The 54,027-nt window shown below is 58.7% G+C and carries 60 protein-coding genes, 3 tRNA genes, 4 pseudogenes and 1 riboswitch (1 of these 68 only partly in view); of the genes and pseudogenes, 28 read left to right on the top strand and 39 right to left on the bottom strand.

Annotated elements, in window-relative coordinates; translation table 11 throughout:
- The 3 genes and pseudogenes from NW816_RS08635 to glmU form a co-directional block, all read right to left on the bottom strand.
- Positions 1–480 carry the 5' portion of an RNA-guided endonuclease InsQ/TnpB family protein gene (locus NW816_RS08635; protein WP_414408878.1) on the bottom strand. It extends 771 nt beyond the left edge of the window, so only the first 480 of its 1,251 coding nucleotides appear in the window; its start codon is at positions 478–480; its stop codon lies beyond the left edge, outside the window.
- 90 nt (positions 481–570) lie between these two features.
- Complete coding sequence (locus tag NW816_RS08630; RefSeq protein ID WP_414408899.1) at positions 571–1,077, bottom strand: PPC domain-containing DNA-binding protein; 507 nt, start codon at positions 1,075–1,077, stop codon at positions 571–573.
- Between the two features lie 42 nt (positions 1,078–1,119).
- A pseudogene (gene glmU, locus NW816_RS08625) lies at positions 1,120–2,469 on the bottom strand (bifunctional UDP-N-acetylglucosamine diphosphorylase/glucosamine-1-phosphate N-acetyltransferase GlmU); the annotation flags it as partial.
- 138 nt (positions 2,470–2,607) lie between these two features.
- Between glmU and NW816_RS08620 the strand changes: the two are divergent.
- The 5 genes from NW816_RS08620 (at position 2,608) to NW816_RS08600 (ending at position 5,233) form a co-directional block, all read left to right on the top strand.
- Positions 2,608–3,036, top strand: a complete 429-nt coding sequence (locus NW816_RS08620) for an SHOCT domain-containing protein (RefSeq protein ID WP_414384099.1) — start codon at positions 2,608–2,610, stop codon at positions 3,034–3,036.
- 130 nt (positions 3,037–3,166) lie between these two features.
- A complete protein-coding gene (locus tag NW816_RS08615; RefSeq protein ID WP_414408877.1) occupies positions 3,167–3,625 on the top strand; it encodes an MAPEG family protein in 459 nt (152 codons plus the stop codon).
- Between the two features lie 151 nt (positions 3,626–3,776).
- Positions 3,777–4,046, top strand: coding sequence for a hypothetical protein (locus NW816_RS08610; RefSeq protein ID WP_011434187.1), 270 nt, complete (start codon positions 3,777–3,779; stop codon positions 4,044–4,046).
- 36 nt (positions 4,047–4,082) lie between these two features.
- Complete coding sequence (locus NW816_RS08605; RefSeq protein WP_414408876.1) at positions 4,083–4,763, top strand: energy-coupling factor ABC transporter ATP-binding protein; 681 nt, start codon at positions 4,083–4,085, stop codon at positions 4,761–4,763.
- Between the two features lie 257 nt (positions 4,764–5,020).
- Positions 5,021–5,233, top strand: coding sequence for a CP12 domain-containing protein (locus NW816_RS08600; RefSeq protein WP_011434185.1), 213 nt, complete (start codon positions 5,021–5,023; stop codon positions 5,231–5,233).
- A 398-nt stretch (positions 5,234–5,631) separates the two neighbouring features.
- Here NW816_RS08600 and NW816_RS08595 read toward each other — a convergent pair whose 3' ends face one another.
- The gene (locus NW816_RS08595; protein WP_414355928.1) at positions 5,632–6,435 is read right to left on the bottom strand and encodes an FTR1 family iron permease; all 804 of its coding nucleotides are present in this window, start codon (positions 6,433–6,435) and stop codon (positions 5,632–5,634) included.
- A gap of 49 nt (positions 6,436–6,484) precedes the next feature.
- Positions 6,485–7,021, bottom strand: coding sequence for a peptide-methionine (R)-S-oxide reductase MsrB (gene msrB, locus NW816_RS08590; RefSeq protein ID WP_414408875.1), 537 nt, complete (start codon positions 7,019–7,021; stop codon positions 6,485–6,487).
- A gap of 230 nt (positions 7,022–7,251) precedes the next feature.
- Here msrB and ndhN point away from each other — a divergent pair, with 230 nt between their 5' ends.
- From ndhN to NW816_RS08555, 7 genes are all read left to right on the top strand, one after another.
- Complete coding sequence (gene ndhN, locus NW816_RS08585; RefSeq protein ID WP_414355931.1) at positions 7,252–7,695, top strand: NAD(P)H-quinone oxidoreductase subunit N; 444 nt, start codon at positions 7,252–7,254, stop codon at positions 7,693–7,695.
- A gap of 94 nt (positions 7,696–7,789) precedes the next feature.
- A complete protein-coding gene (locus NW816_RS08580; protein WP_414408874.1) occupies positions 7,790–8,824 on the top strand; it encodes an LdpA C-terminal domain-containing domain in 1,035 nt (344 codons plus the stop codon).
- Between the two features lie 15 nt (positions 8,825–8,839).
- A complete protein-coding gene (locus NW816_RS08575) occupies positions 8,840–10,747 on the top strand; it encodes a R3H domain-containing nucleic acid-binding protein (RefSeq protein WP_414408873.1) in 1,908 nt (635 codons plus the stop codon).
- A gap of 237 nt (positions 10,748–10,984) precedes the next feature.
- Positions 10,985–11,554 carry a Uma2 family endonuclease gene (locus NW816_RS08570; protein ID WP_414408872.1) on the top strand — a complete coding sequence of 190 codons (570 nt, stop codon included), beginning with the start codon at positions 10,985–10,987 and terminating at the stop codon, positions 11,552–11,554.
- A gap of 235 nt (positions 11,555–11,789) precedes the next feature.
- A complete protein-coding gene (locus NW816_RS08565) occupies positions 11,790–12,242 on the top strand; it encodes a ubiquinol-cytochrome c reductase iron-sulfur subunit (RefSeq protein ID WP_414408871.1) in 453 nt (150 codons plus the stop codon).
- A gap of 93 nt (positions 12,243–12,335) precedes the next feature.
- Positions 12,336–13,484, top strand: coding sequence for a glycosyltransferase (locus NW816_RS08560; RefSeq protein ID WP_414408870.1), 1,149 nt, complete (start codon positions 12,336–12,338; stop codon positions 13,482–13,484).
- 108 nt (positions 13,485–13,592) lie between these two features.
- Positions 13,593–14,450, top strand: a complete 858-nt coding sequence (locus tag NW816_RS08555; protein WP_414408869.1) for a PRC-barrel domain-containing protein — start codon at positions 13,593–13,595, stop codon at positions 14,448–14,450.
- A 143-nt stretch (positions 14,451–14,593) separates the two neighbouring features.
- On the opposite strand, the gene NW816_RS08550 is transcribed toward NW816_RS08555, so the two are convergent.
- The 23 genes and pseudogenes from NW816_RS08550 to rplC form a co-directional block, all read right to left on the bottom strand.
- Positions 14,594–15,574 (bottom strand): alpha/beta fold hydrolase, encoded by a 981-nt coding sequence (locus NW816_RS08550; RefSeq protein ID WP_414408868.1) that lies wholly within the window; start codon positions 15,572–15,574, stop codon positions 14,594–14,596.
- A 23-nt stretch (positions 15,575–15,597) separates the two neighbouring features.
- Positions 15,598–15,822 carry a translation initiation factor IF-1 gene (gene infA / locus NW816_RS08545; RefSeq protein WP_011434173.1) on the bottom strand — a complete coding sequence of 75 codons (225 nt, stop codon included), beginning with the start codon at positions 15,820–15,822 and terminating at the stop codon, positions 15,598–15,600.
- Between the two features lie 130 nt (positions 15,823–15,952).
- Positions 15,953–16,726 (bottom strand): type I methionyl aminopeptidase, encoded by a 774-nt coding sequence (gene map, locus NW816_RS08540; RefSeq protein ID WP_414408898.1) that lies wholly within the window; start codon positions 16,724–16,726, stop codon positions 15,953–15,955.
- A 38-nt stretch (positions 16,727–16,764) separates the two neighbouring features.
- Positions 16,765–17,346 (bottom strand): adenylate kinase, encoded by a 582-nt coding sequence (locus NW816_RS08535; protein ID WP_414408867.1) that lies wholly within the window; start codon positions 17,344–17,346, stop codon positions 16,765–16,767.
- Entirely contained in the window at positions 17,346–18,644 is a 1,299-nt protein-coding gene (secY, locus tag NW816_RS08530; protein WP_414408866.1) for a preprotein translocase subunit SecY, read from the bottom strand. Before secY ends, NW816_RS08535 begins: the two co-directional genes overlap by 1 nt.
- Positions 18,645–18,797: 153 nt before the next feature.
- Entirely contained in the window at positions 18,798–19,250 is a 453-nt protein-coding gene (gene rplO / locus NW816_RS08525; RefSeq protein ID WP_414355942.1) for a 50S ribosomal protein L15, read from the bottom strand.
- Between the two features lie 37 nt (positions 19,251–19,287).
- Positions 19,288–19,824: a 30S ribosomal protein S5 gene (gene rpsE, locus NW816_RS08520; RefSeq protein ID WP_414344276.1), complete on the bottom strand. Its 537-nt coding sequence runs from the start codon at positions 19,822–19,824 to the stop codon at positions 19,288–19,290.
- A gap of 18 nt (positions 19,825–19,842) precedes the next feature.
- Positions 19,843–20,211, bottom strand: a complete 369-nt coding sequence (gene rplR, locus NW816_RS08515) for a 50S ribosomal protein L18 (protein ID WP_414355943.1) — start codon at positions 20,209–20,211, stop codon at positions 19,843–19,845.
- Positions 20,212–20,218: 7 nt separating this feature from the next.
- A complete protein-coding gene (rplF, locus tag NW816_RS08510) occupies positions 20,219–20,764 on the bottom strand; it encodes a 50S ribosomal protein L6 (RefSeq protein ID WP_414355944.1) in 546 nt (181 codons plus the stop codon).
- A 33-nt stretch (positions 20,765–20,797) separates the two neighbouring features.
- Positions 20,798–21,208 carry a 30S ribosomal protein S8 gene (rpsH, locus tag NW816_RS08505; protein WP_011434165.1) on the bottom strand — a complete coding sequence of 137 codons (411 nt, stop codon included), beginning with the start codon at positions 21,206–21,208 and terminating at the stop codon, positions 20,798–20,800.
- Positions 21,209–21,267: 59 nt separating this feature from the next.
- The gene (gene rplE / locus NW816_RS08500) at positions 21,268–21,810 is read right to left on the bottom strand and encodes a 50S ribosomal protein L5 (protein ID WP_414355946.1); all 543 of its coding nucleotides are present in this window, start codon (positions 21,808–21,810) and stop codon (positions 21,268–21,270) included.
- 68 nt (positions 21,811–21,878) lie between these two features.
- Positions 21,879–22,277, bottom strand: coding sequence for a 50S ribosomal protein L24 (gene rplX / locus NW816_RS08495; protein ID WP_011434163.1), 399 nt, complete (start codon positions 22,275–22,277; stop codon positions 21,879–21,881).
- On the bottom strand, positions 22,277–22,645 hold the full coding sequence (rplN, locus tag NW816_RS08490) for a 50S ribosomal protein L14 (protein ID WP_011434162.1): 369 nt from the start codon (positions 22,643–22,645) through the stop codon (positions 22,277–22,279). The genes rplX and rplN overlap by 1 nt, the downstream gene beginning before the upstream one ends.
- Positions 22,642–22,893, bottom strand: coding sequence for a 30S ribosomal protein S17 (gene rpsQ, locus NW816_RS08485; protein WP_011434161.1), 252 nt, complete (start codon positions 22,891–22,893; stop codon positions 22,642–22,644). Before rpsQ ends, rplN begins: the two co-directional genes overlap by 4 nt.
- Positions 22,893–23,114, bottom strand: coding sequence for a 50S ribosomal protein L29 (rpmC, locus tag NW816_RS08480; protein WP_011434160.1), 222 nt, complete (start codon positions 23,112–23,114; stop codon positions 22,893–22,895). The genes rpsQ and rpmC overlap by 1 nt, the downstream gene beginning before the upstream one ends.
- Before the next feature lie 13 nt (positions 23,115–23,127).
- On the bottom strand, positions 23,128–23,595 hold the full coding sequence (gene rplP, locus NW816_RS08475) for a 50S ribosomal protein L16 (RefSeq protein WP_011434159.1): 468 nt from the start codon (positions 23,593–23,595) through the stop codon (positions 23,128–23,130).
- 58 nt (positions 23,596–23,653) lie between these two features.
- On the bottom strand, positions 23,654–24,403 hold the full coding sequence (gene rpsC / locus NW816_RS08470) for a 30S ribosomal protein S3 (protein ID WP_414355948.1): 750 nt from the start codon (positions 24,401–24,403) through the stop codon (positions 23,654–23,656).
- Between the two features lie 36 nt (positions 24,404–24,439).
- Complete coding sequence (gene rplV / locus NW816_RS08465) at positions 24,440–24,811, bottom strand: 50S ribosomal protein L22 (protein WP_414355949.1); 372 nt, start codon at positions 24,809–24,811, stop codon at positions 24,440–24,442.
- 44 nt (positions 24,812–24,855) lie between these two features.
- Positions 24,856–25,137, bottom strand: a complete 282-nt coding sequence (gene rpsS / locus NW816_RS08460; protein ID WP_011434156.1) for a 30S ribosomal protein S19 — start codon at positions 25,135–25,137, stop codon at positions 24,856–24,858.
- Between the two features lie 66 nt (positions 25,138–25,203).
- Positions 25,204–26,088, bottom strand: coding sequence for a 50S ribosomal protein L2 (gene rplB, locus NW816_RS08455; RefSeq protein WP_414374544.1), 885 nt, complete (start codon positions 26,086–26,088; stop codon positions 25,204–25,206).
- A 49-nt stretch (positions 26,089–26,137) separates the two neighbouring features.
- Positions 26,138–26,437, bottom strand: a complete 300-nt coding sequence (locus NW816_RS08450) for a 50S ribosomal protein L23 (RefSeq protein WP_414408865.1) — start codon at positions 26,435–26,437, stop codon at positions 26,138–26,140.
- Between the two features lie 316 nt (positions 26,438–26,753).
- Positions 26,754–27,380, bottom strand: a pseudogene (gene rplD / locus NW816_RS08445) (50S ribosomal protein L4); the annotation flags it as partial.
- A 57-nt stretch (positions 27,381–27,437) separates the two neighbouring features.
- The gene (gene rplC / locus NW816_RS08440; protein ID WP_414344285.1) at positions 27,438–28,082 is read right to left on the bottom strand and encodes a 50S ribosomal protein L3; all 645 of its coding nucleotides are present in this window, start codon (positions 28,080–28,082) and stop codon (positions 27,438–27,440) included.
- Between the two features lie 466 nt (positions 28,083–28,548).
- On the opposite strand from rplC, the gene NW816_RS08435 reads away from it, so the two are divergent.
- On the top strand, positions 28,549–30,579 hold the full coding sequence (locus tag NW816_RS08435; protein ID WP_414408864.1) for a hypothetical protein: 2,031 nt from the start codon (positions 28,549–28,551) through the stop codon (positions 30,577–30,579).
- Between the two features lie 57 nt (positions 30,580–30,636).
- On the opposite strand, the pseudogene NW816_RS08430 reads toward NW816_RS08435, so the two are convergent.
- A pseudogene (locus NW816_RS08430) lies at positions 30,637–31,853 on the bottom strand (RNA-guided endonuclease InsQ/TnpB family protein).
- A 137-nt stretch (positions 31,854–31,990) separates the two neighbouring features.
- Here NW816_RS08430 and NW816_RS08425 point away from each other — a divergent pair.
- From NW816_RS08425 to NW816_RS08415, 3 genes are all read left to right on the top strand, one after another.
- Entirely contained in the window at positions 31,991–33,340 is a 1,350-nt protein-coding gene (locus NW816_RS08425; RefSeq protein ID WP_414408863.1) for a methyltransferase domain-containing protein, read from the top strand.
- 169 nt (positions 33,341–33,509) lie between these two features.
- Positions 33,510–34,046, top strand: a complete 537-nt coding sequence (locus tag NW816_RS08420) for a hypothetical protein (protein WP_414355955.1) — start codon at positions 33,510–33,512, stop codon at positions 34,044–34,046.
- Between the two features lie 34 nt (positions 34,047–34,080).
- Positions 34,081–34,599 carry a MogA/MoaB family molybdenum cofactor biosynthesis protein gene (locus NW816_RS08415; protein ID WP_414391002.1) on the top strand — a complete coding sequence of 173 codons (519 nt, stop codon included), beginning with the start codon at positions 34,081–34,083 and terminating at the stop codon, positions 34,597–34,599.
- A gap of 28 nt (positions 34,600–34,627) precedes the next feature.
- On the opposite strand, the gene metK is transcribed toward NW816_RS08415, so the two are convergent.
- Together metK and NW816_RS08405 are read right to left on the bottom strand one after the other, a co-directional pair.
- Entirely contained in the window at positions 34,628–35,887 is a 1,260-nt protein-coding gene (gene metK / locus NW816_RS08410; RefSeq protein WP_414349600.1) for a methionine adenosyltransferase, read from the bottom strand.
- Positions 35,888–36,185: 298 nt separating this feature from the next.
- Positions 36,186–36,297: riboswitch (SAM riboswitch) on the bottom strand.
- Between the two features lie 67 nt (positions 36,298–36,364).
- Positions 36,365–36,733, bottom strand: coding sequence for a hypothetical protein (locus NW816_RS08405; RefSeq protein WP_011434147.1), 369 nt, complete (start codon positions 36,731–36,733; stop codon positions 36,365–36,367).
- A 159-nt stretch (positions 36,734–36,892) separates the two neighbouring features.
- Between NW816_RS08405 and cobO the strand changes: the two genes are divergently transcribed.
- Positions 36,893–37,627 (top strand): cob(I)yrinic acid a,c-diamide adenosyltransferase, encoded by a 735-nt coding sequence (cobO, locus tag NW816_RS08400; RefSeq protein ID WP_414380934.1) that lies wholly within the window; start codon positions 36,893–36,895, stop codon positions 37,625–37,627.
- A gap of 16 nt (positions 37,628–37,643) precedes the next feature.
- A complete protein-coding gene (locus NW816_RS08395; RefSeq protein ID WP_414408862.1) occupies positions 37,644–39,047 on the top strand; it encodes a cobyrinate a,c-diamide synthase in 1,404 nt (467 codons plus the stop codon).
- Here the strand turns inward: NW816_RS08395 and NW816_RS08390 are convergent.
- A complete protein-coding gene (locus NW816_RS08390; protein WP_414408861.1) occupies positions 39,044–40,291 on the bottom strand; it encodes a URC4/urg3 family protein in 1,248 nt (415 codons plus the stop codon). The two genes, NW816_RS08395 and NW816_RS08390, sit on opposite strands and share 4 nt — an antisense overlap.
- A 485-nt stretch (positions 40,292–40,776) precedes the next feature.
- On the opposite strand from NW816_RS08390, the gene NW816_RS08385 reads away from it, so the two are divergent.
- A complete protein-coding gene (locus NW816_RS08385; RefSeq protein WP_011434143.1) occupies positions 40,777–41,124 on the top strand; it encodes a DUF1815 family protein in 348 nt (115 codons plus the stop codon).
- Between the two features lie 291 nt (positions 41,125–41,415).
- Here NW816_RS08385 and NW816_RS08380 read toward each other — a convergent pair.
- Positions 41,416–41,488: transfer RNA gene (locus tag NW816_RS08380), tRNA-Glu, on the bottom strand.
- 495 nt (positions 41,489–41,983) lie between these two features.
- Between NW816_RS08380 and clpP the strand changes: the two genes are divergently transcribed.
- The 4 genes from clpP to NW816_RS08360 all read left to right on the top strand — a co-directional run bounded on the left by clpP (position 41,984) and on the right by NW816_RS08360 (position 45,335).
- Positions 41,984–42,586 carry an ATP-dependent Clp endopeptidase proteolytic subunit ClpP gene (clpP, locus tag NW816_RS08375; protein ID WP_011434140.1) on the top strand — a complete coding sequence of 201 codons (603 nt, stop codon included), beginning with the start codon at positions 41,984–41,986 and terminating at the stop codon, positions 42,584–42,586.
- Between the two features lie 509 nt (positions 42,587–43,095).
- Positions 43,096–44,520 (top strand): form I ribulose bisphosphate carboxylase large subunit, encoded by a 1,425-nt coding sequence (locus tag NW816_RS08370; RefSeq protein ID WP_414355962.1) that lies wholly within the window; start codon positions 43,096–43,098, stop codon positions 44,518–44,520.
- A gap of 66 nt (positions 44,521–44,586) precedes the next feature.
- Positions 44,587–44,994, top strand: a complete 408-nt coding sequence (gene rcbX, locus NW816_RS08365; protein ID WP_414408860.1) for a RuBisCO chaperone RbcX — start codon at positions 44,587–44,589, stop codon at positions 44,992–44,994.
- Positions 44,995–45,002: 8 nt separating this feature from the next.
- Entirely contained in the window at positions 45,003–45,335 is a 333-nt protein-coding gene (locus NW816_RS08360) for a ribulose bisphosphate carboxylase small subunit (RefSeq protein ID WP_011434136.1), read from the top strand.
- Positions 45,336–45,500: 165 nt separating this feature from the next.
- On the opposite strand, the gene NW816_RS08355 is transcribed toward NW816_RS08360, so the two are convergent.
- The 3 genes from NW816_RS08355 to NW816_RS08345 all read right to left on the bottom strand — a co-directional run bounded on the left by NW816_RS08355 (position 45,501) and on the right by NW816_RS08345 (position 47,358).
- Entirely contained in the window at positions 45,501–46,259 is a 759-nt protein-coding gene (locus NW816_RS08355; protein ID WP_414408859.1) for a DUF92 domain-containing protein, read from the bottom strand.
- 307 nt (positions 46,260–46,566) lie between these two features.
- Positions 46,567–46,657, bottom strand: a tRNA-Ser gene (locus NW816_RS08350).
- Positions 46,658–46,809: 152 nt separating this feature from the next.
- On the bottom strand, positions 46,810–47,358 hold the full coding sequence (locus NW816_RS08345; RefSeq protein ID WP_414408858.1) for a hypothetical protein: 549 nt from the start codon (positions 47,356–47,358) through the stop codon (positions 46,810–46,812).
- A gap of 573 nt (positions 47,359–47,931) precedes the next feature.
- Between NW816_RS08345 and NW816_RS08340 the strand changes: the two genes are divergently transcribed.
- Both NW816_RS08340 and NW816_RS08335 read left to right on the top strand, forming a co-directional pair.
- Entirely contained in the window at positions 47,932–48,894 is a 963-nt protein-coding gene (locus NW816_RS08340) for a PhoH family protein (protein ID WP_414358203.1), read from the top strand.
- On the top strand, positions 48,891–49,616 hold the full coding sequence (locus NW816_RS08335; protein WP_414408857.1) for an HAD-IA family hydrolase: 726 nt from the start codon (positions 48,891–48,893) through the stop codon (positions 49,614–49,616). Before NW816_RS08340 ends, NW816_RS08335 begins: the two co-directional genes overlap by 4 nt.
- On the opposite strand, the gene NW816_RS08330 is transcribed toward NW816_RS08335, so the two are convergent.
- The 3 genes from NW816_RS08330 to NW816_RS08320 form a co-directional block, all read right to left on the bottom strand.
- Positions 49,594–50,409: an alpha/beta fold hydrolase gene (locus NW816_RS08330; protein ID WP_414408856.1), complete on the bottom strand. Its 816-nt coding sequence runs from the start codon at positions 50,407–50,409 to the stop codon at positions 49,594–49,596. The genes NW816_RS08335 and NW816_RS08330 overlap by 23 nt on opposite strands.
- Entirely contained in the window at positions 50,406–51,095 is a 690-nt protein-coding gene (locus tag NW816_RS08325; RefSeq protein WP_414408855.1) for a lysophospholipid acyltransferase family protein, read from the bottom strand. Before NW816_RS08325 ends, NW816_RS08330 begins: the two co-directional genes overlap by 4 nt.
- 98 nt (positions 51,096–51,193) lie before the next feature.
- On the bottom strand, positions 51,194–52,342 hold the full coding sequence (locus NW816_RS08320; protein WP_041436711.1) for a cob(I)yrinic acid a,c-diamide adenosyltransferase: 1,149 nt from the start codon (positions 52,340–52,342) through the stop codon (positions 51,194–51,196).
- A 168-nt stretch (positions 52,343–52,510) separates the two neighbouring features.
- Here NW816_RS08320 and NW816_RS08315 point away from each other — a divergent pair, with 168 nt between their 5' ends.
- The 3 genes and pseudogenes from NW816_RS08315 to NW816_RS08305 form a co-directional block, all read left to right on the top strand.
- Positions 52,511–53,455 (top strand): PLP-dependent cysteine synthase family protein, encoded by a 945-nt coding sequence (locus tag NW816_RS08315; RefSeq protein ID WP_414374559.1) that lies wholly within the window; start codon positions 52,511–52,513, stop codon positions 53,453–53,455.
- 110 nt (positions 53,456–53,565) lie between these two features.
- Positions 53,566–53,646: transfer RNA gene (locus NW816_RS08310), tRNA-Leu, on the top strand.
- A pseudogene (locus NW816_RS08305) lies at positions 53,642–53,896 on the top strand (IS5/IS1182 family transposase); the annotation flags it as partial. The gene NW816_RS08310 and the pseudogene NW816_RS08305, both read left to right, overlap by 5 nt.
- Between the last annotated feature and the right edge of the window lie 131 nt (positions 53,897–54,027).

The following is a 54,027-nucleotide window of genomic DNA, read 5'->3' as shown; positions in this document are numbered from 1 at the left end:
TTCGTACTTGAAGGAGATGTACCAATGTCCGGCTCTCAAGCTAACAACCACGTTCTTGGGTGTGGTCACCGGGAGCAGCTCTGCACAGCGCAGCCAACCGAAGATAGGTACCTTGATGCGGTTGCCAGAAGTGCGAATACTCCCTTCCAGGTAAAAGCTGTCTCGCACTCCCTTGCGTTTGAAGCGGGGAAACTTCCCCAACCCACCCCGCCAGCGCTTAAGGGCTTGCTCCAAGTTGCGTAATGCCTGCTGAGGGGCGCATTTGGAGACCTGGTAGTACCAGCGATGTTCTTTCTTCACCTCGGCCACTAGGCGCTTGTGCAGGTCAATGGCGGTGGGGAGTTTTTGCTGGTTCTCCAGGGCTTGCCGACAGACTTCTAAGCCCCAGTTATAGGCGTGGCGGGCTACCCCAGCGTGTTGGGCGGCTAGAGTTGTTTGCTTGCGGTTAAGAATGAGTTGCGTCCGAAAACCCAGTAACATGCCCGCCACACCGCAAAGCGTCCATGAGTTCCGTGAAGCTTTCGGCTTGGCGCTCACAAGCCCCCTTTAGCTTTAGGTAACTCATGTTGACTACTGTAAGCTTTTCGGCCTGCTGTTGTCAGCCTCTGGTTTTGTCTGCTGGTTTTGCTGGGGTTGGGGGGGTGGGGACGGCCAGCAGGGATCCCCTGCCACGGGTTGGATGTGCAACTCCAGGTAGCCGGTGGCCGGATCCGGTTGACGGGAGAAGCGGTACTCCGGGCTATCGGCGAGGACAATTTCGGCGGTGGTGTAGATGAGGCAGCCGGGGCGCAGGTGTCCCCCCCAGGTTTGGCCTCGGGCATCGGCAACGGTGAGATGGAGATGGACTCCGTCAGGGCACAGGGATCCACTCAGGGCCAGGATCTCCAGGCGTTCCGACAGCAGGTGATCCCCCATTTGGTCGGCCAGGCGCAGGGTGGCTTGGCTAAGGCTGCCGACGGCGCTGAGGACAAACCCCGCTTGCAAGGGCTGCTGCCGGGCCACTCGCTCCAGTTCCTGCTTGAGATCTTGGCCGGGGAAGAGGCGCAAGGGATAAATCTTGAGGGATCCCGGTGGCATGGGCTGGGGCTCCTGGGGGCGGGAAGAGCGGATCCCAAGTCGCCAACCGGGCTTGACCACCGGGCGGGAGCGAGCGATCACCAAGCAGTCATCCGGCAGGGGGTAGCGGGCAGGGATGGTGGAGCCGGCAGCAATGGTGACATCGGATCCCACCTGCAAAGGAGCCACCAACACCGAGTTGGCGCCTGTTTTGCTGCGATCCCCAATTTCGGTGAAGTGCTTTTGCTGGCCGTCGTAGTTGGCGATGATGGTGCCCGCCCCGATGTTGACCTGGGATCCCAGCTTGGCATCTCCCAGGTAGGCCAAGTGGGCGGCATTGCTGTGGGATCCGATCTGGGTATTTTTGGTTTCCACAAAGTTGCCGATGCGGCAGTGATCCCCAATCTGGCTGTGGGGGCGCACGTGGGCGTAGGGGCCTATCCAGACGTGGTTGCCGATGCGGCTGTGGCTGACCACCGAGTAGAGAATGTGACACCCAGATCCAATCTCGCTGGACTCGATCCAACTGCCCGGCCCCAGGCGGGTTCCCGAGCCAATGCGGCACACCCCTCGCAGATGGGTTTGGGGCTCGATCACCACATCGGGGGCCAATTCCACCGTTTCCTCCAGGCTGCTGCTATCGGGATCCACAAAGGTGACCCCGGCTTCCATCCAGGCTTCTTTGAGGCGATCCTGCAAAATCTGGTACGCCTGGGCCAGTTGGCGGCGGTCGTTGATGCCCACAATTTCTTGCGGATCGGCAACATCCAGAGCGATGGCTTTGCCCACCCGCTTGACGGCATCCGTTAGGTAGTACTCCTGCTGCGCGTTGTTGCGATTGAGATGGGGCAAAACCTGAGCCAGAGCCGGCCAGTGAAAACAATACACCCCACTGTTGATGCGGCGATTTTGCCGTTGGGCTGGGGTGCAGTCTCGCTCTTCCACCAGTTCCAGCACCCGCTGTTGGGCATCGCAGAACACCCGTCCATAGCCATAGGGATCCGCCACCTGAGCCGAGAGCAAGGTTACCTCTGGGTTCACCTGGCGGTGGCGCTCCACCAAAGCTTGCAGGGTTTCCGCCCGCAGCAGGGGCACATCCCCGTTGATCACCAGCAGATCCCCCTGAAAATCGCCCAGGACGGGCAACAGTTGCTGAACGGCGTGTCCGGTGCCCAATTGCTGGGCCTGCTCCACAAATTCAACTGGGTACTCCCGCAGGGCTTGGCGCACCTGCTCCTGTTCATAACCCACAATCACCAGACAGCGGTAGGGTTTCAAGGTTAGCACCGTGCGCAGCAGCCGCTCGATCAAAGACAGGGATCCCAGTTTGTGCAGCACCTTGGGCAACTGCGACCGCATCCGGGTACCTTTGCCCGCTGCCAAGATCGCTACCGATAGTTCCCGCTCTGCCATGTTCCTTCCCCGAACTGCCCCCATCAAGTATAGGCGGCAGGATTCTGCTCAAAAATCTTCTGAGGTTGGATCCAAGTTCCTGAGCCCTGTGCGGCCAAAACTGAGCTAGCCTAATGGCACATCTAGCTGGTGCAGTCTATGGCCGAGAGCAGGGGCCCTGATATGCCCCCACAGGAACGTCGGCGGTTGGTCCGCGAGGTGGCCGGCTGGCTGGCGATGCTGGGGGTGTTCATTCCAGGGTTGCAGCGCTTCTATATGGGGCACCAACGCTGGGGCTGGGGCTACTTGGTGGTGGGGCTGATGGTGTTCGTTCCTTCCATCCCGCTGCAGATCCTCAGCTACGGGGTACGCGCCCTTTGTTTGCTGGAAGGGCTGTGGATCCTGACCATGAGCAATGCCGATTTCGATTTTCGATTCAACCGAGAGTTGATCGAGCTGGAATGGACCAGTGTGGAAGGGCGAGAAGCCCGGGATCCCGAACAGCAGTTGGAAAGCCAGTTGAAACAGGGCTTGATCACCCGCGCTGAATATGAGGAGCGCCGCCGGCAAATCCGCAAGATTTCCTGACGCAAGCATCTGCCTGGATAGACAGCCCGATAGATGGATAATGGTTCTGGTGTTGATTTTCCCGGCAATAGCTCCTGCCCGAGCTGGGCTCCTTCCTCTCCCCTGTTATCTTGCACCGTCCTTTTGCCTTATGTTGCCAAGCCTTCCTCTCGCAGCTATCCCCCTGTTCTCTATTGCGGCAGCCATGCTCTTGGTCTATCTGCCCATGGGGGTGGTGGGCTATGCCCGTGCCCGCGTCGGCTACGACCTGCATGCTCCTCGGGCTATGTTCGATAGGCTACCTCCATATGGACAGCGGGCCACCTGGGCTCATGCCAACGGGTTTGAGACCTTTGAGACGTTTGCGGCAGCAGCGTTGATTGCCTACATCACCGGCCCACACCCGGATCCCTGGTATTTTGGCCTCAGCGGAGATGAAGGGGTAGCTGCGCTGTGTGGGGTGTTTCTGCTGGCGCGGCTGCTCTACAACTTTTTCTACATTGCCGATATTCCCATTGGGCGATCCCTCTCCTTCTTGGCGGGATCCCTGGCCACGTTGGGCCTGTTGCTGATTAGCCTGCTGCCTTTTCTCGGCACCGGCCTGGCCTAATCTGGCGAGAGAAACTCCCCCGTCATTTGTTGAGCCTGCCGGTACCCTGGCCCAACCTGCGATACTGGAAAAGGACTTCGTCCTGCTGTCGCCAACGGCGTCCTCTGGGTGCCTCTCTTTTGTCCCACGGCCCACTACGCAACGGTCAGCCATGTACACTCTGGAACTGCTCCTGAAAGGGAACCCTGCCCCCATCGTTGTCCACCAAAAAGAGGAAGAAGCGGCCAACCGGGCCTACCAAAGCATCGTCAATGCTCTGCAGAGTGGATCCCCTCAGAGTTTGGAGCTGACCTGTGACCGCACCGGCAAAAAGGTGTTTCTGCTCACCGGTGAGTTGTGTGGCGTGCAAATGACTTCTAAGTCGGGCAGCGCCAGCCCCATGGGAACCCGTCCCGGTTTTTTGGCCCAGTTGCAAAGCTGAGGACAGCTCTTTATCCCTCTGCCGCAAGGGATCCCCATGTCTGAGGTGGCCATTCGGGTGGAGAGTCTGACCTTTGCTTGGCCGGAGCGTCCGCCGGTTTTGCAGGCGTGCAGTTTTGTCATTCCCAAGGGCCAGTTGTGGATGCTGTTGGGGCCCAATGGCAGCGGTAAGTCCACCCTGTTGCAGTTGTTGTCGGGATCCCTGACCCATCCTCGGCCCCTTTCGGGCCGCCTGGAGATTCGCGGTCGGCTGGGCTATGTGTTTCAAAATCCGGATCACCAACTGTTCATGCCCACGGTGGGAGCCGATGTGGCCTTTGGCTTGGGGGCAGAGGCTCTGACCTTGGCGGAAATTCACCGGCGGGTGGAAACGGCCTTGGAGCAGGTGGGATTGAAGCACCTGATCCGTCGGCCCATTCACGGCCTCAGCGGCGGACAGAAGCAACGGGTGGCGGTGGCAGGGGCTTTGGCCCGGCGCAGTGAGGTGCTGCTTTTGGACGAGCCGACAGCTCTGTTGGATCCCGATAGCCAGGCGGATTTGCTGCGGTGCATCCGTCAATTGGTGGATCAAGAAGGCATCACCGCCCTCTGGGTAACCCATCGGCTGGCAGAACTGGAGTGGGCAGACGGGGCGATTTTTCTCTCGGAAGGCCAAGTGCGTCAACAGGGATCCCCAGAGCAGGTGCGGCAACGGATTGAACAACTGTTTGGAGCCTGAGGGATCCCTGCGCATCCTGATCCCAAAGAGATCGCGAAAGCGTAGCTGCACCCCCCGGGTGTCCCTGTTTAGAATAGGTAATGTATCCGGTTGATCAATTCGGTTGGCACAAGGTCATTATCCTGGACTCATTCCTCATCTGGATCGGCTGGTTTTTACCTGTTGATCCTCGGTTACACCGAATCCCTACAGGTTCTGCGTCAACCGGTTATATCAGCGGGCCACCGGCCCCATCTAGTCTAAAGGAGCTTGAGAACATGGGACTGTCTGAAGTGATCGCCAAAGAGCTGGAAAATGCTCGCAACGTCTGCTCTGAGTACGGCGAAGGGGATCCCCACTGCCGTGCGGCCTGGGACGCAGTTGAAGAAGTGCTGGCAGCTCGCAGCCACCAGCCGAGGACTCCCAGCAGCCTAGAGCAGCACTGCGCCGAAAACCCAGATGCTGTTGAATGCCGGGTCTACGATACCTGATTCTCGGGAACCCCACAGAGTGGATGCTCTCTGTCGATTCCGTAGCGATCGACAGGGTTTCCTACTGGGGATCTCCGACAAAATCCAGCGGCCTGCCGGATCCCTGCCGGTAGGCTTTGCTTTCTTGGACTGGAAGGCTTGACTGGGTGCGGTTTCAGGCGCGACGTACAGAGCGCTTTCTTTTTAGGGTCATTTTGATTCAAACCAGGACACTGCACCCGCACTTAAAACGTTAGATGCACAGGGCCAGAAGGCTTTTCCCAGTACCTCGGTCGCCTTGTCCCAACCTGAAACGACTATGAAATTGTGACCTGCATCATTGCCATCCATCAAAACCAGGACAGGGATTCATCAAACTTATGGCTTATGGGATCCCCAGTGCCGGTGGAGAGCGTTTTTCACGAAGAAAGCCTCTGAGCAGAATCAGCCCGCAGCCATTGCCTCACCCACAAGGCGAAAGCTATTCCCAGCAGCACCAGTTGGGGGAGCAGCGTCTGCCAAGTGGGATATATGCCCAGCCAGCGCAGCTTTGGGATCCCAACAAGAGGAGTGATGGGCAGCCAGTCCGCCACCTGTAGAGCGTGCAAGCCACTGCCCAAAAACTTAAAGCCCAAGTAGAAAATCAGCAGACTTAGACCCCGGAAAAAAACTCCCAGCGGCAATTTCAGCCCCACCTGCAGCAGCAAGATCGCCAGTGCCACCAACACCAGGGATCCCAGGCCGATCCCCGCCCAAAAATCTTTTGCCGAGAGGGAAGAGGCCAACCCCACATAAAACAGCACCGTTTCCGCCCCTTCGCGAAACACCGCCATAAATGCCAGAAAAGCCAAGGAAAAAACCTGACCCGTGGCCAGTGCCGCCTGCGCCTGTTCCTGCACAAAGGTTTGCCAAGAAACCACTGCAGCCCGGCGGTGCAACCAAAGGCTGACCGAAAACAACAAACCTGCTGCCGCCAGCCCGGTGATCCCTTCCAGCACCTCTTGCCGCGTGTGGGTGAGCATCTGCTGGAAAAACAGCTTCACCAGCAGGCCGAGCATCACCGCTGCCAGCAAGCCTGCGGATCCCCCTAGCCACACCCAGCGCTTCTGAGCCGATTGCCCGCTCTTGCTCAAAAGGGCCAGCAGCGCCACCAACACCAAGAGAGCCTCTAGGCCCTCCCGCAGCAAAATCGAAGCAGCATCCAAGAAGGTATAGTCTGACATGGGCTCACCCAAACAGGCGGCTCAATTCTGATCGAAGCCAAGAGGATTTCTAGGCGGTGGCTGGGATGAACTTGAGGGCAGCAGAATTGATGCAGTAGCGCAAGCCCGTGGGCGGGGGGCCATCCCGAAACACGTGCCCCAAATGCCCGCCGCAGTTGGAGCAGTGGACTTCTGTGCGGGGCACAAACAATTTCCAGTCCGTCTTGGTACCGATCACATGGGGAGCAATCGGCTCCCAAAAGCTGGGCCAACCGGTGCCACTGTCGTACTTGGCCGCTGAGGAAAACAGCTCCTGCCCACAGCCGGCACAGACGTAGATGCCCGCAGCTTTGTTGTCGTAGTAAGCGTTGCGGAAGGGGGGCTCAGTGCCCTCTTGGCGCAGCACATAGTATTGCTCTTCGGTGAGCAGTTGCCGCCACTCGGCGTCGGTTTTGGTGAAGGGATAAGTCTGTTGGGCCATTGCTCTTTGCTCTCCTGCCAAGCTGAGGGGTGCTGTGACGAACCCGGCCACTGCCGAGGTCAATAGCTCGCGTCGTCGCATCGTGAGGTTCATCTGTCGTCGCTGTGTGAGTGACAGGGAGGCCATCCCTACTAGGGGGATCCATCCGCCTTTGTCCGCCACCTGTGGGTTGAGACCTGCAAGCAGGTTACCCGTATCTTAACCCTTCTTTACGCTCCCTTCTGCAAAACAGGGAGATAGCCAGTATTCTATGGGTTCCATTGGCAGCTTCTATCCCCAGCTTCAGGCGCCATCCCGTTACAATGAGCGCAGGTGGGCTGCTTGTCCAACCCTAGACGAGTAATGGAGTTCTTCCTATGCTGCTGGTCGGCTCAGGTGCAAAGTTTGTACAGCAACTGGAGCAAGCTGGAGCTTTGGCCATCTATGTAACCCCAGAAGGGGGGTCCGAAGGACATTACCTGCGGCGGCTGCGCGGAGCTGGGTATGAGGTGGTCACGCTCTCCAGCAAGGGAATCGGGGATCTGGCCAGCTATTTGACGTGCATTCATGGGGTACGGCCTGCCACATTGGGCAAGTCGGAGCGGCGCACCTATTTTTTCCCGGCGTTGATCGAGCAGTATCGGGCCACCTTGCCCCCAAAAGCTAAGGGGTTGGTGTTCTGGTTTTACGAAGGGCATGTGTTCAGCCAACAGGAACTCTCCTACCTGGTGAAGCTGAGTCGGGAAGACAAGGGAGTGAAGTTTGTGGTGGAACTGGGCCGAGAACGGTCAATTCGTTGGCAACCTCTGCAGAGCGCCTGAACCTCTCTTCAGGATCCTCGAAATTTCTTTGCTACCATCTCAAATAGATGGCCTGCGGCTCAGATTCCCATCCTGCTAGCGGCTTCTTGTGCCTGTGACCTTGCCAACCGCCTCGCTGCAACAGGGTACCTGGTTTAAGCTGATCTGCGGTGCAAGTTTCCACCACTTGCCCTCGGTTCGGGAGCTGGCTTTCCTTTACACGCTGGCCGGGGCAGATTGCATTGATGTCGCTGCCGATCCGGCCATAGTGCGGGCCGCTCAAGAAGGGATCCAACGGGCACAAGCCGAAGATCCCCAGGCGGGATCCCCTTGGTTGATGGTCAGCGTCAATGACGGTGAAGACGTGCATTTCCGCAAGGCGGTGCTGACGGCTCCTGTTTGTCCTGCCGACTGTCCTCAGCCTTGTCTGGCAGTTTGTCCCCCTCATGCTTTGACCCAGGCAGCCCTTCCTGCTCAAGTCCACATCCAGACAGAGCTGTGCTACGGCTGTGGGCGCTGTGAGCCGGTTTGCCCCCACCGGCGCATTGCCACCTTCGGCTACCAGGTCGCTTTGTCAGAAGTTTTGCCGCCTTTGGTCGAGCTGGGCATTCAAGCGGTGGAGATTCACACCTGCATCGGTCGCCAGAGGCCATTCGAGGAATTGTGGGGATCCCTGAAGCCCTGGCTACCTCAGCTCCAGGCCATCTCGATTAGCTTTAACGATGGTCCGGGCCTAGAGGCTTATTTGAGGGATCTGCTGGCCCTCATGGATCCCTTGCCGGAGGTGTTGATCTGGCAGGTGGATGGCCGGCCTATGAGTGGGGATATTGGAGCTGGCACCGGCAAAGCTGCCCTAAAGTTGGCCGAGAAGGTACTGAATATGGGTCTGCCAGGCTATGTGCAATTGGCAGGAGGAACCAACGCCCAAACGGTGCCGCTGTTGGATCCCCGGTGGCCGGTGGCGGGGGTAGCCTTCGGCAGCTACGCGCGACAGTTGGTGTCAGCCTATCTGGAAGGGCCAGCCCACAGCTCATCGGAGTCAGGATGGAATCCCGGATTGGCGGCAGGGATCCCGTTGGCCAAGCAGTTGGTGCAGCAAGTAAAGCGGCGATCCGTTGCTTTTAGGCAAACCTGTTTTTCCTGCGTTTAACGACGTTGCTCAGCCATGAGTTTCCCCGTACAGCCCTCAACCCCAAGTCCGTCAGTGGATCCGGAAAGTGCTCCGCACCGCTTACGTGAACGTACCGGCTTTCCCGGCCAGGTTCAATACAGCGACGACCTGAGCAAGCTTTTGGATATCCTGCCGGCTCCAATTCGCGAGCGCCTAGAACAGCATCCTCACCTGGATCGATTGGTGGAGGTGGTGCTGGATTTGGGCCGCCGTCCCGAAGCCCGCTTCCCCGGCTTTGCCGATTACCTTTCAGAAGACGTGATCACCCGGGCCGACTTGGATCAGGTGATCAGCCGGGTTGGAGAGTTCAGCAGTGACAACCGCGCAGGCATTGCCTCTACCCTGCACCGGATCAGTGCCATCCGCAACCGCCAAGGCACAATCATTGGCCTCACCTGCCGGGTGGGTCGCTGCGTTATCGGCGTGATCAGCATGATCCGCGACTTGGTGGAACAGGGGCGCTCCATGCTGTTGCTAGGCCGACCAGGGGTGGGCAAAACCACGGCCCTGCGGGAAATTGCCCGTGTGCTGGCGGATGAGCTGGGCAAACGAGTGGTTATTATCGACACTTCCAACGAGATTGCCGGCGATGGCGATGTGCCCCACCCGGGCATTGGCCGGGCCAGACGGATGCAGGTGGCCAGCCCAGAGCTGCAGCACAAGGTGATGATTGAGGCGGTGGAGAACCACATGCCCGAAGTGGTGGTCATCGACGAGATCGGCACCGAACTGGAAGCCTTGGCCTCTCGTACCATTGCCGAACGGGGGGTACAACTGGTGGCCACTGCCCATGGCAACCGCATCGACAACCTGATCAAAAATCCCACCCTCTCAGACTTGGTGGGCGGGATCCAATCGGTCACCCTGGGAGATGAAGAGGCGCGGCGACGGGGCTCTCAGAAGAGTGTGTTGGAGCGCAAAGCCCCCCCCACGTTTGAGATTGCCATAGAGATGCTGGAGCGATCCCGCTGGGTCATCCATGAAGATGTGGCCGCCACTGTGGATCGCCTCTTGCGCAACCGCGAGCCCCTGACCCAAACCCGCAGTCTAGACGAACGCGGCCAGGTGGTGATAGTCACGAATGAGCGCCCGGCCCTATCTGGCCCCCAATGGCCCCCCGCCGGCAGCACAATGTCCGCAGCACGGGAGCGGGGAGGATGGCGACGTTCTGGACGGATGGAAGCTCTGCCCTCAGAACCGCTTGAGAGTCGCTCGCCGCAGGGAGGAGCATCGGGTTTGCTCCTGGATAGGCAAGAGGACTCTGTCCCGTTAACGCCGGCGGGATCCCGTCCTGCCCCTCAGGTGGTGGCCGAATCCAAAGCGGAATCCGGCTCTGATGAAGAAGATTTGGACTGGGAGGGATCCGCCCTGGCCCCACCAGAGCGGCAGCAGAATCCAGATGGGCCGCTGATGATTTATCCCTATGGAGTGAGCCGCTTCTACCTGGAGCAGGTGATCCAAACCCTGAAACTGCCGGCGGATGTCACCAAAGACCTGGATGGGGCGGACATTGTCTTGGCCTTGCGATCCCAAGTGCGTAGCCGTTCCAAGATCCAGCAGATGGCCCACTCCCGCCAGATCCCGATTCACACCGTCAAGGCCAATACTCTGATTGCCCTGGCTCGCGCCCTGCGCCATATTCTCAACATTGAAAGCGAAGAGGGATCCGATTCCGACCTGGAGCTGTTCATTCGCGCCAGCTCAGGCGATGAAACCGAAGCTCTGGAAGAAGCCCGCCTGGCGGTGGAGCAAATTGTCATTCCCAAGTCTCAGCCGGTGGAACTTTTGCCCCGTTCGCCTCTGATCCGCAAGCTCCAACACCAGTTGGTGGAACATTACCACCTGCGGGCCCAAAGCTTTGGCGAAGAGCCCAACCGCCGCTTGCGCATCTATCCCAACTAGCCCCACACGATAGCGCAGCCAATAGTCCAGCTCTAGAGAACCTCTATCCATTGAGCCGTCGTGGTTAGAGAGGAAGGACTCCGTCTCGCTTCTGTGAACGGGATCCTGGGTTAAGATTTGGCTACGCCAAGTGTGGTTTCCGCCGTTGCGACAGCGTTGCAGTTGTCGGCGCAGTGCCGTAGGTATAGCAGCAGGGTGCCCTAGGCATAGCATCATCCATCGCTACAGGGACAGCTAATGACTGCCACAGAGGTACGCTGGACTACTCGAGACATCGAGGCTCTGCCAGAGAATGAATGGATCCGCTACGAGATCATCGACGGAGAACTGCTGGTAACTCGCTCTCCTCACCACAAGCATCAGCACCTGGCCGGGCGGATTTTCTCCCTGCTGGATCAATGGTCGCTCGAGACCGGGCTGGGTGAGCCTTCCATTATGCCAGGTCTCATTTTTTCTGACTCGGACAGTGTATCTCCCGATGTTGTTTGGGTTAGTTATGAGCGGCTGTCCCAGATTCAAGATGAAGCAGGACATTTTCGGGGTGCCCCTGAGCTGGTGGTTGAAGTCCTATCACCTGGAAAAGTTCATGAGGATCGAGACTGCTTGGCAAAACGGAAACTCTACTCTGTGTATGGGGTGCAAGAGTACTGGATCGTCGATCGGCTGGCTCAGAGAGTAGAGGTGTATCGCAGACAACAGGCCCAGTTGGTCTTGGTAGAAACGCTGTTGGCTCAGGATGCGTTGTCTTCTCCCCTGTTGCCCGGCTTTGTCTGCACGGTTGCTGAGCTGTTTACCTCCCGACCCTAGGCTCCAGGCGTACAACAGCCGAAAGGGATCCCATCCCATCGGCCAAATCAATGAAGCAACCAAGATGCCTGCTGCTGCGTACTCTAGCCGGAAAAAGTGCGGCTTGGCCCTGGCCGAAACTGTTCCGGTGTAACAAAATGTTAAGGGCAGCATTTGTACGGGGATCCCTTCTGAAGGGGCCGGTCTTTTGCTGGCTCATGACCTACATTTCGCACACCTCCAAGGACACATAGCCATGTACAACAATCGTCGTGGTTTTCTTCGCTGGCTGGCTCTCGGTTTTGGCTCGTTGGTGGGTTGGTTACCTGGGTTTACCCGGCGCCGTTTTGCCCTGGCCCAGGGAACTGCTTCTGGCTCTAAGGCTTCTGAGCCGGAGTTTGTGAAAGTTGCCACTCTGGCCGATCTCAAAGATGGCCCCTTCAAGGTGGAAAACGCCTTTGGGAAAAACACCGCCACCCTCTGGCTGGTCGGGGATCCGCAAAAAGAAGATTCTCTGCTGGCTTTGGATGCCGCCTGTCCCCATGCGGGGTGTGATGTGAACTGGCGGGGGGAGAACTTTGTCTGCCCCTGTCATGGCTCGGCTTTTGCTGCCGATGGCAGCCGTACCCGTGGCCCGGCCAATGCAGACCTGGCCATCTACAAGGTCAAGGTGGAGAAGGGAGAAATTTTTGTAGCCAAAGCCTCATAAAGTTCTGGGCAGGCTGTGGGCTTTGAGGCCAGGCAAAAGGAGTCGGGTATCCGGATTGAGAAGACAATGGGCTGAGCTACCGAGGCTCTCCCTATGGCTTGCCCCTACCGCTACCTGTTCCTCTCCACCCCTGTTGGACCTCTGGGATCCGGGGCCGGTGGTGGGGTGGAGCTCAATCTTGCCAACCTGACGCGTGTCTTACTCCAGATGGGATCCCAAGTGCGGGTGTTGGCCCCTGTGGGATCCCGAATGGCGGAGTTGCCGGAGGAGGTGATCGAGCCGGTGGCGGGCCTTCCCCCGGCCTATGCGCAAACCCAGCGCCGCGATCAGCCGGTTCTGATCCACACCCCCTCTCTGCTGGCCAACCTGTGGCAGCGGGCTGCCCACCTGCAAGATCAGTTCGATCTAATCGTGAACTGGAGCTACGATTGGCTCTCGTTTTATTTGACGGATTTTTTCCGCACCCCGGTGGCCCACATTGTTAGCATGGGATCCCTCAGCGATGCCGTCGATCAGGCTCTAGAGCACATTGCCCATCGCTACCCTGGTCGGCTGGCGGTGCATTCGCGGGCGCAAGCCCAGACCTTTGCCTTTGCCCGAGCCGAGATGGCGGCAGGTCGGGATCCCTTTGTCTATCTGCCCTGCGGGGTGGATCTGCGCCTCTACGACTTTGTGCCCCAAGGGAATGGATCCCTGTGTTGGATTGGGCGCATTGCCTCCGAAAAGGGCCTGGAAGACTGTGCTGCCCTAGCCGAGAAGACGGGAAGGCCGGTGGTGATCCTAGGCCACCTGCAAGAGCCAGGCTACTGGCAGCAGATCCAAGAGCAGTACCCGAATGCCCAATTGGATTACCGAGGGTTTTTGCCCACCCCGCAAATGCAGCGGATCTTGGGGCAATGCTCAGCCTTGATCATGACCCCCAAGTGGGTGGAGGCCTTTGGCTTGGTGGCGGTGGAAGCTTTGGCCTGTGGCGTGCCGGTGATTACCTACCGCCGGGGTGGGCCCGCGGAAATTGTCAGCGATGGAGAAACCGGCTGGATCGTCGAGCCGGACAACGTGGCAGCTTTGGCAGAGGCTGTAGAGCGCCTAGATCACATCGACAGGAGCCGCTGTCGGCAACGGGCAGAAGAGCACTATTCCCTGGGCGCGATGGCAGAGCAGTTTCTGGCCTGGAGCAGGCAGATTGGCCGGGATCCCACCTGGGCAGCCCGCGAGGGAGGAGACAGGCAGTGGTACTATTAACTTACTTAATTCTGGCGAACTGTGTCAGACACGCAGCCCAACAACGGGAACGTTTTGACTTACGACGGGGAAACCATCATGACGACTGGGAAAGGATCTGTTGCGCTGGTGCGATCAGAGGTTCGTCGGCGGTCACAGGTTCTGGGAACGCAGGTGATCAGCCAGGGCAACGCAGCCCGGCTTGGGGTAGTCAGCGAAGTTTGGGCGGATCTGGAAGCCAAGCAGGTTCTGGTGCTGGGGGTGCTGGAAAAAGCCCTTGCCGGATCCCCCCGTTTGATGGAGCTGCGGCAAGTAACAGCGTTGGGTCAGGATGCAGTTCTTGTCCCCAGCGAAGAAGTTTTCGATAACTTGGATTTGGAGGGCCTGAGTCGCGTGGTTGGCAGCGAGGTGGTAACCGAAGAAGGGATCCGCCTCGGCAAAGTTAAGGATTTTGAGTTCAACTCCGTCTCCGGCATCATCACGGGCTTGGTGCTCTCCAACCTTGGCCTCACCTTTTTACCTGGCTTTATCCTCAGCACCTATCTGCTCTCCACTGACGAGATTGTCTCTGTGGGCGGGGATCGCCTTATTGTTGCCGATGGCGCTGAGACCCGCCTGACCCAACTGGCCAAGGGGATTTTGGAAACCCTGGGAATCGGCAAGCCCCCTTGGGAAGCCGGAGTTAGCCCTGCTCCTGCCCTGCCCAGTGCTGTCGAGAGTTCCGCCGTCGAGGAAGATTACGAAGAAGAATACGACGAGGAATACGAAGCCGAAGAAGAAGACGTTTACGCAGAAGAAGAGCCTGAACCTGAGCCGCAGCCTGTGCGTCCTCGTCCACCTGAGCCCGCACCTGCCCCCGAACAACCGGCTTGGGAACAGGAGTATGCCAAAGAAGAGACCCCTCCTTCTGAGCCTGCCCCTCCTCCTTCCAGCTCCACTCCTGTGGATGGTGATCCCTGGGAAGATAAGGCCGGGGAGCCCACTTGAGTTGCCGGACTCGTACCAACTCCCCTCTGCGCTCGGGATGGTCACGTCAACCGAGAGCACGGCCCTTACCCCTGGCGCTAGGGCTGCTTCTTGCGCCAATCTCCCACTTTTTTCTGCCAAGGGGTGAAGGGATCCCCTGTCCGTCATCCCGGTAGAGCAGGATCGGCTTCGGCCAAGAAGCGCAAAGCCACCGACAAAAAGGTCTGCGGCGCTTCAATGTGCGGAAAAGCAGCCCCTGGCAACCGGTATATCGGCACCTCCGGGCGCAAGGTGCGATATCGCTCTGCCTGTTCTGGGCCGGTGAGACGATTTTGTTCTCCCCAGACCAGAGCCATGGGCTTGGCCACCACGCGAAAGTCGTCTTCGATGGGCAAATTGAGCCTGCCGGTGAGAAAAGAACGGGGGGCAAATTGAGCCCCCGCTTGGTGAGCTGCCCGGTAATAGTAGTCCACCACCGCCTCATCCAGGGCGTAGCTGGGGGAGAACAAGCTCTGCTCTGTAAACAAGCGTACACTCCAGGGGGCGGTGATGCCGTTGTAGAAAGCCAACCCCAAAACGGGCAGGCTGAGAAATCCATAGGCAATCTGAGCCAAAGGGATCCCGAGGGCATCGGGGATGAGGCTGTTGTCTCCCAGAGGGGCGATGAGCAACAGCTTCTGCCAATGGTGGGGTTGTAGACGGGCCGAGCGCAGCGCAAACCCTGCCGAGAGAGAGTTTGCAATGACGTGACAGGGTCGCCCGATCACCTCCTGGACAAAATCCCCGATCATCTCGGCGTAGAGACTGCCGGTGTACTCCAAATCTGGACGTTCTGAGTTGCCCCACCCCAACAAATCCAGAGCATAGACTTGATAGTGCTGCCCCAGCTCCGCCATAATGGCACGAAACTCATAGCTGGAGGAGCCTGCCCCAATGCCGTGCACCAGCAACAACGGCTGGCCGGATCCCATGACCTTGTAAAACAGGCGATGGCCGCGCCAGAAGTGATGCCTTTCCTCTCCCGGCAGCAGGCTCTGCAGAGGCTGAGTTTGGGAAGAGATCCAAGCGTTGAAAACGGCTAGAGCACCCAACCCGCCGACAGTAGTCCAGAGCCCGATCTTGAGAACTTGGCTCAGCTCTTTCATCCTCAGCAGCCCAGCTAGGGAACCTACTTTTTCTTAAGGCGGTAGGTGATGCGCCCTTTGTTGAGGTCATAGGGGCTCAGCTCCACCTTAACCCGGTCGCCGGGCAAGATCTTGATGTAGTTGCGGCGAATTTTGCCGGAGATATGAGCGAGCACGTTGAAGCCGTTGTCCAGATCCACTCGGAACATGGCGTTGGGCAGGGATTCCGTAACAACCCCCTCCATTTCAATGGCATCTTCCTTAGACAATGAGCCCTCCCAAAAACGACATAACAAACAACAGAACAATCAACAGCCGCGACGACACGCGCTGTTAAGAAATGAAAATATACTCCATCTCTTCTATCCTAACCGTTGCAGTCCTTCATCAGGAGATCCCTTAGGACTGAAAAGGCGTGCGATCGGTCAAAATTTCTGCTCCAGACTCGGTGACCAAGACCGTGTGCTCAAACTGAGCTGACCAAGAGCCATCTACTGTGACCACCGTCCATTGGTCTGGCAACACTCGGGTTGCCTCTCCCCCCGCATTCACCATCGGCTCAATGGCCACTGTCATGCCGGAGCGCAGCTTGGGATTGGGCAGATCGCGGGTGCGATAGTTGGGAAACTGCGGCTCCTCGTGCAGGTTGCGCCCCACCCCGTGACCAACATACTGCTTCACCACAGAATAGCCCCGCCCCTCGATGTAATCTTCAATGGCACCCGAGACATCCTGAAGCCAAACGCCGTGGTGCACACAGTCGATGCCCGTCTGCAGGGCTTTGGCCGCAGTATCGATCAGATCCCGAGCTGCGTCGCTCAGGGGTTCCAGGCCGATGGTGATACAGGAATCCGCATGCCAGCCCTCGACGATGGCACCAAAATCCACTTTGACCACATCTCCCGGCTGCACCACTTTACGGGGACTGGGGATCCCGTGCACCACCTCATGGTTGACACTGACACAAACGCAGGCGGGAAAGCCGTAGTAGCCCTTGAAACTGGGCAAAGCATTGAGTTGGGCCACCCGTCTCTCAGCATAGGTATCGATATCTGCCGTAGTCCAGCCCGGCTCTAGGCGCTCCGCGATCTCCTGCAATACTTGGGCCACCACCCGACCGGCCCGCCGCATTTTCTCCACTTCGCGGCGAGATTTGATCTCAATAAGCTGCATGCCCCGCCGCTGGGAGGGATTTCCAGCTCCTGCTCTGATCACGCCGTCCTCCTGAAGCCTTCCAAAAGAGCCTGCAGATGTTCCTGTACGGATTCCATCGGCTGGTTGCCGTTGACCCGCTGCAAGCGCCCCTTGGCCTCATAAAAATCAATTAGGGGAGCCGTCTGCTGCCGATAGACCTCCAGACGCTTGAGAATCACCGACCGATCCGCATCATCGCTGCGCCCCTGTTCCTTGCCCCGGGCCAGCAGCCGGGCCACCACCACCTCATCCGGCACCTCCAAGTTGAGGACGTAGTCGTAATCTTGTCCCAGCTCTTGCAGCAGCTCTTCCAAGGCCTCTGCCTGGGCTAAGGTGCGAGGAAATCCATCTAGGATCCAGCCCTGCTCCGGAGATTGCTGCAACTGCCCCTTCACCATTCCGATCAGCACCTCGTCGGGCACCAGCTCTCCCGCATCCATGTAAGCTTTGGCTTGGCATCCCAGCGGTGTCTGAGCCTTGACCTCGGCCCGCAGCAGATCGCCCGTGGAAATTTTGGGCGTGTGGTAGATGGCCGCCAGCCGCTCCGCCTGTGTACCTTTGCCCGCCCCCGGCGGCCCCAGAAAGATCAACCTCGGCACTACTGTTTGACCATCCCTTCGTAGCGTTGTGAGATGACATAAGTCTGGATCTGCTTGGAGGTCTCAATCGCCACCCCCACCAAAATCAGCAGCGAGGTCGCCCCCAAACCTTGGAAAGTGGTGATGCCGGTTGCCCGTTCCACCGTCGTCGGGATGATGGCCACCGCGCACAGGAACAAAGCCCCCAGCAGCGTCAGCCGATTGAGGATCCCTTCGACATACTCAGCAGTGGCCTTGCCCGGACGTATTCCCGGAATGCTGGCTCCCATCTTCTTCAAGTTCTGAGCCAGATCCACCGGGTTGATGAGCAAAGAGGTGTAGAAGTAGCTGAAAAAGAGGATCAGCACGAAATAGAAGGGAATGTAGAACCAGGAGGTGGGGGATAGGAAGTTGGCCACCTGCACCAAGGTCAGGTTTTGGGTGTACTGGGCCAAGGCCAAAGGCAGAGACATCACCGAGTAGGCGAAGATGATCGGCATCACCCCCCCCTGGTTCAGCCTCAGGGGCAGATAGCTTTTCTGCTCGCGGAACAGCTTGTTGCCCACCTGGCGCTTGGCATAGACGATCGGGATCTTGCGGCTGCCCTCTTGGATGAAGACAATGCCGACAATGGTGGCCAAAAAGATTGCTGTCAACAGCAAGATGCCACCGATAGTGCTGCTATCGGCACGGGCCAAGCTGATGGTCTGTCCAAGGGCACGGGGCAGAGTGGCAACAATGTTGATGAAGATCAACAGCGAAGGGCCACTTCCCACCCCCTTCTCCGTGATCATCTCTCCCAGCCACATCACAAACAGGGATCCCGCCGCCAGAGCCAGGGTGGTGGAGGCCATGAAGGCCAACTCATTGGTGGTACTGGCAAACTCCCGCACCCAAAAGGAAATGCCAATGCCCTGGATAATGGCCCAGCCCAAGGTGACATAGCGGGTGTATTGAGAAATCTGCCGCCGCCCCTGTTCTCCCTCGTTTTTCTGCAGGTTCTCTAAGGCCGGAATGGCCGGGATCAGCAACTGCATGATGATCGAGGCGTTGATGAAGGGCAGGATCCCAAGGGCAAAGATCCCCAAAGCAGAAATCCCCCCGCCGGAGAAGACATCCAGCAGGCCAAACACAGGACTATTGGCAGCTTCGGCGGCAAAGCGGGCCCGATCGATACCGGGAATGGGGATGTAAATGCCCACTCTGACCAGCAGCAGCAAGCCCAAGGTGAGAAACAGACGGCTGCGCAGGCCAGAGGCCATAGCCATCTGCATAAAAGTCTCTTGGGCAGAAGGGGCGGAGCCTCGTGTGTCAACCATAGGGAAGAGAATCTCGCGGGAGCAAAAGGTAAGGTGAGCTATCTACCACTCTACGCTGCCGGTGGTGCAGTCGGCAAAATCAAAGTAAATCCAGAGAAAGTGCAACTCAGCAACTTCCCACAGAAGCCGGCCAGAGCAGCGGGAAGGGGCGGTCTAGGATCCCAAGATTTCCACCCGACCTCCGGCTGCCTCGATCTTGGCTTTGGCTGAAGCGGTAATAGCCGCCGCCCTGATCGTCAGGGGCACGCTGACTTCCCCATCTCCCAAGATCTTCAGCGGGCCATCGTTGGTGGTGACGATCCCTCGTTCCATTAAGCTTTGCAGGCTGACCTCGCTGCCGGCAGGCAGATCCGCCAAGGCGCGCAGGTTGACCAGGGTGTATTCCAGACGCCGCGTGTAGCGGGGGAAATGCTTAAGCTTGGGCAAACGCCGGTAGAGGGGAGTCTGCCCCCCTTCAAAGCCGGGTCGTGTACCACCCCCCTTGCGGGCCTTTTGCCCCCGCATCCCCTTGCCACAGGAGGCCCCCTGCCCGGCAGAAACGCCACGACCTAGCCGCCGCCGCCGCCGCGTCGAACCTGCTTGAGGCCGAATGTCTTCCAGTCGCATGGCTACCTCTAGCTCACTTGCTCGATATACCTGTCCATCACTTGCCAAGTAGGCGGCGCACATCGATGTCTCGGTCTTGGGCCACCTGCTTAAAGGTACGCATCCGCCGCAGCGCATCGATGGTAGCACGGGCATTGTTGAGGGGGTTGCTGGATCCCAGTTGCTTGGCCAAGCTGTTGCGTACACCCGCCAGCTCCAGAACGGTGCGGACTGCCCCCCCTGCGATGACGCCTGTGCCGGGAGCTGCTGGCATGACCAAGACGGTGGCACCGCCGCCTGCCCCCTGCATGGGATGGGGTACGGACAAACCTTTGGTGAGGGGCACCTCAATGAGGTGCTTTTTACCGTCCACAACCCCCTTGCGTACTGCTCCAATCACGTCGTTGGCTTTGCCTACGCCAACCCCGACTTGGCCGCGCTCGTTGCCGACCACCACCACAGCGCGGAAGCTCAACTTCTTGCCGCCCTTGACCACCTTGGTGACGCGCCGAATCTGGATGACCCGCTCTTGCCACTCCGTGGGCTGCTCTTCGCGGCTTTTCTTGCTTCTGCGACGTTCCCTCTGCTCAGCCATGTGCTGTGTCCTCAGTAGCTAGAACTGTAACCCTGCTTCTCGGGCAGCTTCTGCCAGGGCTTGAACGCGCCCGTGATAAAGCTTGCCCCCCCGATCGAAAACCACGCGGGAAATGCCCATCTGTAAGGCTCGTTCGGCAACTGAGCGGCCCACCAAGGCAGCCGCTTCTTGAGTAGCCGTCCCGGTTTCTTTGAATTTTTCGCGCAGCTCCCTGTCCAAGGTGGAGGCGGAGGCTAAGGTATGCTGGGCTACATCGTCGATCACCTGGGCGTAGATGTGTCGATGGGAGCGAAACACGGCCAGGCGAGGCCGCTCGGCAGTGCCGAAGACTTTGCGGCGAATGCGCCGATGACGACGTTGGGTGGTGATTTTGCGGCTGGCTTTCATAGGCTATTCACTTCTTCGCTTTCCCCGATTTACCTGCCTTGCGGCGAACTTGTTCCCCTAGATAACGGATCCCTTTCCCCTTGTAGGGCTCTGGGGGCCGGACGGCTCGGATACGGGCGGCAGTATTGCCCACCAGTTCTTTATCTGTGCCTGAGACAACAATGATGTTGTTTCCCTCAACGGCAATTTGGATGCCAGGGGGAAAGGGGATCTCCACAGGATGGCTGTAGCCAACGTTCAAAACCAACTTGCTGCCTTGGATGGCAGCCCGGTAGCCCACGCCCACCAATTCCAGCCGCCGCTCAAATCCCTTGGATACTCCATCGACCATGTTGGCGACCAAGGTGCGGCAAAGGCCGTGGAGTTGGCGGGCAGGCCGAGAATCGTTGAGACGGCTGACTGTGAGCGTCTGAGCGTTTTGCTGGACTGTGATCAAGGGCGGTAAACTGCGGGACAGTTGACCTTTCGGGCCTTTCACTGCAATGTGTTGGCCGTCGATCTGGATCTCCACCTTGGCAGGAAGGGCGATGGGGCGTCTACCAATACGGGACATGGGAAAAACTCCTGACCAGAGAAAACTTAATGTCTAGTAGACAAGGCAGAGGACTTCGCCGCCAATGCCCTGCTTACGAGCCTCCCGGTCGGTCATAATGCCGTTGGAGGTGGAGATGATGGCAATTCCAATTCCTCCCAGCACTCGGGGCAGCTCTTTGTGGTTGCGGTAAACCCGCAGACCCGGTCGGCTCACCCGCTTTAGACCATTGATGATGGGCCTGCAGTTGCGGCCTTTGCCTTTGTACTTCAATCGCAACACCACCCGGGCTTGGATCCCTTCTCCCTCCTCTTTCCATTCGCTGACAAACCCTTCCTCATGAAGAACGCGAGCGATGCTGCGGGTCATGCGTGTGGCCGGAACTGCCACCGACTCGTGCCGAGCCATGGTGGCATTGCGAATGCGGGTGAGCATATCGGCGATCGTGTCGTTGGTGTGGGCCATCGGTGGGTCAGTGCTCCTCGGAAGATCGATGCAGATCAAGAAAAGTCAGGGTGGGCAACCTAGGAGGCAAAGGGCATGCCAAACGCTTTGAGCAGGGCACGGCCCTCTTCGTCGGTTTTAGCAGTGGTCACAATTGAAATATCCATACCTCGCAACTGATCTACAGAGTCATAGTTGATTTCGGGAAAAATCAGTTGTTCGCGGATGCCCAGGGTGTAGTTGCCTCGTCCATCAAAGGCTTTGGGGCTGACGCCGCGGAAGTCACGGATACGGGGCAGAGCAATGTTGATCAGGCGATCCAAAAACGCATACATGCGCTCCCGCCGTAGGGTTACCATCAGGCCAACCGGCATGCCCTTGCGAATCTTGAAGCTGGCAATTGCCTTTTTGGCGCGGGTGATCACCGGACGCTGACCGGTGATGGCGCTGATCTCGGCAATGGAAGATTCCAGAGCCTTGGCATTTTGGGAAGCTTCCCCCAAGCCGCGGTTGATGACGATCTTCTCCAGGCGGGGCACCTGGTGGATGTTGGTGTAGCCCAACTCCTTTTGCAGCTTGGGGACGATGACGGTGTTGTAGAGGATTTGCAGACGTTGGGGCATGGTGGCTTCTCCTTGCGGCTCTGGGCTGGGTCAGAGCCAAACCAATGATGGAAAAAAGAATGTAATGCCTAGTCGAGGATCTCGCCTGTTTTCTTAAGGACGCGGACTTTGCGACCATCGGCGGTGATTTGATAGCCGATGCGGCTGGCCACTTCCTGCTTCTTGGAATAGGCCATCACTTTGCAGACGGGAATGGGGGCTTCCTTGGTCTCAATCCGGCCACTTTCCCCTTCTCGCTGAGGTTTGCGGTGGTAGGTAACAATGTTAACCCCTTCCACCAAAACCATGTTGCGTTCGGGAAAGACCCGCAGCACCTCGCCGATTTTGCCTTTATCATCGCCGGAGATCACCTGCACGGTATCCCCTTGCTTGATACGCATTTTGTAGCGCAGGCTGTTGCGGTGCTTGCGAATGCCCGGTCGCCGAACTAAGCGCCGAATTTGGCTGGGTTTGAGGGGGCGAACCATCAGAGTACCTCCGGGGCAAGGGAGATGATCTTGGTGAAGTTTTTCTCCCGCAGCTCACGGGCTACAGGGCCGAAAACGCGAGTTCCACGGGGGTTGCCGTCGTTGTTGATGATCACGGCGGCGTTGTCGTCGAAGCGGATGCACATGCCGTCGGGGCGACGTACTGTGTCGACAGTGCGGATGACAACAGCCTTGACGACATCGGATTTTTTGACAGGCATGTTGGGCAGGGCATCCTTGACGACACCAATGATCACATCGCCCAAGCTGGCGTAGCGACGGCCACTGCTGCCCAGCACGCGAATACACATCATCTTGCGAGCACCGGTGTTGTCGGCCACCGTCAGCATAGTTTGCTGCTGAATCATAGTTTCTTCACCTCCCTCAGGATTTCGGCAACTTGCCAACGCTTGGTGCGGCTAAGGGGACGGGTTTCCGTGATGCGCACCAGATCCCCTTCTTGACAGCGGTTTTCCTCGTCGTGGGCCTTAAACTTCTTGGTCTTGACGACGATCTTGCCGTACTTCGGGTGAGCAACTCGATTTTCCACAGCAACAACCACCGTTTTTTGCATCTTGTTGCTGACCACAATGCCAATCTTCTCCCGAACAGCCATTACTCCTCCTTGGTTGGGCGTTTGCCCCGCTTACGCTCTCCCTCCACAGTTAGTAGTTGCGCCAGCTTGTGTTTGCGCAGCCGGATGAGATGGGGCTGGTTCAACTGCCGCGTGGCCTGCTGCAAACGCAGCTCAAACAGCTCTTTCTTGACGGCGTAGATTTCGTTGCTCAGCTCTTCGTCCGATAAAGCACGGGCATCAGCAATTTTGGGCATGGGCATGGCTGAACTCTCCTCATACACTGCTGGTGGCCACCTCTGAAGCCGTTGCCTGGGCGGGCTCTGGCTTTTCAAAGTCGGCTTTGGTTACAAACTTGACCTTAATGGGCAGCTTCTGGGCGGCAAGGCGCATGGCCTCGCGGGCGATGGGCTCTGCCACTCCCCCCATTTCGAAGAGGATACGGCCCGGCTTGACGACACAAACCCAGTACTCAGGGTTGCCTTTGCCGGATCCCATGCGGGTTTCAGCAGCTCGCTGAGTAACGGGCTTGTCGGGAAAGATGCGAATCCAGATTTGGCCACCCCGCCGAACATAGCGGGTCATGGCCCGACGGCTGGCTTCGATCTGTCGAGCTGTAATCCAGGCGGGTTCTAGGGCCACAAGGCCGTATTCCCCAAAGTTGATGCGGTTGCCACGGGTCGCTTTGCCTTTCATGCGCCCGCGCTGCTGCTTGCGGTATTTGGTGCGTTTGGGGCTTAACATGGCCGTTCCTCAATCATGGGTAACTGATGGGGATCCCTGGGCATTGCCAAACCGGCGGTCAAGCCTCTGCTTGAGCCGAGCGATCTTCAAAGGTGGGCCGCCGCCGCTGCTGCCGACGTTTGGGCTGTTGCAGGGGAAACTTTTGTTCGTGACGTTCCTGCCCGGGCAGAACTTCCCCTTTGAAGACCCAAACTTTGACTCCGATGATGCCGAAGGTGGTATGGGCGAGGTGCTCGGCGTAGTCGATGTCGGCCCGCAAGGTGTGCAAAGGGATCCGCCCCTCCCGCGTCCATTCGGTGCGGGCGATCTCGGCCCCGTTGAGACGACCGGCAATTTGGATTTTGATCCCTTGTACGCCTGCCCGCTGGGCCCGTTGGATTACCTGGCGCACGATGCGGCGAAAAGCAATCCGCCGTTCCAACTGTTGGGCGATATTTTCCGCCAGCAAGGTCGCTTCGGCGTCGGCACGGGTGACCTCTACTACATTGATGCGAATGGTTCGTTCGCCGCCACCTCGTGAACTCAGCTCTTTTTGCAGACCTTGGCGCAAAGTCTCTAGGCCGGATCCGCCCCGACCCACGACCACCCCAGGGCGAGCAGCGCGGATCTCTAGGTCAATTTGATCTGCTTTGCGTTCAATTTGGATATCGGCCAAGCCAGCACTGCTCAATTGCTGGGTCAGGTAGGTGCGAATCTGATCATCCTCCTGTAACAGGGCTGGATAGCGGGCCGGATCGGCAAACCAGCGGCTGCGATGTTCTTTAATCACGCCGAGGCGGAAACCGGTGGGGTGGATCTTCTGTCCCATGGTGGTTAAGGGGTAGAGGTCTGGGAATACGGAAGGTTAGGAAGCTGTCACCACTTCAGCTCCTATGGGCCGGACGGCGATGGTGATGTGGCAGGTGCGCTTGCGAATGGGGTAGGCCCGCCCTTGGGCGCGGGGGCGAAACCGTTTCAGCACAGGACCCTGATCGGCGTAGGCTTGGCTGATCACCAGATCCCGGGGATCCAGGCCGTTGTTGTGCTCTGCGTTGGCCACCGCTGAGCGCAGCACCTTACGAACCGGCTCACAGGCAGCGTAGGGCATGAACTCCAGCAGGATGAGGGCATCGGCATAGGTGCGCCCGCGGATCTGATCCAGCACCCGCCGCACTTTGAAGGGGGACATGCGGATGTAGCGGGCTACCGCTTTAACCTCAGGGGATGAATCAGCCATGGCGCTCTCCCTCCTGCTCAATACTGTCCTACTCGTTGTTTATCTCAACGGCGGGCGGCTTTTTTGTCGCTACCCGCGTGGCCACGGAAGGTACGGGTGGGGACAAATTCCCCCAGCTTGTGACCCACCATCTGGTCAGTGATGTAGATGGGCACATGTTGCTTGCCGTTGTGAACAGCGATGGTGTGACCGATCATGACGGGCAAGATGGTGCTGGCCCGCGACCAAGTCTTGATCAGGTGTTTCTCGTTGCGCTCGTTCATCTTCTCCACCTTGAGAAGCAGCTTGGCATCCACAAAGGGGCCTTTTTTCAGCGAACGTCCCATAAGAACCTCAACCGTTTGATAAGCAATTCACTGTCGAAAAAGCTTCGGGGAGCGAATGGCCAGCGGCTACTGAGCAGCCCTTCCGCCCTTGTCCCGGCGGCCTCCGCGACGGCGACCGCGCACGATGAATTTGTTGCTGGGCTTGTTGCGTTTGCGGGTCTTGTACCCCAGGGTGGGCTTGCCCCAAGGGGTGACAGGGGTACTGCGGCCTATGGGGGCTCGCCCTTCCCCGCCGCCATGGGGATGATCCACAGGGTTCATCACCGAGCCACGCACCTTGGGACGGCGCCCCAACCAACGGCTACGACCCGCCTTGCCCAGGCTGATGTTGTTGTGGTCAACGTTGCCCAGTTGGCCGATGGTGGCGTAGCACTCGCCGCGGATCATGCGGACTTCGCCGGAGGGCAGCTTGAGGGAGACATATTTGCCTTCTCTGGCCACCACTTGAGCGCCAGCCCCGGCGGCGCGAACGATCTGCCCGCCGCGACCGGGATACAGCTCCACATTGTGAACCACCGTTCCCAAGGGGATCCGCTCCAGGGGCATGGCATTGCCGATCTCAAAGGGGGCCTCTGGCCCGGCCATGATGGTGGCTCCCACCTGTAGGTTGCGGGGAGCGAGGATGTAGCGTTTCTCGCCGTCTTCGTATTCCACCAGGCAGATGTGGGCGCTACGGTTGGGATCGTACTCCACAGTTTTGACGGTCGCCGGGATCCCCCGCTTGTCGCGACGGAAGTCGATGATGCGGTAAAGCCGCTTGTGGCCACCACCGCGGTGCCGGCAGGTGATGACGCCACGGTTGTTGCGCCCTTTCTTGCGGTGAATAAATTGCAGCAGCGACTTTTCCGGTCTGGGCCGCTTGCCGTTCTCGTCACGGGACAGCTCCTCGAAGTCAGAGACCGTCATGTGACGGGTGCTGGGGGTGTAGGGTCGGAGAGTACGAATGCCCATGGCTCAGGTAGGGGTGGGGGACGGGACAACAACAGCTCAAAAGGGGCGTTCAGGTGTCCGGGAAGAGGGTGATGGAATCTCCCTCCGCCAAGGTCACGATGGCTCGCTTGGGACGGGTGCGGTAGCCCACAAAGCGGCCCACCCGCCGTTGCTTGCGCGGGAGCTTCAGGGTGTTGACGGAAGTAACTCGCACGCGGAACATTTCTTCGACGGCAGCTTGGATGAGCGGCTTGGTGGCGGTGGGCAGCACTTCAAAGACATATTTGCGCTGCTCCATCAAGGCGGTTGCCTTTTCGGTGATGACGGGGCGCAACAGGACGTCGGCCAGGATCCGCTTGCTCTCAGTCATCGCTTTCCTCCTCTGCTGGGGCTGCTTCGGCCTCTTCTACCGTTGACGGCTCTGCTCCTTGAGCCAGTTCTTCTGCTGGATCTTGGGGCTCTTCGGTTTGCTCTTCTGGCCCCTGCGGATCTGCTGGACGTCCTTGGAGGGCAGCTTGGTTTTCCTGGGCCTCAGGTTGGGCTGGGGTTTGCTCTGCTTCCTCGTGTTCGCTTTCTGGAACGGCCTGATCTTCCGGCCCATCTCCGGGCAGGGCCTGATCTTCGGCTATGTCGGCCTGAGGTGCATCCTCAGAGGGAGTCTCCAGAACTGCCGGCGCAGCGTCGGATCCCCAACGGGCCTTGAGCTGCTCTAGGGCAGAAACGGTGATCAGCACCCAATCGACGTTGAGCAGATCGAAAACGTTGATCTGATCCAGGCCGATCAGCTTAACGCGGGCGATGTTGCGCACGGCCCGCTCTACGGCTTCCGAGCGTTCGGCAACGATGAGCAGAGCCGATTGATCTTCCATCACCCCCCAGCGCAGCAAAGCCTGGGCCACAGCACGGGTTTTGGGCGGGTTGAGCTGCTCCTGGAAATCCTCCACGACGATCAGGTCTTCCACCCGACTTTGCAGAGCGGTGCGCAGGGCCAGTTGCCGTTCTTTGCGGTTCATGGCCAGGTTGTATTCCCGCTTGCGGGGGCCGAAGATCACCCCCCCTTTGCGCCAAAGTGGGGAGCGGATGGAGCCGGCACGGGCCCGACCGGTGCCTTTCTGCTTCCAAGGCTTGCGACCGCCGCCGCGCACCTCAGCTCGGGTCTTGGTGTGGGCGTTGCCCTGACGAGCATTGGTCATCTGCCGGCGCAGTGCCAGATAGAGGATGTGGGCGGCTGTTTCGGGACGAGCAACTTTAAGGCTCAGCTCCGCGCTGCCCACCGTTTCCCCTTGCCAATTTTTCACCACACAACTTGCCATGGTTCCCTCGTCTTTGCGGATGCCGGTCAACCTTGGTTTCACCCAGGGATCCCTCCCCTAACGCTTGTTGCCCACCTGCTTGGCAGGGGTGATCTCCAGCAGCCCTCCTTCTACGCCGGGCACGCAGCCCTTAATCACCAACAGATCCCGCTCCGGATCCACCTGCACCAACTGCAATTTGCGGGTGGTGACTCGGCCACCTCCCAGCCGCCCTGCCATGCGCATCCCCGGAAACACGCGGCCTGGGGTTGTGCCGGCGCCAATGGAACCCGGTCGGCGGTGGTTTTTGGAGCCGTGGGACATGGGGCCACGACCGAAGTGGTGGCGCTTTTGATAGCCGGCAAACCCTCGCCCGATGGAGGTACCTGCCACATCCACCAACTGGCCGGGGGAAAACATCTCGACGGTAATTTTCTGCCCCAATTGGTAAGCTTCCGGCTGATCAACGCGAAACTCTCGCAGGTGGCGCAGCAGCTCTGTCACCCCTGCTTTGCTGAGGTGGCCCCGCTGCGCCCGCGTGAGATGCTTTTCAGTGGTGGGCAAGTAGCCCAACTGAATGGCGTTGTAGCCGTCTGTGGCCTGGGTTTTGATCTGGGTCACGGTGCAAGGCCCCGCCTGTACGACGGTAACCGGAATGGCCAGCCCCTCTGGTGAGAAGATCTGGGTCATGCCGACTTTTCTTCCAAGGATGCCAAGTGCCACAAGAACCTCCAATCGAGCCTGCACGACTCGCTTTCATCAATTCAGAGCCGACTCACTCCGACAATCAGCCGACCTTTCGCGAAGCGGGCTGTAGGCCAATGGCTCAGTCAGCCGGATGGATAGACATACAGCAACAGCGTGGCAGCAGAAAGCTCAGAACAAGGCTGAGTCTGCCAACTCAGGCGAAAAAGCGAGGCAGGGAGAATCAGGGATCCCTGTCCCCAGAGCCTAAGATCAGCATCGGCAACGCTGATCCTCTCGCCTAGTTCACCCCAAAGTTACACGCCAAACTGCTTTTGCTAAGAGCTGCTCAGACTTGCCTGCAAAGAGGCAGTATCTGGGGTAGCAGCGCACCAGGTCGCCAAAGCGGATGGGCTTAGTTGGCAACGGAAAACGATCATAATGAAGCGAAGGCCCGTTTGTCCAGACTTTTGCCGAGAAAATGGGTTGGTTGGGGAGGCCAGCAATGGCGAGAGCAGCTCAGGCGGAAGAAAAGAGCCATTGGCGGGGGAAGCCATCTCCCTTCAAAAGTGTGATGGGCTGGGCAGGCAGTGGGCTGACCCAGGCTTGTGTGGATCACTATCGAAGTTTGTTGCAGGCGGGATCCGATCCGGGCCGGGTCTTGTTTTTGGTGCGGAGTCAACGGCAAGCGGATGAGGTGTTGCGGCGCTTGCAGCAGTCCAGTTCGGGCTTGGTGGGGCCGTGGCGGATCGAGACGTTCTTGCAGCGGGTTGGGCGCTCTCTGGCCGATCATTGGCCGCAGGTGTGTGCCCGCCTTCCTCAGTTGCCTCCTCAGTTTGAGCCGATCCCCTTGGCCAAAGATCTCACTCAATTTCTCTGCGAACGAGCCTGCGCTTTGTGCCCTCGGCATGGGGAAGCCTTTGCCGGGGTCGGGCTCAAGGAGTTCCAGATCTGGGATCAGATCAGCAGTGCTGCTTATATTGCGGGGGCTTCGGGTTTGCCGGCAGAGGTGGTGGGATCCCGGCTGGCCCGGGCTTGGCCCGAGGAGGCAGATCCGCGGCGGGCAGAGGCTTTGCAGGCAATGGGCTGCTGTGTGGGTCGGCTGTGGGAGGCAGCGCTTCGGTTGGGATCCCTGGATTTTGGCCTGCAAATTCGGCTGTTTGGCGAGCACATCCTGCCGCTGGCGGAGTTTTGGCAAGAGTGGGATCACCTGATTGTAGATCAGGCGGAAGACAGTTGTGCCGTGGCGCTGGAGTTTTACCGGCAGGGGCAATCCCATCTGCAAAGTCAATTTTTCAGCTACACCCTTGGTGGTGGGGTTTCCTTGACCGGGATCCCGGAAGCTGTGGCCGACTTCTTGATGGAAAAAACGCAGGTTCAGTTTCTGGAGGGGAGCCATCGCGCTTCAGCAGGCATGATCCGCTTGGGGGTGCAGATTGCGCGGGTGCTGGATCCCCCGTTTTCTCATCCGCTGCCTGAGCCGAAGGGGGGGGAGCTGCCGCTGGTGCAAACCCTGGAGGAAGAGACCCAGTTTGCGGCAGTAGAGGCGATGGTTGCCCAAATTCGCCGGCTTTTGGGGGCCGGGATCCCGGCCCATCGCATCGCTGTTTTGCTGCCCCGTATGGATGCGGGGGTGAGCCTGAGCTTGCAGGAGCAGTTGTCGGAAGTGCCGGTTTTGCCGATTGCCCCCTTCCCGGCCTTGATCCGCTATCCTTTGGTGCGGGCGGTGCTGACGGCAGCAGAATTGGCTCACCCTGAGTGGGGCGCTTTTCCTACTTTGCCGGCTTGGCGGCTGATGTTGAGCTGGGTGCTGGGGCTGGATCCCATCCGGGCGGCTCTGTTGGCCGAAGATACCTGGGATCCGGTGGGGCGTTCTCTGCGTCCCCGAACAGCAGTACGGCAGCCGGAGCGGGTGGGGTTTGCCAACCTGGAGCGCTACCAGCGACTGTTCGATTGGCTGCGCGGCTATCGTCCCGGCCCTTCATTGGCCGCTTTCTTCCAGCAGTTTTTTGCCGATCACTTGGCCTCGGTGATTGCTTCCCCTCAGGATCAAGAGCTGCTGCGCGTATTGATGGAAGCGGCACAACGGTTTCGTCAGGCCTTCCCTGCCGAAGGGGATCCCGCCTTTTTGGCCATGATCCGCTCGGGACAAACCCCCAGCAGCAGCCGCTTCGAACCCGATTATTCCCGCTACTTGGTAGTTGCAACTCCGGTGGCCTATATCAATCGGGGTTTGGAGGCCGATTACCAATTTTGGTTTGATATCACCAGCCCCAGTTGGTCCCGCTCTTTGTGGCATGTGCTCTACAATAGCCGTGTGCTGACGCCGGAGTGGGACGGGGAGGTTTTCGATGCAGGGCGGGATTTACAGGCGCGTCAACGCATTTTGGCCCGCACGCTGTTGAACCTCTGTTGCCGCACTCAGAAGGGGCTGTGGTTGGTGCGCTCCAATTTTAACTACCGCGGCGAGGAGAACACCAGCATTTTGGACTATCTGATTTTGAAGGGGTTGAAGACTATGTCAGCCGTTGGCTGAGAGAGGCCCTATCGTAAACTACCCGCACTCATGCATACGCAAAGCGCTCCGCGCCGCTCAAGCGAAAGAGTGCGGGCTTTCAGAAGCCCTGAGCCTGTTATGCTCTGCCAGAGAACAAAACAAGCTCGTTCGCGAAGCGAGCCGTAGGCTTAACCTCCAGGCTGGTTTACAGCAGCCCCCAAAAGCGCAATTACATTTGCACCATTAAAATCCGCATCCCCTTCCCAACCGCAATGTTCACACTTAAACTGCTTCCCACTGCGGTAGGACTGTTCAAGGTCGGGGTGAATGTGCAGGCACCGGTGGCAAGTTTGGGATGTATAGGCAGGTGGAACGGAAATCAGGTAAACCCCTGCACGCAGAGCCTTGTACTCCAGAAATTGACGGAGTTGGTAGAACGCCCAACTGTTGGCCCGCCTACGCTCTGTCTTACTCCGTGGCTGTTGATTGATCCTTTCCCGAATCCCTGTCAAGTCCTCTAGAGCAATAGCGCTGTTCGTTGCTTTTGCCCTAGCCACAATAGCTTTGGAGATGCGGTGATTGAGCCAGGCTTGAAAGCGCCTCTCCTTGCCAGACAGCCGTTGCAGCAGTTCTCTGCACCTGCGCCGCGAACTGCGTGTGCCCTTACTGGCCTTGCGTTGGAGTACCGCTCTCAACCGGGAGTAGTGGTCTCGGACTCGGTTCAACTGCTGTCCATTCCAGTTATCTCCTTCCGATGTATGTGCAATATCTGTCCTGCCCAAATCCACGCCTACTACTCGCTCTTGCGGTTTGGTAACAGGTGTTTCTGTCTCTAGGCAAATTTGCAGATAGAAATCACCATCACGGCGTTGCACTAAGGTTGCCGCTTTGGGTTTTGTCCCTGCTAACTGACTGCGCTGATAGTCGCCGATGGCTAACTCAAACCGTTCCCTGCCACCAACGGTAGTGATGGACACTGTCCAATCTTTCTCTCTGAAGGAAAAGATGCGGGCATCGTAAGTATCAAACGGCTTCTTAAATTCTTTGACTGGCCTGTTTTTCTGTTGTGCTCCTTTGCGACTACCTGCGACTCTGCGGCATACCTGCTGTGCCAAGTTACTGGACAAGCCAAATCGCGACCTAAGTTCGTAGTAGCAAAGGGATTGGAGCTTGATGGCATTGACTACCTTTGCTGGGGTGTTGGCATTGACCCAGTTCAAGGCTTCTGTGAAAGCAGAAAGGGTGGCAGAGAGTTTTGCCGCTTGAGCTTCTGCTACCTTGAGCTTGCAGGAAAGGGTCAGGACTTGGGTCATAGGTTTATCATACTTTTCATCAAGACGTATTCCTCCCGACGCTGACCCTACGGGTACAGTGCGAGGCTTCTGCGCGAGTAAGCTGAAAGGGTGCTGGCAACTCAGGCTCCCAAGAAATCGGGGGATGCACCGCAGGAATGGTCAAAGGCAAAGGTTTTGGAAAAGCGGCGCAGCCGTCCCTCTCAAGACAGATCCGACAGGCGGCAATCCACTTCCGGCAAGGTGACTGGGCCCGCTGTCGGCAAATTTGTGAGCAGCTCCTCTCGGATGCCGGCTCAGATTCTGTTGGGAGTGCCCGGCGGGGATCCCCTTTGGGTGGTGCCGACCTGTCTGATCCCGGAGCAGCCATCGCCCGGGTTCAGGCCCACGCTCTGTTGGGACAAATCGAGGAGGGAGCCGGTCGCTACCCCGCTGCCATGCTGCACTACCAGCAGGCCATTGTGATCTGTCCACCTGCTGCGCCGGCCAGCTTGGCCGCTGAGGTTCATGCGCTGCTGGGGAGGGTATTGCGGCAGATGGGGGAGAGAAAGCAGGCGCAATTGTTGTTTGAGCAAGCCCTGAACCGGGATCCGCAACTGCTGATGGCCCGGGTGGGGTTGGCCGATCTGCTACAGATGCGGGGAGAATTCGCGGCGGCGGTGGCCCACTACTTGCAGGCTTGGCAGGGATCCCAGCAGGAAGCGGATATCCCCTATCAAATCGGCATGTGCTTCTGGAAGCAGGGACAACCAGAGGCGGCCAGCCCCTGGTTTCGGCGGGCGCTCTCCTTGCAGCCTGACCACAGCGATGCCCGCTACATGCTGGCCATTCTGGGGGAGCTGCCCCTGCCCGACAGAACGCCTCCGGCTTGGGTCAGCCGCCTGTTCGATGAATATGCACCTCGGTTCGAGCAGCATTTGTTGGAGAAGTTAAACTACCAGGGGCCACAGGCTTTGCGGCAAGGGATCCTGGCGGTGGCAGCAGCGCAGGGATCGCCTCCTGGGTTTGAGCGGGCGCTGGACTTGGGCTGTGGCACAGGCTTGGCGGGATCCCAGGTGCGCCCCTATGTCAAGCAGTTGTGGGGTGTGGATCTCTCTGCCCGCATGCTGGAAATCGCCCAACACAAGGGCATTTACGACCACCTGGTTCAGGGGGACTTGCTGGAGCTGCTGCAGCAGACCTCGGAACGCTACGACTTGATCCTGGCGGCAGATGTGTTCATCTACCTGGGGGACCTGGCCCAGGTCTTTCCTGCCTGCGCTCGGGTGTTGAATGCTGGCGGGCTTTTGGCCTTTACCGTCGAGGTGGGATCCACCCCCGGCTACGAGCTGGGATCCACAACGGGCCGCTTTGCCCACTCCCCATCTTACGTGCTGCAGCAGGCAGAAGAAGCAGGGTTGGATCCCGTCTATCACCAGAACTTCACCCTACGACGAGAGGGAGAAGCCGACGTGCCTGGAGCCGTGTGGTGTTTGCGCCGTTCGCGTCAGCGGTGCGGAGCCCATTGAGGGAGAACACGACCTTCCCGAGCTTTCCCTTCATAGGAGCTTCACAGAAAGCCAGTTGAGGTATTCTTGAGCCAGAGTTTCCTCAGGGATCCCGGAAAGAGGAGCCTGATTTCTCGTCAGTCCCTCTGGGTTAGCTTGGGGTTAAGTTTCATTGGGCCAGGGTGGTTTGATGGATCCTGCCACCTTTCTGGAGCACTATGGGTTTGAACTGGAAGGTCAACCCGGCCAGGTTTGGGTGGAGCGCTGGGATCAGTCGTTCCCGGCCCGTTGGATCCCGGTGGCTTTGCTGGAAGCCCTCTACCAGGGGCGGTACAAGGCCACCTCTGTGGAGCAGCTTCTCCGCCTTTGGCAGCGTCGCGGCTCTCCTCATCTTACCTTTCCCCCAGAAATCGGCCAGTTCCTTTGGCAGGAGCAGCAGGAGCTGATCCGCTCTTTGGCTTCGGCTGCCCTTGCCTGTTCTCCGTTGCCGCCGGTACCCCTCGCAGGATCCCTGTTTTCCCGAGAACCGGCCATATCTCTAAACTTGTTGTTGGAGCAGTTGCAGGAGCTTCCCCCCAAGCTGCGCCGCCTGCTCGCCCAGTCCCCTCGTGCCGGTGGGACAGAGTCCTCATCGTTCGCGACAGAGGTGCAGAGCACATTCCCGGAGATTCCGCAGATGGTCGTTGACCCGCCAACTCCTGCCGAGCCTCCTCAGGGACAGTCTTGATGGGTTTGCCACCTTTTCCTCAGGGATCCTGGCCATGAACTTTCCCCTCGATTGCGACAGCGGTGCGGAGCACATTTTTGCCGCCTTGCCCTGTGGGGTGATCACCGTCAGCGACACGCGCACCCCTGAAACCGATCACAGCGGCCAGTTTATCTGCACAGCCCTCCAGGAGTCCGGCCACCGGGTGGAGAGATATTGCATTCTCCGAGATGAACCGCAGCTCATTCGAGAGCAGGTTCAGGATTGGGCCGGATCCCTGCCGGTGATCTTGTTGAATGGTGGCACAGGCATCGCCCCCCGCGACACCACTTACGACGCCATCGAGGCTCTCCTGGAAAAGACCTTGCCCGGCTTTGGGGAGATCTTCCGCCAGCTCAGCTATGCCCAGATTGGCAGTCGGGCCATCGCCTCTCGGGCCATCGCCGGGATCCACGGAAAGTGCTTGATCTTTTCCATGCCTGGCTCCCCAGCAGCCGTGCAACTGGCTATGCGCAGCCTGATCCTGCCGGAGCTACCTCACCTGGTTAAGCAACTGCACCAGGGCAAGCATTGAGGCAGCAGGCCGTCTTAGTGATCCCCTCTTAGGCCAAGAGGGCAGTCGCCTTGGCAAGAGCCTCCTCCCGCAGCAGAGCGGCTTTATCGGTGCGCTCCCAGGGCAGATCCAGGTGAGTTTGCCCGAAGTGACCATAGACCGCTACATTTTGGTAGAAGCGTCCCCCCCGTTGGCGGGGCAGCTCCCGCAGTTGGAACTGGGCCAAAATGGCTGCCGGCCTCAGATCGAAGTGGCGCTGCACCAGCCGCAACAGCTCTTCGTCGGGGATGCGCCCTGTGCCAAAGGTTTCCACCAAAATGTTGATGGGGCGGGCTACCCCAATGGCGTAGCTCACCTGCACTTCACATTTTTGCGCCAAGCCAGCTGCCACGATGTTCTTGGCCACGTAACGAGCCGCATAGGCAGCGCTGCGATCCACCTTGGTGGGATCCTTGCCGGAGAAGGCCCCGCCCCCATGGCGAGAATAGCCGCCGTAGGTATCGACGATGATCTTGCGTCCGGTCAGGCCCGCATCTCCCTGAGGGCCGCCGATGACAAACTTGCCGGTGGGATTGGTGAGGAAGCGGGTGTGGCTATCCGGCTTGATGGGCAGCTCGGCAAACACCGGCGTGACCACTGCCTCCCAGAGATCGGCGCGGATCCGCTCTTGCACCGCCGCCTCTTCCGTAATGGCGCCAATCGTGGGTGTGTGCTGGGTGGAGATGAGCAGGGTGTGAATGCCCACCGGGCGACCTTCCTCATAGGCCACAGTCACCTGCGTTTTGCCATCCGGGCGCAGATAGGGCAGGGTGCCGTTTTTGCGAACCGTGGCCAACTGGCGGCTGAGGCGGTGGGCCAAGCTAATGGGCAAGGGCATCAACTCGGGAGTTTCATCGCAGGCAAAGCCAAACATCAACCCCTGATCCCCGGCCCCGACCAAGTCGAATTGATCTTCCTGGGAGCCGCGACTTTCCAGGGCCACATTCACCCCTTGGGCAATATCGGGAGATTGCTCATCGAAAGCCACCAACACCGCGCAGCTTTCTGCACAAAACCCATTCTTGGCATCGGTATAGCCAATTTCGGCCACCTTGTCCCGCACCAGACGGGTGAAGTTGACCTGCGCTTGCGAGGTGATCTCCCCGGTCAACAAAACCAGGCCCGTATTGACCACAACCTCAGCAGCCACCCGACTGAGGGGATCCGCCGTCAAGAGGGCATCCACGATGGCATCGGAGATCTGATCGCAGATTTTGTCGGGGTGCCCCTCCGTCACCGACTCCGAGGAAAACAAAAACGACTTGGACAACGAACCTTCTCCTTAAAAGCTAGAACTGAGAACCTGAACAAAAAACAAGGCTCACCCGCTCGTTCATTATCCGTCGGAGAAAGAGCCAACCAGGGATCCCCAGGTGCTCCGCACCAGCCCCAACTCAGCCAGAGGAAAGGCCCAGCAACCAGCAAGCGTTCTGCACCGCTGACGCACCAGCACTGCCGCGAAGGCCTTGCCCCGCTGCCGCGACCAGAGCTATGGGAGCTGCTAAAGGATAAAGTTGCCAGAAAAGTCCCTCGCCAAAGAGGGCTATCCTCTAGAGAAAACTTTATTGCCTTTATCTTTCGGTTACTGACTAACCGCAGGAATTGGCACCGTAGCGGAGGCTTCCGCCGGGTTGCCGCAGCTTCATTGGGCCTGGTCCCTCAGTCTGCTCTGGATAAAGAACGGAACTTATCCCTATAGTACCCCCAACCTCCGCCCATTTGTCAAAAAAATAAGCTGTGGGCGGCTTCAGCCAAACAGACCCTGCCACCAGTCTGTCCCCTGAGCGGCTTTGAGAAAGAATGCGCCGGCCAAGCCCAGGGGGGAGAGAACGCCGAGAAAGCCAACTGTCCCCAATCCCCAAGCCAAGCGGTGCAGATGCTTTTTGTCGGCAGGATTTGGCGTCGTTTCGGCTGAGATGGCCAACAGGGATCCCAAGGCTGCCAATAGGGATCCCCCCAGACCTGCAAAGTAGCTGGGCGCTAGCCACGGTTGCAACTCGGCGGCAGATACGACTTGGATGCGGGGCAAGACTTGAAAACACCCTATTGCCAGCACTGCCCAGATGAAGCAGTACATTAGCAGGCTATCTCGGAAAGCAGCAGCCGGTTCTCTCATGATCCCAGCCAATGCAACCAGATGAGGGATTAGGATGGGGGCGGTCTGCTGTGGGGGAACTTGAGTTTGCCCTAACAGTCGCGTCAGCGGTGCAGTTCCCCTGCCGTAGGCACAGCACCTTCCCCTCAGCTTGTGTGGCGAATCTCAATTTTTATGATTATGGCCCAACCCGCCCTGTCTGGCTGGCCTGCACCGGCTTCGGGATCCCAGCCCCTGCCCCCCTCGACAACAGAACTTGAGGCTGCTTGCGATAGCTCACCGGGCACAGAGGCTGACCCAAACTGGCGGCACCGCCAAAGAATGCAAAAACGCCAGCAGCGGCAGCGGCAGCGTCTGTCGGGCATGCGAGATGACAAGGGCTTGATCATCGTACACACCGGGCAGGGCAAGGGAAAGACCACGGCTGCCTTTGGCATGATCTTCCGCGCCCTCGGCCAGGGATTGTCGGTGGGGGTGGTGCAATTTATCAAGGGGGCCTGGGATCCAGGAGAAGCCAAGCTATTGCGGAAATTGGCCGAGCATCCAGAGCTGGGCCTGGGGAAAATAGCTTTTTACGCCATGGGAGAGGGCTTTACCTGGGAAACCCAAGACCGGGAGCGAGACATCGCCCATGCACAGGCGGCCTGGGAAAAGGGGCGGGAGCTGTTCACCAGCGGGGAGTTTCAGTTGGTGCTTCTGGATGAGATCAATGTCGCCCTCAAGTTGGGATATCTCTCGCCGGACAGGGTGTTGGCCGGGCTAGCGGAGAAACCGGAGCGGGTTCACCTGATCTTGACGGGGCGGGGCGCGCCGGCAGCGTTGATCGACCGAGCCGATCTGGTGACGGAGATGACTTTGGTCAAGCATCCCTTCCGTGACCAGGGGATCAAGGCGCAAATCGGCATCGAGTTCTAACCCTTGGGCAGGAAAGATGGCCATTCTGCTGGCGGCGGCAGCAAGCGGCAGCGGCAAAACCACCATCACTCTGGCTCTGTTGGCCGCTCTGAGGCGACGGGGCCTGCGCATCCAACCTTTCAAGGTGGGGCCGGATTACATTGATCCTCTGTTTCACACGGCGGTGAGCGGGATCCCCTGTCGCACTTTGGATCCCTTCTTGACCGACGAGGACTTTGTGCAGCGCTGCTTTCGCCACCATTGCCAGGGCAAGGATGGAGCCATTGTGGAGGGGGTAATGGGCCTCTTCGATGGACGAGCGCCGGGATCCCTGCCCCTCCCCGAGGGCGGAACGGAGCCTTTTTTTGCCAGCAGCGCCCATGTAGCCCGCCTGCTCGGGATCCCTGTGGTGCTGGTGATCGATGGCAGCGGCATGGGAACGACGGTGGCCGCTTTGCTCTACGGCTTGAGCCGCTGGGATCCCCGCCTCTCCATTGCTGGGGTGATTTTCAACCGGGTGGCCTCGGAGCGGCATGGACAAATCTTGCAGCAGGCAGCGGCTGCAGCGGGGATCCCAGTCTTGGGCCAGTTTCCCCGGCGGGAGGATTTGCGGTTGCCCAGCCGACACCTGGGGTTGGTGCCTGTCTCAGAACTGGATCACTTCCCCCACTGGCAAGCTGCCTGGGCCGAGCTGGCCGAGCAACACGTCAATTGGGATAGCCTATTGCCCCTCATTCGGAGGCTTCCTCCAGCGGTAGGAGAGCTGTGGCCAGGGATCCCCCCTCTCACCGAAAGGACTCCGCCCCGCCGCTGCGAACAGGTACGGGTGGCGGTGGCCCAAGACCACGCCTTTAACTTCTACTACGCCGACAACTTGGATCTGTTGCGGGCCTGTGGAGCCGAGCTGCTGGAGTATTCCCCCCTCCAGGTGGGGCTATGGCCACCGGAGCCCTGCGACGGCGTGCTGCTGGGGGGAGGGTTCCCGGAATTGTTTGCAGCACCTCTATCTGAGAGAATTAACCAACAACCTCCCCCGCCCACCCACCCACCCCTCTACGCCGAGTGCGGCGGACTGATGGTGCTGGGCCAATCCCTTACCGATTTTCAGGGAAAGACCTACCCGATGGCCGGGCTATTACCCATCCAGGTAGACATGGCCAACCGGCTATGTTTGGGCTACCGCGCAGCTGCCGTTTTGCGCCCAACCCTGCTGGCGCCAGCTGGGGATCGCCTGCGCGGGCATGAATTTCACCGCTCCCGCAGCACCCCCATCTCCCCCAGCCCAATCTACAGCTGGGGATCCCCCGCCCAGCTTCAACAGGAAGGATGGGCCACCGAGCGTCTTCACGCTTCGTACCTGCATCTGCACTGGGGATCCCGTCCTGATTTGGCCCTGAGATTATTACAGAACTTCTTAAGAATCTCGAAAGGGGATCCCTAAAAAACCGTGCCATCGCTGAGCAGTTGGATGGGAGGAGAAGCATCTGGCCTAAGCTGGGCCGCTATTTGCCGTCCTGCCGTCCAGGTTCCCCCTTGCAGTATCTTCACCAGGGGCAACTCTTGGGCAGAGCAACCCAGTCTTTCCCGGATTAAGGAGGCAACTTGATCCAGCAAAATCACCGTCAGGGCCCGCCACTCCACAATCACCGTCGAATCTGGAGGATACGGTTGCTGACCAATCTCCGGCTGCTTAAGTTGGATCACCCCCAAATCCACAAACAACCCCCCGTTGCGATACTCCGCCAAACCCGTCAGCTCATCCAAACCCCAGATCGGGATCCCCTCCTGCTGCAACGGCTCCAGCAGAGAATAGGTCATCCACTGCAACAACTTGTGAAAAGGCACCCAATGGCTCCCCGGCTCTGTTTGGGGCAGGTGGGGATAGGGCCAGACATCCCCCAGAGGGATCCCGGCCAGCGAGACTCGCCCAGGCCAAATGGGGCCAACCCCCCTCTGAACTGCCTGTAAGACCTGTGCTGCTTTGATCCCACGGCTGGGATCCTCGGGTTGGATTGCTTCCCACAACCGGCCAGGACGGGGAAGATTGTGACCGGATCCAAAGTAATGGGGTTGAGCCCACAAAGCTTGTGCCAACCTTTGCAGCAGTTGCCAGCGCCCCTCCAGTCCCAGTAAAGGATTTTCCGGCCCCACCTGGAAAGCTGCTGCCAAATCCGCCAAGGTGATCCGCTCCAGGCCCGCCGCATCCACCTGCAGAGGCTGCTGGGGATCGCTGGAAAACCCACCTTGCCAGAACCAGTCGAAACTGGCCAAGGCCAAACCTTCGGAACGACCCACCACCGTCTGACTTTCTGGATCCCAGTACTTCCAGGCAGAGCCTGCGCCTGCGTCCAGCAACACGCTGACGATGGCCAGATCCCACTTGCATCGCAGCCGCTCCAGCGGATCCATGTCTTTAAGTCGATTTTCCAAACGGGCTAGGCGCTCCCCGGATCCCACCTGAAAATGTTGCCAGCGGCTGTGGAAGGGAATTTCCCCGTTGGGATAATGGGCCCGCATTGTGGTGATCACATAGTCGGCTACGGATCCCAGCCGGTTCAGGTCGAGGCGAAAATGCTCTGATTCACCGGCCAAAACCCTTTCCAATAGCAACCGACAGCGATCCCGAATGGCTTGGGGACTCTGCAAATAAGCCACTCGTTTTTCCAGATCAACAGGTGTCAGCATCAAGCCGTTCCTTCTCAATTGTCCATGCCGAGAATTTTCTCAGCATAATCGGGCGGGAACCCACCTTGATCTGCATTCGTCTGCAAGCCTTGGCCCACTTGACACTCCCGCCGGTCTCTTGTCAAAAGACCGCGTCTTACTTCGCGATCGGTGAGACCCTTGCAAGAGAAAGCTTTGAGGCAACTGTCCTGCTGACACGAGCAGCCCTGAGCCATTTTGAGAAAAGACTGGGCCAAGCACTGGGTGAGGATCCCGATAGATAAGAGCATTGACTCGAGGTAAATTTTGATGTCCCTGTTAAGAGAAGTGTTGAATACTACATTTCACTGAAGTAGACTTCGCCTACTCTGTGGCCTTAACCACTTCCTTGAGGGGTTGTCGATTGTTATGATAGATGTAATCCTAGCCCTAAGCATAAATTACTAGTTAGGTCATTTGCAGCTAGGCTAAGCCCCAAAAGTGCCAATCCGTTAGGGAGGAGTGTGATGTTCACACGGTTGGCGGAACAATACCGCAGCTATGTTCAAGATCTGGTGATGAGTTTGCAGGCTCTGGCCATCGTTTTGGAGAAGCGGGGCTACCCAGCCTCTTGCTACACCTGTGGTACGTCTTTCGAGAGTGCCTCGTTTATGGTCAGTTTACGAGAGGGGCACCTAATCCGCTTTTTGGTTTCCGAATGCTCCATTAGCTGGACAGAAATGCGGGATGACCGGGAGCTTATGAAATTGGAAGGGGCAGAGGCGATTCGCCAACTGCAGGAGCTGGCAGAGCTTATCAAAGATGAGCTGTTGGTCGCCGCCACGCCGGCTGAAGCTCTGGTGGCCAGCACCTGATCCTGGCAGGCCCTAGGTCTGCCCGAACCCAACCCGTGACCGATTGGGCAACTGGGCCCGACCTTCTAGAGGCTTTCCCAATCTTGGGGGGGGCGAGGGCTGGATAGGAATCCTCCCCGATGGAGTGGCAGTTGGCTAACTGCCAATACCACTTGTGTCTGGATCCCAGATGACTCGTTCTCCGGGTTTGTATCTGGAGTAGCTTATGGCCGTGAAGACTCTCCAGGCAAGGCGTCACTGCTGCCAGGGATCCCGTGTCGACGGGCTCAGTCTCTCATGGCTCTTACGCAATACCCCCAAGGGGATTCGAACCCCTGTCGCATCCGTGAAAGGGATGTGTCCTAGGCCTCTAGACGATGGGGGCACTCGGAAACGAGGCGATCCTAATCCTAAGGAATGGCAAGTAAGCTTGTCAACTTAAACTTTTTTCCCCGTCCTAATCGGCGTCGCCAGAACTACGCCCTGCCAAGTTCAGGATCAAGATCCCCAACAGAGCCAGGCTCAGCAGGCTGGCAATCACAATCGGTTCATCTGGGATCACGTCCATCTTGGCTTCGCCTTCCCCCATCGTTAAAAAGCTACACCTCAGACCCGTTCCACAAACCAGCGACTACTCCTTGCTCGATCCGCCTAAGTTTTCACCTGGCGAGCACCCCTTGGCCGTTGGCAAGGCCAGTCAGGAGCTGTAGCCAGGGAAGAAGAGGGATCCCGCCACAACCACCCCATCTCTCTGCTGTTCTAGCAGACTCACACCCCGTCGAGCCCGGTACCGAGCAAGGCCGGTGAGCCGTCCTAAGCAAAGCATCCATCCAGTGGCTTAGACTACACTAGTAAGGACTGACCCATCGCTTGGACTGGCATGATTCCCACCGTTATTGAGCAATCTGCGCGAGGCGAGCGCGCCTTTGACATCTACTCGCGTCTTTTGCGGGATCGGATCATTTTCTTGGGCACCCAGGTGGACGACGACATTGCCAACCTGATTGTGGCCCAGATGCTCTACTTGGAATCGGAAGACCCCGAAAAAGACATCTACCTCTACATCAACTCCCCCGGTGGCTCTGTCTATGCCGGCATGGCCATTTACGACACCATGCAGCACATTCAGCCGGATGTCTCCACCATCTGCATTGGTTTGGCTGCTAGCATGGGAGCTTTTCTGCTGGCAGGGGGCACCAAAGGCAAGCGCATTGCCCTTCCCCACGCCCGCATCATGATCCACCAACCCCTTGGTGGAGCTCAGGGGCCAGCTACCGATATTGAAATTCAGGCCAAAGAGATCCTCTTCATCAAAAACAGCCTCAATAGCCTGCTGGCCTACCACACCGGCCAACCTCTAGAGCGCATCGAACGAGATACCGACCGCGACAACTTCATGACCCCAGAACAAGCCAAAGAGTACGGCCTTATCGACCAGGTGATCAGCAAGAGACCCCAGCCAACCCTGGCAGCCGTTTCTTGACCGTCCAGGCCCTGCGGGTGGGTTTGCTCTGCTTCCTCAAAGAAGGGAGCTTTTGGTTTTGGCCGGGGATCCCACCCGAAGGATATTAAGAAAGCCAAAGAAATCTGTATTCTCGGCAGGCAGCAACGGGACTCACTTTAACCAAACTAATCAAACTCATAAAGAAAGTAATGTTCAGCCCACTATTGCGGATGATAGCTTAGGATTAAACCAATATAGAGTTGTGTTTGCCGAGATTCTAGCTTAGGCACTGTATAAAAATCTTTCTACTGGATTTGCAAGTCCAGGGAGTCCAAGCTAGCAATTGAAGGCACTCGAAAAGAAGGGTTTGGGGCTTCCATCCCCTGGGATGAAGAGTGTCTTAAGGCCCAACTTTGGCCTCGCGGTTGTGGGGCGAGTTCGTTCACGAAAACTCGGTGGTCTTGAGTTTTGGCCCTGGGTTTTTTCCTCTTGGTTGCATCCGTGAATGGCATTTTCTGGTTCTGTGATTCGTTCAGAGGGAGATCAACGTGGCCTATTCAGCAACCCAATCCAAAAGCGGCTATCAAGCCGGTGTGAAGGATTACCGACTCACCTATTACACTCCCGACTACACGCCTAAGGATACCGACGTCTTGGCCTGTTTCCGGGTTACTCCTCAGCCGGGTGTTCCTCCCGAAGAGGCCGGGGCGGCTGTGGCGGCTGAGTCTTCGACAGGCACCTGGACAACGGTATGGACAGATTTGCTGACCGACTTGGATCGGTACAAAGGCCGCTGCTATGACATCGAGCCGGTTCCCGGCGAAGACAACCAGTACTTCTGCTTCGTCGCCTATCCGCTGGATCTGTTCGAGGAAGGCTCGGTGACCAACATGCTCACCTCGATTGTGGGCAACGTTTTTGGCTTTAAGGCCCTAAAGGCGCTGCGGCTGGAAGATGTACGAATTCCGGTGGCCTACCTGAAAACCTTCCAAGGCCCTCCCCACGGCATTCAGGTGGAGCGGGACAAATTGAATAAGTATGGCCGTCCGCTGCTGGGCTGCACCATCAAGCCCAAGTTGGGCCTTTCTGCCAAAAATTACGGGCGGGCCGTGTATGAAGCTCTGCGGGGCGGCCTGGACTTCACCAAAGATGACGAAAACATCAACTCCCAGCCCTTCCAGCGCTGGCGGGATCGCTACTTGTTCGTGATGGAGGCTGTCCACAAGGCCCAAGCGGAAACCGGCGAGATCAAGGGCCACTACTTGAACGTAACGGCGCCCACCTGTGAAGAGATGTTCAAGCGGGCCGAGTTTGCCAAGGAGTTGGGCGCTCCCATCATCATGCACGACTACTTGACAGCTGGCTTCACTGCCAACACCAGCCTGGCCAAGTGGTGCCGGGATAACGGCATTCTGCTGCACATCCACCGGGCAATGCACGCGGTGATCGACCGGCAGAAAAACCATGGCATCCACTTCCGGGTGTTGGCCAAGTGTTTGCGCATGTCCGGTGGCGACCACCTGCACGCCGGTACGGTAGTGGGCAAGCTGGAAGGCGACCGCGCCATTACGATGGGCTTTGTGGATCTCATGCGGGAAAACTACGTAGAGGCCGATCGCTCCCGCGGCATTTTCTTCACCCAAGATTGGGCTTCCATGCCAGGGGTGATGCCGGTGGCTTCCGGCGGGATCCACGTTTGGCACATGCCGGCACTGGTGGAAATCTTCGGCGACGACTCGGTGCTGCAGTTCGGCGGCGGAACCTTGGGGCACCCCTGGGGCAATGCGCCGGGCGCAACCGCCAACCGGGTGGCCTTGGAGGCTTGTATCCAAGCTCGTAACGAAGGTCGAGACCTGGCCCGTGAAGGCAACGACATCATCCGGGAAGCGGCCAAGTGGTCGCCGGAGCTGGCGGCTGCCTGCGAGCTGTGGAAGGAAATCAAGTTCGAGTTCAAGGCCGTCGACACCCTCTAGAGATCTGCTGGGGGCAAGGGATCCCTACGGTTCTCTTGCCCTGCTGGCCCCCTCCCTGGATCGGCAATGGATCTGAAACAGATCGCCAAAGACACCGCCAAGACCTTGATCAGCTACCTGACTTATCAGGCGATGCGCACGGTGCTGGCTCAACTGAGCGAAACAGATCCCCCCAGGGCTCTTTGGCTACAGCAGTTCTCCGCTCGGCAAAACCTTCAGGATGGAGAAGCCTACCTGCGGGCTTTGCTGGCTGAGCGTCCTGAGTTGGCCTATCGCATCATGACCGTTCGTGAACACATTGCTGCGGAGGTGGTTGATTACCTGCCGGAGATGGCCAAAGCCGGCATCCAGCAAGCCAACATGGAGCACCGCCGCAATCATCTAGAACGGATCACCTCGGCGACAGGATCCCTGCCTCTTACCCACCCGGAAGCGGGATCCCCCCCACAAAACCCTAGACCCGAAACGGAGTGATACCCATCATGCAAACCTTACCGAAAGAGCGCCGCTACGAAACCCTCTCCTACTTGCCGCCGCTGACGGATCTGCAGATCATCAAGCAGGTGCAGTACATCTTGGATCAGGGCTATATCCCTGCCATAGAGTTCAACGAATCTTCTGAACCGACGGTTCGCTACTGGACACTGTGGAAGCTGCCCCTGTTCAGCGCCACTTCTCCCCAGGAGGTGCTCAGTGAGGTGCAGGCTTGCCGCAGCGCCTACCCCAACTGTTTCATTCGCGTGGTGGGGTTCGACAACATTAAGCAATGCCAAGTGCTCAGCTTCCTGGTCTATAAGCCCAGCGGCCTGCGCTAGGAGAGCGTCTTGCCAGTTCCCGGTCAAGTTCTGGCCAGCAACAGGGGAGAGCTTCTCCCCTTTTTGTCTTTATATTCGCTTCAGTTTAGGGTGAGACGCCTGGGCTACTGAGAAAAGCCTTCCAGCCCCGTGTATTGTTGCTCCGCAACGCTAACGCCGTTGTTTCTAGGATCCGATGCCCACAAGGGATCCCAGCCCTGCCGCCAGAAGAGCGGCCAAAGTTGTTTGAATGCCGTTCACGACTTCGTTGGTCATCCAAGCCAAACGGGGTTGCAACACCACTCCCATCCAGCTTTCTGCCAAGGTGGCCAGGATCCCGGCCAGCCAGCAGATGCCCAGCCAAAATGGGCTTCCCCCTACCCATTCCCCGCCAATCCCCCAGGCCAACCCGGCCATCCCTGCCGCTGCCGCCACCCCCGCCAGGGATCCCTCTAGGCTTACAGCTCCTTCTGTGCCCGCCGGCACGGACTGGAAGGTGGTGATCAAAAAGGTCTTGCGGCCATAGGCTTTCCCCACCTCGCTGCTGACGGTATCGGCCAATTTCGCTGCAAAGCTGGCGCTGTATCCCAACCACCACAGGGGATGCGGGAAGAAAGCGTATCCTAGCGCACATCCTGCCCCGGTTAAAGCGGATCCCCAGACGTTCTCCGGCCCTCGCGCCCCCTCTCGCTTTTCGGCGATCCCCTGCGCCTGCTTGCGCCGGATCCCCAGTTTGGTTACGGCTGTTCCCACTAAAAAATAGGCAGCTACCACCGCGTAGCCCCGCCCGCCCAGCCCCCCCCACACCAGCAAGCCCAGAAGGCCCGCGTGGATGACCCCTGCTCGCGTCAGAGCTTTCTGAGGGCTCAGCAGACCCAGCACCACCAGAGCCAGGTTGAGCCAGAGTGCCACCCCCCACTGACTCAGAAGCCACGCCTGCCACATAAACGCTCAGAAGGGGGTGAAATTGCAACCGAGGTTGACATTCTCCCTGCCCTAAAGGGTAAGGATTCTTTCCCAGGTCGCAGGATGATCCCCACTTCCTGGGCCACACCACCCTTGCGAGTGATGGGGGATGCCATGACCCCAACTACTGGGATGAACTCGCAGATACTTTTCCTGTTGACACTGCGCCATATTCAAGTTGGCGGAGTTCAACCAGCACCATAGCACAAAGCCGCCCTGTTCAGCTTGCTGCCGCGCAGCGGTAGGACGGGGCTTGCAACCCAGTTTTCTTGGTCAACTACAGAAACGGAGAGGGAGGGATTCGAACCCTCGACGGAGCTTTTGGGCCCCGTAACTTCTTAGCAGGAAGCCGCTTTCGACCACTCAGCCACCTCTCCAGGGCCAGGAAGGGCAATAGCAAGCTGGGATCCAGCCACCAGTTCACTCATTGTAGGGGATGGGATCCCACCCGACAACCGCCCTTTGACCCGGCCTGCCAGGACTCCCAGTCGGGATCTCTTCTGGAGACAACTCCTGAGATTGGGTGGGCCTAGCTCACCACCTGCAGGTAAACGTCGAAGCTGCCGCTGTTGTCGCCGTAGCTGCCCTTGGCATCGTTAATGTTGAAGCCAATGTCCAAGTTGGGATCCAGATCCACCTCTTGGGGCTGTTCTGGCGAGGACTCGAACACCTGATGGGCCACCAGTTGGGCGTTGGGTTGAAACAGCACAATCCCGTAGCGGCAGAGGCCTGGGTAGCGCCACTCCTCAGGGGTCGGGATCCCTTTGCCAAGAGGGGAGCGGATGCTGGTGGAAAACGAGAAACCATAGCGCCAAGCCACATTCCTGGGGAAAAAGCGGATACGGCTGGCCCGCAGCGGACGCCCTTGCCAGCGTAAAATGTTGCCCGCCTCTTGGTTCACCCGCAGGTCACGGAAAGCCATCCAAGCCTGTAAAGCTTCTTCTTCAGGTTGGATCCCTTCGATGGCCAGAGCCTGGATCCAATCCAAGTCGCTGCCATCGCAGGTGATCTGCCGCGGAATTTGCGCCAAATCCAGTTGTGCCAACCCCAGAGTATCAGACGCAGATTGGGTAAACATCTATCTCTCCTGTTTCCATCTGATTTTTCAAAATGACTCCAGAAAGGATGGGCTCCCTCCCCAGAGATTGAGGAGCCGCAGGGATCCCAAAAATGTGTCTAGGGAAGGGTTGTAAGAGACCAACCTATCCACATCTCCCCTGCTGGGTAGAGAATGTCAGATGCACGATGCCCAACGGAGCTGAAAACCTCAAGCTCTTGCCCAAACGGATGAGAGGTTGGGAGTTCAAGCCCCTTTAGCAATAGATCAACTTTACTTGATGAATAGGAGCTATTCCCGAAAAAAGAGCCCTTTGCAATACTTTTTTAGGGAACCTTAGAGAGTTGTTAATCCCCTGTGACTTGGCTGCCCATAAAGACCAGAATCCAAATCCGGGTTTGGTGCAGATCTTCCAGAGACTCGTATTCTGGAACACATTAGTTTGTGCAATCCCCTGTTGAGCACTCTTGCACTCGACCCCTGGGCTCTCCCCGACCCGGAGCGCTCTGGCAAGCGCTTTTGATTTGATAAGATCGCCGTCATAGGTCTCGCAGGGTGCCCGGCGCCCACCGCATGCACGACAACCCCACTTCCATCTCTACTGACTTCGAAATCATCTCTCTGTCCGATCCTCAGCAGGCCATGTCTTTGGCGGGCATTCAGGAGGCCAACTTGAGGTGGATCAGTCGCTCCAGCGGTGCCTCTGTAACGCTGCGCGGACAAGACCTGTATCTGAAAGGCACTCCTCAACAGCGGCAGCAGGTGCGGCAATGGCTAGAATTGCTGAAGCCGCTTTGGCAAACTGGACACCCTGTTACTGTGATCGATGCAGAGCAAGCTTTTCGCGCCCTCTCCGGCCAGGAGGCTGCCGCCTATCAGCAAGCACAAGCAGGAGTTTTGGCCCGCACCCGCAAAGGGGAGCTCATCCGACCGAAGACGCCCCGCCAACAGGAGTATGTGCGAGCCATTCGCGCCCATGACCTCTGCTTTGGCATCGGGCCGGCGGGTACCGGCAAAACCTATCTGGCTGCCGTTGTGGCCATCACGGCTCTGCAAAACCGAGAGTATGAGCGCCTGATCTTGACTCGCCCGGCTGTGGAAGCGGGAGAAAAACTGGGGTTTTTGCCGGGGGATCTGGTGGAAAAGGTGGATCCCTATCTGCGGCCCCTTTACGATGCCCTATTCGAGTTTATTGACCCGGCCAAGCTGCCGCAGTTGATGGAGCAGGGGGTGATCGAGGTGGCGCCGCTGGCCTATATGCGAGGCCGCACTTTGAGCAATGCCTTCATCATTTTGGATGAAGCCCAGAACACCACCCCTGAGCAGATGAAGATGGCCCTTACCCGGCTGGGGTTCCGGTCGCGCATGGTGGTTACCGGGGATCTCACCCAAACGGATCTGGGCAAACATCGCACGTCGGGCTTGGCCGCCGCGGAGCGCATTCTGGCAGGGGTGGAGGGGGTTGCCTTTTGCTACTTCGACCAGCGGGATGTGGTGCGCCACCCTCTGGTGCAGCGGATTGTCGATGCCTACGCGCGCTACGAGGGGCAGTCGTGAGGCTGAGGGTGCTCTTTTTCGACGCTGTGGGCACTTTGTTTCGGGTGCGGGGCAGTGTGGGCCAGGTTTACGGCCAGGTGGCAGCGGAGTACGGGGTGAGGGTGGATCCCCAAGCCTTGGATCGCGCTTTTGGCCGAGTTTTTGCCCGGGCTCCAGCCCCGGCCTGCCCAGGGTTGACGGGATCCCCTTTGCCGGATTGGGAGCAGGCCTGGTGGCGTCAGGTGGTGCGGGAGACATTTGCCCAGGTGGGATCCCTGGCTGCCTTCGGAGAGCACCGGTTTGAGGACTTCTTCACCCAACTGTTTGAGCACTTTGCCGGGGCGGATCCTTGGGAGCTGTATCCCGAGACGCTGCCGGTTTTGCGGGCCCTGCAGCAGGAAGGGATCCGGCTGGGGGTGATCTCCAACTTCGACAGCCGCTTGCCCAGAGTGCTGCAGCAGTTGCAGTTGGATCCCTACTTTTCCACCCTCACCCTCTCCACCCAAGTAGGCTATGCCAAGCCCGATCCCCGCATCTTCCAAGCTGCCCTGGCAGCCCACGGGATCCCCCCCGCAGCCGCCGGCCACATTGGCGACAGCCGCCGCGACGATTATCAGGGGGCAAAAGCAGCAGGCTTGCGAGCCCTTTGGCTGGATCGAGAGGGGAAGGATAGCTCCTGCCCAGAGCGGATAGAAGATCTGTGGGGATCCCTGTCCATGCTCAATGGGCCGAAGCAGAATTGAGCAGCAGGGGGGTGAAAAGGCCACCTGGCTTGAGCAGGTAACGCCGCAGGTTCATCTGCCGCTCCAGCAGACAAGCATGGCCGCTCTGGGGAGAGATCTCTATCTGTGCTTGGGGCAGCCGTTCCGCCAGTCGGCCCACCTCCTGCACCGAGGGCAAGAGGCGATCCCGGCCCCCTGCCACCAGCAAAGTCGGCATGGTCATCAACTCCAGAGGCAGCTTCTCCACAACAAAGGATCCCAGCAAAGCCAAGCGCTGGGCAGCCACTGTGGGCTCAACACTGTGAACCGCCTGGCGCAGCCGCTCCCGATCCGGCGGCTCCATTTGGCTGAGCTCCGCCAAAGCCCCCAACCCTCGCTCCGACAACTGGTGATAGAGCGCCGGCGGCAAAAAGGGCAAGAGAACATGTCCTGCCCACCACCAGGGCCTGCGTCGCAGCGACGAGGCCGGATTGACCAAAATGAGGCCACGGCACCGTTCCGGCCATTGGGCAGCCACCAACAGAGCCAGGCAGGCCCCGAAAGATTCCCCACACAAATACGCCCCCGCTTCTAGCTGGGATCCCACCCAATCGGCCAGGGTTTCCCAGCTATCCCCCGCTTCCGGGTGGTTCAAACTCAGGGGGCGAATGCGAAACTCCCGCTGCAGAGCCTGCGCCTGCCGGTAAAACAACGTACCTGTGCCATCCATACCGGGCAAATACAGCAGCAGGGGCCGCTCCTGACCGACCGCTCCCGTTGCCGGGCTGACCAAGCTAGAGGCAGATGCTACCGGCTCGCCACTCAACTTTCTCATCTCTCTGCCAATCCCAATCGCACCTGTTCTCGGGCCGCTGCAGTTAGCTCTTGAATGACCTGCATTCGCTCGCGTCGGGATCCCTGGCGCTGCTTCCCACTCACCCAAAGGGGGGATCCCACCCTGAGCACCACCCGCCGATACAACACCACCGGATGTCCCCCTTCCTGTTGAAATCGGGGTTCAGTGGGGTCAAACCAGCGGAAAAAAGCCATGGGAATATCCATCCCCCGCCATTCTTCCTGCGCCCACACCGCCACCGGCAGAATCGGCAAGGGATCCACCGCTGCCGCCAGCGCCAGGTGGGCAAAACCCGGCTGAAACCGCCCCACCTCCCCAGGCGAGGTCTCACGGGTGATCTGCTCCGCCCCCTCTGGGAAGATCCCCACCCCCACGCCCGCCGCCAAACTGGCCTGTGCCTGGCGAAAAAAATGGATTTGCTGTCGGGATCCCTGCTTGAGGGGAATGCAGTCCAAAGCCAAGGCGATCTCCCGCAGCAGCGGCACCTGAGCCAGGTAGTAATGGCAGGCAAAGCGAATCGGTCGGCCCAACCCCGCGATCAGCACCGGTGCATCCAGAAAACTGCGGTGATTGCTCACCACCACCAGCGGGCCAGCAGGAACACGCTCCCCTCCCTCCACCCACACTTCCGTCTGGAAAAGGGTGAGCAACAACTGGGCCAGCATCCTGGGATCCGGTGGCCAAGAGAGATCAGACCTGGCCGAGGGCAAAGGTTGCCCAACCGCTGCAGTCGCGACAGCGTTGTGTAGCAGCAAGGATCCCATCAGTAGTCCACCCCGCGCCGCAGATCGGCCCCCTGCTCGGCATAGTGCTTGTGGCTCACCATTTCCGAGTGGACAGAGGCCAACTCAAAGTAAGGTAAGGGGGCATGGCAGCGCCCCGTGATGATGATCTCCGTATCGCGCGGCTTGCGCAGCAAAGCCTGCACAATCGGCTCCACGTCCAACAGCTCCAGATCCACTGTCGGGTTCAGCTCATCCAGGATGATGGTTTTGTACAGGCCGGAAGCAATGGCCGCCCGCGCCAACTCCCAGCCCCGCTCCGCTTCTACATAGTCGATTTCCTGTTGTTTGCCCCGCCAGACAATGGCATCCCGACCGCAGCGCTGGTGATCCACCAAATCGGGGTAGCTTTCCCGCAAGGCCCGAATGGCTGCATCCTCGGTGTAGCCTGTTCCCCCCTTCAGCCATTGCATGATCAGCACGCGATGGGAGAGATCCTTGCTGATGCCGCGCCCAATGGCTTGCAGAGCCCGACCCAGAGCGCTGGTGGATTTTCCCTTGCCGTTGCCGGTGTAGATCTCGATGCCGCTGCAAGGGGGTTGGCCGTTTTGGGGATCCGTCGCCCGCCGGACACTGCGCATTTCCGAGTGCAAATCCGCCAGGTCGATAATTTCCTTGGGAGCGCCGCGCCCGGTGATGATCACCTCCATGGCCTCCGGCTTTTGCTTGAGGGTACTGACCACCTCCTCCACAGGCAACAGGCCTAGATCCAGCACCGGGTTGAGCTCATCCAGCACCACCACCGAGTAAAACCCCGACGCCAAAGCCCCTTTGGCCACATCCCAACCGCGGCGGGCCTCCTGACGGTCAAACTTGGTGATCTCATCTGGGCCGAAAAACTCTCCCCGCCCGGTGCGCAATTGATCGATGAGATGGGGGAAGCCTCGCTGCAGAGCCGCAATGGCCGCATCCTCAGCATAGGTTCGGCCTGGCCCCTTGAGAAACCGCACCAGCAACACCCGGCTGGGGGCCGCCTTTTCGATCCCCAAGCCAATGGAACGCAGCACAACCCCTAGGGCCGCCTGGGACTTGCCTTTGCCCTCGCCGTCGTAGACATGGATCTGGCCCCGTCGCCGATCAAACTGCTGGGCAGTCACAATCCCAATTTCTGCCATGCCCCTCCGCGTCATCCTGCTGTGGGAAAATCCCACTTTTCTACCCCCATCTTAGAGCCTACTTGGAGCCTAGCCAGAACTTGGGCAGGAGGGGGAAACTAAAAAGCTCCCAAGAGGCCGGAAAGACCGGGGTAAGATGAGCAATGGTTGTCCAGCCGATGCCTGTCTAGCGAGGGATCCCCCTTGTATCCGACTGCATTTTCTTCTCGCCCGTTACTCCCTGCTGTGGATAGCCCTATTGAGCTGGTGGGGGGGACGCCGCTGATCCGTCTGCGGCGGGTTGCTGCCGATTTGCCGGAATCGGTACGGGTATATGGCAAGGCAGAGTGGTACAACCCTGGGGGTTCAGTCAAGGATCGCCCGGCCCTCAACATGATTCGCGCTGGCGAACGCCAGGGCAAGCTTACCCCCGGCAAGATCATCCTCGATGCCACCAGCGGTAACACCGGCATCGCCTATGCCTGGATCGGGGCGGCCTTGGGCTACAAAGTCAAGCTGGCCCTTCCCGCCAACGCCAGCCCAGAGCGCAAGAAGATCCTGGCTGCCTACGGCGTGGACTTGGTTCTGACGGATCCCGCTCTGGGATCCGATGGGGCCATCGAGAAAGCCCGCGCCCTCTATGCGGAAAACCCCGAGCTTTATTTCTACCCTGACCAGTACAGCAACCCCGCCAACTGGCAAGCCCACTACGAAACCACTGGGGTGGAGATTTGGGAGCAAACCCAGGGGCAGGTCACCCATTTTGTTACCGGGCTAGGCACCAGCGGCACCTGTATGGGGGTGGGGCGGCGCCTGCGAGAGTATCGCCCGGATATCCAAATCATTGCCATGCAGCCCGACTCTCCCTTCCATGGCCTAGAAGGGCTCAAGCACATGGCCACCGCTCTAAAACCTGAGATTTACGATCCCACCCTACCCGACCAGCACATCGAGATCTCCACAGAAGCAGCCCAGAAAATGGTTAAGCGCTTGGCTTTAGAGGAAGGCTTGCTGGTGGGCATCTCTGCCGGGGCCAATGTGGTGGCAGCCCTAGAGGTGGCCCGTCAGCTCTCCTCTGGAGTGGTGGTGACCATCTTTTGTGACGGGGCTGACAAGTATCTTTCCGAGCGTTTCTGGACAGAGGATTAACTTTCAGGCATGGGGAGTATGTCAACAAGGCAGGACAAGCCGTCGGCTGCAAAATGGCCAATGCCCTTAACAACTCCACCCTTCTGTCGCTATGATGGTTAGGCTCGGAAGCGGATGTGGCGGAATTGGTATACGCGCACGTTTGAGGGGCGTGTGGCTTTGCCTTGCGAGTTCGAGTCTCGCCATCCGCATCGATCCCTCCCGGAAAGATGTGGAAAGTGGTACACCATTTACCCAAGATTCCATCGCTGGAGTCGCTTGGGAGTCTGGGAGAGAATGTTTCAGTTCTTCATCACAGAACCCGATTGAGAGCATCTTGTCCTGGACTCAACCATCGTTCGTGCTCACCCCTGTGCAGCCAAAGGGGAGCAAGCCTTGGGCAGGAGTCGAGGTGGATACAGCTGGCAAGAAGAACACACGAAAGTGATAGGGGATAGAGGATAGGATTCCCATCGATTTACGCAGAGGATAGGGGAGAGTCGGGTGGTGATTCCTTCTAGGTCGTGTTGATCTTATGTTAGGATAGAGAGAATAATTTATAGAGGAAAGAGGATGAAGTTGGTTTTTTTAGA

This window comes from Synechococcus sp. W55.1, from assembly GCF_047461655.1.
Classification (GTDB): Bacteria; Cyanobacteriota; Cyanobacteriia; order Thermostichales; family Thermostichaceae; genus Thermostichus.
This window is presented reverse-complemented; position numbering and strand designations above follow the sequence as displayed.

Coding starts and splice junctions, on each gene's coding strand:
- rpsS (WP_011434156.1), bottom strand. CDS start 25,137: ATGGGACGTTCGCTGAAAAAAGGCCCCTTTGTGGATGCCAAGCTGCTT.
- NW816_RS08560 (WP_414408870.1), top strand. CDS start 12,336: ATGGCTTGCCCCTACCGCTACCTGTTCCTCTCCACCCCTGTTGGACCT.
- rpsH (WP_011434165.1), bottom strand. CDS start 21,208: ATGGCCCACACCAACGACACGATCGCCGATATGCTCACCCGCATTCGC.
- rcbX (WP_414408860.1), top strand. CDS start 44,587: ATGGATCTGAAACAGATCGCCAAAGACACCGCCAAGACCTTGATCAGC.
- rplV (WP_414355949.1), bottom strand. CDS start 24,811: ATGGCTGATTCATCCCCTGAGGTTAAAGCGGTAGCCCGCTACATCCGC.
- NW816_RS08565 (WP_414408871.1), top strand. CDS start 11,790: ATGTACAACAATCGTCGTGGTTTTCTTCGCTGGCTGGCTCTCGGTTTT.
- rplF (WP_414355944.1), bottom strand. CDS start 20,764: ATGTCCCGTATTGGTAGACGCCCCATCGCCCTTCCTGCCAAGGTGGAG.
- clpP (WP_011434140.1), top strand. CDS start 41,984: ATGATTCCCACCGTTATTGAGCAATCTGCGCGAGGCGAGCGCGCCTTT.
- NW816_RS08630 (WP_414408899.1), bottom strand. CDS start 1,077: ATGCCACCGGGATCCCTCAAGATTTATCCCTTGCGCCTCTTCCCCGGC.
- NW816_RS08390 (WP_414408861.1), bottom strand. CDS start 40,291: ATGCTGACACCTGTTGATCTGGAAAAACGAGTGGCTTATTTGCAGAGT.
- NW816_RS08570 (WP_414408872.1), top strand. CDS start 10,985: ATGACTGCCACAGAGGTACGCTGGACTACTCGAGACATCGAGGCTCTG.
- NW816_RS08330 (WP_414408856.1), bottom strand. CDS start 50,409: ATGAGAAAGTTGAGTGGCGAGCCGGTAGCATCTGCCTCTAGCTTGGTC.
- NW816_RS08345 (WP_414408858.1), bottom strand. CDS start 47,358: ATGTTTACCCAATCTGCGTCTGATACTCTGGGGTTGGCACAACTGGAT.
- rplO (WP_414355942.1), bottom strand. CDS start 19,250: ATGCGACTGGAAGACATTCGGCCTCAAGCAGGTTCGACGCGGCGGCGG.
- rpmC (WP_011434160.1), bottom strand. CDS start 23,114: ATGCCCATGCCCAAAATTGCTGATGCCCGTGCTTTATCGGACGAAGAG.
- NW816_RS08395 (WP_414408862.1), top strand. CDS start 37,644: ATGGCCATTCTGCTGGCGGCGGCAGCAAGCGGCAGCGGCAAAACCACC.
- NW816_RS08320 (WP_041436711.1), bottom strand. CDS start 52,342: ATGACGCGGAGGGGCATGGCAGAAATTGGGATTGTGACTGCCCAGCAG.
- rplR (WP_414355943.1), bottom strand. CDS start 20,211: ATGAAAGCCAGCCGCAAAATCACCACCCAACGTCGTCATCGGCGCATT.
- NW816_RS08575 (WP_414408873.1), top strand. CDS start 8,840: ATGAGTTTCCCCGTACAGCCCTCAACCCCAAGTCCGTCAGTGGATCCG.
- rplX (WP_011434163.1), bottom strand. CDS start 22,277: ATGGTTCGCCCCCTCAAACCCAGCCAAATTCGGCGCTTAGTTCGGCGA.
- NW816_RS08325 (WP_414408855.1), bottom strand. CDS start 51,095: ATGCTGGCCCAGTTGTTGCTCACCCTTTTCCAGACGGAAGTGTGGGTG.
- map (WP_414408898.1), bottom strand. CDS start 16,726: ATGCAGCTTATTGAGATCAAATCTCGCCGCGAAGTGGAGAAAATGCGG.
- NW816_RS08615 (WP_414408877.1), top strand. CDS start 3,167: ATGTTGCCAAGCCTTCCTCTCGCAGCTATCCCCCTGTTCTCTATTGCG.
- rpsQ (WP_011434161.1), bottom strand. CDS start 22,893: ATGGCTGTTCGGGAGAAGATTGGCATTGTGGTCAGCAACAAGATGCAA.
- NW816_RS08450 (WP_414408865.1), bottom strand. CDS start 26,437: ATGACTGAGAGCAAGCGGATCCTGGCCGACGTCCTGTTGCGCCCCGTC.
- rpsE (WP_414344276.1), bottom strand. CDS start 19,824: ATGGCTGAGCAGAGGGAACGTCGCAGAAGCAAGAAAAGCCGCGAAGAG.
- NW816_RS08620 (WP_414384099.1), top strand. CDS start 2,608: ATGGCCGAGAGCAGGGGCCCTGATATGCCCCCACAGGAACGTCGGCGG.
- NW816_RS08550 (WP_414408868.1), bottom strand. CDS start 15,574: ATGAAAGAGCTGAGCCAAGTTCTCAAGATCGGGCTCTGGACTACTGTC.
- rplN (WP_011434162.1), bottom strand. CDS start 22,645: ATGATTCAGCAGCAAACTATGCTGACGGTGGCCGACAACACCGGTGCT.
- NW816_RS08415 (WP_414391002.1), top strand. CDS start 34,081: ATGAACTTTCCCCTCGATTGCGACAGCGGTGCGGAGCACATTTTTGCC.
- NW816_RS08600 (WP_011434185.1), top strand. CDS start 5,021: ATGGGACTGTCTGAAGTGATCGCCAAAGAGCTGGAAAATGCTCGCAAC.
- NW816_RS08595 (WP_414355928.1), bottom strand. CDS start 6,435: ATGTCAGACTATACCTTCTTGGATGCTGCTTCGATTTTGCTGCGGGAG.
- rplE (WP_414355946.1), bottom strand. CDS start 21,810: ATGCCCCAACGTCTGCAAATCCTCTACAACACCGTCATCGTCCCCAAG.
- ndhN (WP_414355931.1), top strand. CDS start 7,252: ATGCTGCTGGTCGGCTCAGGTGCAAAGTTTGTACAGCAACTGGAGCAA.
- NW816_RS08605 (WP_414408876.1), top strand. CDS start 4,083: ATGTCTGAGGTGGCCATTCGGGTGGAGAGTCTGACCTTTGCTTGGCCG.
- NW816_RS08420 (WP_414355955.1), top strand. CDS start 33,510: ATGGATCCTGCCACCTTTCTGGAGCACTATGGGTTTGAACTGGAAGGT.
- msrB (WP_414408875.1), bottom strand. CDS start 7,021: ATGGCCTCCCTGTCACTCACACAGCGACGACAGATGAACCTCACGATG.
- rpsC (WP_414355948.1), bottom strand. CDS start 24,403: ATGGGACAGAAGATCCACCCCACCGGTTTCCGCCTCGGCGTGATTAAA.
- NW816_RS08425 (WP_414408863.1), top strand. CDS start 31,991: ATGGTCAAAGGCAAAGGTTTTGGAAAAGCGGCGCAGCCGTCCCTCTCA.
- NW816_RS08610 (WP_011434187.1), top strand. CDS start 3,777: ATGTACACTCTGGAACTGCTCCTGAAAGGGAACCCTGCCCCCATCGTT.
- NW816_RS08355 (WP_414408859.1), bottom strand. CDS start 46,259: ATGTGGCAGGCGTGGCTTCTGAGTCAGTGGGGGGTGGCACTCTGGCTC.
- cobO (WP_414380934.1), top strand. CDS start 36,893: ATGGCCCAACCCGCCCTGTCTGGCTGGCCTGCACCGGCTTCGGGATCC.
- rplP (WP_011434159.1), bottom strand. CDS start 23,595: ATGTTAAGCCCCAAACGCACCAAATACCGCAAGCAGCAGCGCGGGCGC.
- rplB (WP_414374544.1), bottom strand. CDS start 26,088: ATGGGCATTCGTACTCTCCGACCCTACACCCCCAGCACCCGTCACATG.
- secY (WP_414408866.1), bottom strand. CDS start 18,644: ATGGTTGACACACGAGGCTCCGCCCCTTCTGCCCAAGAGACTTTTATG.
- NW816_RS08405 (WP_011434147.1), bottom strand. CDS start 36,733: ATGAGAGAACCGGCTGCTGCTTTCCGAGATAGCCTGCTAATGTACTGC.
- NW816_RS08385 (WP_011434143.1), top strand. CDS start 40,777: ATGTTCACACGGTTGGCGGAACAATACCGCAGCTATGTTCAAGATCTG.
- NW816_RS08360 (WP_011434136.1), top strand. CDS start 45,003: ATGCAAACCTTACCGAAAGAGCGCCGCTACGAAACCCTCTCCTACTTG.
- NW816_RS08435 (WP_414408864.1), top strand. CDS start 28,549: ATGGCGAGAGCAGCTCAGGCGGAAGAAAAGAGCCATTGGCGGGGGAAG.